The following is a 55,160-nucleotide window of genomic DNA, read 5'->3' as shown; positions in this document are numbered from 1 at the left end:
CGCGCGGCGGACCGCAGCCAGGGCTTCGATGGACTGGTTCCAGGCGATCACGACCTTGCCCGGCGGGTCGGAGGGCAGTTTGGTGCCGGGCAGGACAAGGACCGGGCAGCACCCCTCGAACAGGGCGGCCTCGACGACGGCCTCTGCCTCGCCGGGGGCGTCCTCGCCATAGGGGCGGGACAGGACAGTCAGGTCGGAAAACCGCGCGCGCATCCCGACCAGGTTGGCGATGCCGCCAATCTGGGCCACCGCCGCCTCGGACGACCACCGCAGGTCGCTGTAGCGGGCCAGATGCTGCCGGACCTGCTGGTCCAGCGATCCTGCCTGGTCCACCGCCATGTCGATGGCGTCCTGGAAGGCATAGGGCATTCCGTTCGGAAAGTAATAGCCGACCTGCGTGTGATCCAGCCCAAGGCTCAGAACCGACAGGTGCCCGTCCTCGCGCGCGGCCAGGGCCGCCGCGGCGTCAAGCTGCGGCAGCTGGCGGGCGTCCGACAGGACGGTCAGGATGCTTTTGTAACCCATGGCGGTCTCCTCTGATTGTTGTGACAGGATGGCGGCTTTGCCGCCCGATGGCCTTGATCGGAATCAAACCGCCGAACTTGATGCAGATCAAGGTTGGCGGGGACCGGTCCGCCTAATTCCACAAGCCAAGACAGGACATCCGGCCGGCGAATCGTGCCGCCCGCCATGTCCGACCAAAGGGCGCGGGTAAAAACCATGTGGAATTATGTGAAGCTGATCTTGCTGGGAGCGGTCGCCTTGTTGGCCGCGATCGGCGCCAACATGGCGCGCGACCCGGCCTATATGGTCAATGCGATCGTCGTCATGCTGGTGGCGGGCGGGATGTTCGTCTGGGCCCTGCGCCAGATCGACGAACCCGCGCCGGTCATCGACAAAAGGCAGTATATGGACGATGTTGTCCGCTGGGGGGTCATCGCCACGACCTTCTGGGGCGTGGTGGGCTTCCTGGTGGGCGTGGTCATCGCCTTCCAACTGGCCTTTCCGGCGCTGAACCTGTCGGATCTGACCCAGGGCTACACCAACTTCGGCAAGCTGCGCCCGCTGCATACAAGCGCGGTCATCTTCGCCTTTGGCGGCAACGCGCTGATCGCCACGTCCTTTTATGTGGTGCAGCGCACCTCGGCCGCGCGGCTGTGGGGCGGGAACCTGGCATGGTTCGTGTTCTGGGGATACAACCTGTTCATCGTGCTGGCCGCGACCGGCTATATCGCCGGGGCCACCCAGTCCAAGGAATATGCCGAGCCGGAATGGTATGTGGACTGGTGGCTGACGGTGGTCTGGGTGGCCTATCTGGCCGTGTTCCTGGGCACCGTGATCAAGCGCAAGGAACCCCATATCTACGTCGCCAACTGGTTCTACCTGGCCTTCATCGTGACCATCGCGATGCTGCACATCGTCAACAACCTGTCGGTGCCGGTCAGCATCTTCGGATCAAAGTCGGTCCAGGTGTTTTCGGGCGTGCAGGACGCGATGGTGCAGTGGTGGTACGGCCACAACGCCGTGGGCTTCTTCCTGACCGCGGGCTTCCTTGGGATGATGTACTATTTCATCCCGAAGCAGGCCGAGCGTCCCGTCTATTCCTATAAACTGTCGATCATCCACTTCTGGGCGCTGATCTTCCTGTACATCTGGGCCGGTCCGCACCACCTGCACTATACCGCACTGCCCGACTGGGCCTCGACGCTGGGGATGGTGTTTTCCATCATGCTGTGGATGCCGTCCTGGGGCGGGATGATCAACGGGCTGATGACCCTGTCGGGGGCCTGGGACAAGCTCCGTACTGACCCGATCCTGCGCATGATGGTGGTGGCCGTCGGCTTCTATGGCATGGCGACCTTTGAAGGGCCGATGATGTCGATCAAGGCCGTGAACAGCCTGTCGCATTACACCGACTGGACCATCGGCCACGTCCATTCCGGCGCGCTTGGCTGGAACGGCATGATCACCTTCGGCGCGCTGTATTACCTGACGCCGCGCCTGTGGGGACGTGAACGCCTGTATTCGCTGTCGCTGGTCTCCTGGCACTTCTGGTTGGCCACCATCGGCCTGGTCCTCTACGCCGCGTCCATGTGGGTGTCGGGCATCATGGAAGGCCTGATGTGGCGCGAGGTCGACAGCCAGGGCTTCCTGGTCAACGCCTTCGCCGACACCGTACAGGCCAAGTTCGCGATGAACGTGGTCCGTGCCCTGGGCGGTGTCCTGTATCTGACCGGCGGGATCATCATGGCCTACAACCTCTGGGCCACCGTGGCCCGCCAGCCCAAGGCGCATTCGACCGCCATCGGCGTGCCGGCCGAATAAGGGAACGCGAGCCATGCAAATCCTTCAGAAACACAAGATCCTCGAAAAGAACGCGACGCTTCTGCTGATCTTTTCCTTCCTGGTCGTGACCATCGGCGGCCTCGTGCAGATCACCCCGTTGTTTTACCTAGAAAACACCATCGAGAAGGTGGAAGGGGTCCGCCCCTACACCCCGCTGGAACTGGCCGGCCGCGACATCTATGTCCGCGAGGGCTGCTATGTCTGCCACAGCCAGATGATCCGCCCGATGCGCGACGAGGTCGAGCGTTACGGCCATTACAGCCTTGCCGCGGAATCGATGTACGACCACCCCTTCCAGTGGGGGTCAAAGCGCACCGGGCCGGATCTGGCCCGTGTGGGCGGGCGCTATTCGGATGAATGGCACCTGGACCACCTGCGCGACCCGCAATCGGTCGTGCCGGAATCCATCATGCCCAAATACGGCTTCCTGATGGACCGGGTCATCGAACCGGACCATGTCCAGGACCGCGTTGAGACCGACGCCATGGTGGGGGTGCCCTATTCCGAGGAGATGATCGCGGCCTCGGTCCAGGATTTCCGGGCGCAGGCGGATCCCAATGCCGATGCCGAAGGCCTTCAGGAACGCTATCCGGGCGCGCAGCAACGCAACTTCGATCGCCAGCCGCAACTGACGGAAATGGATGCCCTGGTTGCCTATCTGCAAGTGCTGGGAACGATGGTCGACTTCTCGACCTTCCAGCCCGATCCGGCGCGGTAAGGGGGCGGTCATGGAAACATACAGCTTCCTGCGCGGCCTGGCGGATAGCTGGGCGCTGCTGGTCCTGGTGCTGTTCTTCCTGGGCGTGATCCTGTTCGTCTTCCGCCCGGGATCGCGCAAGGCCCATCGCGACGCCGCCGAAAGCATCTTCAGGAACGAGAACCGTCCCGCCGACGCGGACGACAAGGAGGGCCGGTGATGGCCGACGACAAGGACAAGCCGGTAGGCCCGCATCAGGATCCTGCCAATCCCGACAACCGGATCTCGGTCCAGCGCCACGCGGCCGACAGCGAGCACGCGGCCAAGATCACGGGCGACATCCCCGAACGTCCCCGCGCGGACAAGCCGGTGGCCCCGAAGCTGCGCAAGCCCGGCCGCAAGGGACTGGTGCAAGAGGTGGGTTCCACCGGCCATGAATGGGACGGGATCACCGAGTATGACAATCCCATGCCCCGCTGGTGGCTTTGGACCTTCTATGCCACGATCGTCTGGGCCCTGGGCTATGTGATCGCCTATCCCGCGATCCCGCTGGTCAGCCAGGCCACGCAGGGCCTGCTGGGCACGGATTACCGGCAGGAGGTCGCGGCCGAGATCGAACGCTTCGACCAGGCCAATGCCGCCATCCAGGCCCGTCTGGCCGAGGTGGACCTGGCCGAGATCCCCAATGATCCGGAACTGGTGAACTATGCCACCAATGCCGGCGGCGCGGTGTTCCGCACCTGGTGCGCGCAGTGCCACGGATCGGGGGCGGGCGGGGCAAAGGGCTATCCGAACCTTCTGGACAACGACTGGCTATGGGGCGGCACGCTCGAGGATATCCACCTGACCCTGCAGCACGGCATCCGTGACCCGCATGACGGCGACACCCGCTATTCCCAGATGCCCGCCTTCGGCACGGACGGGATTCTGGACCGGGGCCAGATCGACCAGGTTGTGAACTATGTCCTGTCCCTGTCCGACCTGCCCCACAATGCCGCCAAGGCAGCCGAGGGCCAGCAGGTCTATTCCGACAACTGCTCGGCCTGTCACATGGACGACGGCAGCGGCGACCGGATGCAGGGCGCGCCCAACCTGGCCGACGCGGTCTGGCTGTATGGCAACGACCAGGCGACGCTGACCCGCATCGTCGCCGAAGGCCCCTTCGGGGTGATGCCCGCCTGGAACACGCGCCTGTCCGAGGCCGAGATCCGCGCCGTCGCCGCCTATGTTCACGGTCTGGGCGGCGGGGAATAACCCCGCCCGGATCTCCGGCTTTCGCCTGTGTGCACCACCGCAGGCGAAAGGGACCGGCCCCTGTCCTGTTCGCGCGTTCCTGGGGGCCGGTCCTTCAATCTTCGTCAGGCATCACGACGGGTGATGCCTTGGCGCCACGCGCTTTCGCATCCATCCACCGATGCGAAAGAGGCCGGCCCCCTTCATGTTCGCGCGTTCCCGGGGGTCGGCCGTCCTTTGGCGAAAGGGTCAGTCCTTGCCGCCAAGCGCCACCTGGGCGTGCTGGACCACGGTCCAGTCATCATGCCCCCTGCGCCGATAGACCGAGGTGCAGGCGGCCGCGAACTGGGTTTCGCCCTTTTCCGCTCGGACCTTGTAGCCGATGACGATCATCCCCTCCTCGGGGCGCGAGATGCTCTGGTCATGGAAGCTGACCTGATCCCATTCCGGGGTGCCGCTTACGGCGTTGACGGCATCCTCGCCCCGGCACAGGTGCGGGGAATGGCTCAGCGCCATGATGCATTCGGGATCGACCCGTTCGTGATAGCGTTCGTCCGAGGCACGCCAAAGGCTTTCCTCGAAGCTCCAGACCCGGTCGTCGTCCATCCTGATCTCCTGCCGCTTGGGTCAGGGACAACCGCCGGTCTGCCGGGCGGTTCCGGTTGGATGGCGTTTTTCGACCTCAGCCCGCCAGTTCGCCATGCAGCGAGTTCGCCGCGCTTCCGACAATGCGCACCCGCACCAGGTCGCCGACCTGGGCCTGGGGCGCGTCGACGAAGACCGAGTGCAGGTAGTCGGACTTGCCGATCATCTGGCCGTCCTTGCGGCCCGGCTTCTCGAACAGCACGCCCAGGGTGCGCCCGACCATGCCTTCCTGCGCGGCCTTCTGCTGTTTCGTCAGCAGCGCCTGCAATTCCTGCAGCCGCTCGTCGGCCACCGCGCCCTCGACCTCGGGGCGGTCATAGGCGGGGGTTCCGGGGCGGGGGGAATACTTGAAGCTGAAGGCGGTGCCGAAATTGACTTCCGCCACAAGGCGCAGGGTGTCCTGGTGGTCCCCGTCCGTCTCGCCCGGAAAGCCCACGATGAAGTCGCTGGTCAGCATGATGTCGGGGCGCGCCTCGCGGATGCGGTCGATCAGGCGCAGGTATTGCGCCGCCGTATGCTTGCGGTTCATGGCCTTCAGGATGCGGTCGCTGCCCGATTGCACGGGCAGGTGCAGATAGGGCATCAGTTGCGGAATGTCGCGATGCGCCGCGATCAGGTCGTCGCCCATGTCGTTGGGGTGGCTGGTCGTGTAGCGGATGCGGTCCAGCCCCTCGATATCCCCAAGGGCCCGGATCAGGCGGCCGAAGCCCCATTCGCCGTCCGATCCCGCGCCGTGCCAGCCGTTGACGTTCTGGCCCAGCAGCGTGATTTCCCGCACGCCCCGGTCCACCAGGTCGCGCGCCTCGCGCAGGATGCGGTCCACGGGGCGGCTGACCTCGGCCCCGCGCGTATAGGGGACGACGCAGAAGGCGCAGAACTTGTCGCAGCCTTCCTGCACGGTCAGGAAGGCCGCGGGCGCGCGGCGGGTGGCGCGGCGTTGGGGCAGGTGGTCGAACTTGTCTTCCTCGGGGAAGTCGGTGTTGATCGCCGGCGCCTCGCCGCGCAGCATGGCGGGCAGGCGGTGATAGGTCTGCGGGCCGACGACCAGATCGACCAAGGGCATCCGGCGCACGATCTCCTCGCCCTCGGCCTGTGCCACGCAGCCTGCCACGCCGATCTTGAGGTCGGGCTTTTCCGCCTTCAGCGGCTTCAGGCGGCCCAGGTCGGAATACAGCTTCTCGGCCGCCTTTTCGCGGATATGGCAGGTGTTCAGCAGGACCATATCGGCGTCCGCCTGATCCTCGGTCAGGACATAGCCTTCGGCGCCCATGGCCTCGGCCATGCGCTGGCTGTCATAGACGTTCATCTGGCAGCCATAGGTCTTGATGAACAGTTTTTTCACTGCCGGGGGATTGGCTTGATCGGTCATGCCGTGCTGTCCTTGGGGATCGCGTGCTGATACAGCAAAGGCGGCGAAATGAAAAGCAGGCCATGGACAGCGACCTGACGGCGATCACCAATATCGGCCCTGCCACCGCCAAGGCATTGATCGCGGCTGGCATTCCCGACGCCGCCACCCTGCGCCGGATCGGTGCGCATGACGCTTATCGCGCCCTGCTGGCGGCGGGCGAGCGGCCGCATTTCATCGGCTACTACGTCCTGGCGATGGCCTTGCAGGGCCGCCCCTGGAACGATTGCAAGGGCGCCGAGAAAGCCGCGCTGCGCGAACGCTTCGACGCCCTGGTGGCCCAGCGGCGGGGCGACCCGCTGGCGGGGATCGAGGCGGAACTGGATCAGATCGGCCTGCGCCGTCCTTGAACGCCCCCAGCCGCCCGGCTAGCCTGCTGGCAAACCGATGGAGGCCATGATGAACAAACCGCAAAGCTGGGAAGCCCGCGCCGACGAATACTCGCTTTACGGCTTCACGGACCTGCCCAGCGTCGCCGATCGCGGCGCGGTGGTGCTGACCCACGGCGAGGGACCTTATGTCGTCGACGTGAACGGCCGGCGCTATCTGGACGCCAATTCGGGCCTGTGGAACATGGTCGCGGGCTTTGACCACAAGGGCCTGGCCGAGGCTGCGAAGGCGCAATACGACCGCTTTCCCGGCTATCACGCCTTCTTCGGGCGGCTGTCCGACCAGACCGTGATGCTGTCCGAAAAGCTGGTCGAAGTGTCGCCCTTCGAACGGGGCAAGGTGTTCTACACCAACTCGGGGTCGGAAGCGAACGACACCATGGTCAAGATGCTGTGGTTCCTGCACGCCAGTGAGGGCAACCCGCAGCGCCGCAAGATCCTGACCCGCTGGAACGCCTATCACGGCGTGACGGCCGTTTCTGCATCCATGACCGGCAAGCCCTATAACGAGGTCTTCGGCCTGCCGCTGCCGGGCTTCATCCACCTGACCTGCCCGCATTTCTGGCGATACGGCGAGGCGGGCGAGACCGAAGAGCAGTTCACCGCGCGCTTGGCGCAGGAGCTTGAGGATACGATCCAGCGCGAGGGCGCCGACACCATTGCGGGTTTCTTTGCCGAACCCGTGCAGGGGGCTGGGGGCGTGATCCCGCCGTCGCAGGGCTATTTCCAGGCGGTGCTGCCGATCTTGCGGAAATACGACATCCCGATGATCTCGGACGAGGTCATCACGGGCTTTGGCCGCACCGGCAACACCTGGGGCTGCCAGACCTATGGCTTCACGCCCGACGCGATCATTTCGTCAAAGAACCTGACCGCCGGGCTGTTCCCGATGGGCGCGGTGATCCTGGGGCCGGAACTGTCCGACCGGGTGCAGGCCGCCGTCGAGAAGATCGAGGAGTTTCCGCATGGTTTCACCGCATCCGGGCATCCGGTCGGCTGCGCCATCGCGCTGAAGGCCATCGACGTGGTGATGAACGAAGGGCTGGCGGAAAACGTGCGTCGCCTCGCCCCGCGGCTGGAATCCGGGCTGCGCGCGATCATGGAGCGCAGCGACCATATCGGGGAACTGCGCGGCGTGGGCTTCATGTGGGCGCTGGAAGCGGTCAAGGACAAGGCCACCAAGACCCCCTTCGACGGCAGCCTGTCGGTCAGCGAACGCATCGCCAATGCCTGCACCGACCTGGGCCTGATCTGCCGCCCGCTGGGCCAGTCCATCGTGCTGTGCCCGCCCTTCATCCTGACCGAGGATCAGATGGACGAGATCTTCGAGAAGCTGGAAAAGGCGCTGCAGAAGGTCTTTGCCGAGGTGGCGTGACGGATGGCGCGCGCCTGCACCACCACACCTGCGTTGATGGTGGGTGCAGGCGCGGACCCTATCGGCGCGACAGCCTGCGTTCGATATAGTCGCGCAGCTCCTCGATCTCGGTCCGGCTTTCGCGCAAGCCTTCGATGGCGCTGTCCAGTTCCGCCTGGGTCGTGGACAGACGAGTTTCCCGTTCCGTCAGCAAGGCGATGGCCTTGTCGCGTTCCCGTTCCACCTGCCGCAGCTTGTCCTGAATGTCCGCCAAGTCCGCCTGGCTGGGCCGCGTCAGGCGGCCGATCAGCCAGCTTGCGAACCAGCCCAGCACGAAGACTCCGAACAGGATGATCGTGGTGATGGTGACGAATTCCGTGCGGTTCATGCGGTCCGGTTCATGCTGGTGTCATTCGGCGCGGTTGGCGGCATCGTCGGGTCGGGGTGACGGGCGCGGCGTGTCCGGGCCGGGAGTCTGGACCGGCAGCCTAATGTTTTCCTCGCGTTCGTCCAGCGTCTGGAACACCTCGCTGGCGCCGACGGTTGCCGGTGCCGTGGGGCCGGTGCTGGCGCGCGGCATGTCGGGACCGAACATCTGCGGGCGTGCGACGGCCGCTGCGGGCGCAGGGGGGCCGAAGGCCTCGGGCAGGGCCGGACCGATCGGGGCGGCGTCCCCCGCTGACGCTGCAGCGGGCTGGGCCGCATCGGCGGGCTGGGGCTGGGCGGTAACGCCCGACAGGGTGACGGGGGCAGGCAGGGGATCGGTGCGGACCGGGTGGTCCGACAGCAGCCGGAACTCGATCCGGCGGTTCTCCTCGCGGCCTTCCTCGGTCTCGTTGCTGGCGATGGGCTGGCTTTCGCCATATCCGCGCGCGGTCATGCTGGTCACGTCGATGCCGGCCTCGGCCATGGCCGCCACAAGGGCCTGCGCCCGGCCGCGCGACAGATCGGCGTTGAAGCCCTGCGAACCTTGCGAATCGGTATGCCCGCCCGCCTCGATCTGGAAATCCGAGCATTCGGCCATGACCGAGGCCAGCCGTTCCAGCGTCGGCCCCGGATCGCCCGCGATGGCGGATTTCGACGGCTCGAACCCGATCTCGGATTCCGACATCACGATGTTCAACTGACGCACGCATTCCGCGCCGTCGGGCAGGTCCAGCGACGGATCCAGCCTGCGGTCATAGCGGATCGCCAGTTCGTATCGGGCGCCCGGTCCCAGCCGGTCGGTCAGGCTTGCCGCAACGGCCTCGGGTGCGCTTAGGTCGCCCGAGGTGCCGGTCAGCCGGATCAGTTCAGGCGTGACTTCGACACTGCCCGATTGCAGTTGGTCAAGCGCCTCGATCGCGCCGATCACCCGCACCGTCCAGCCTTGCGGAGCGCCGGGATTGCCGGCCAGATCGGCTTGGACCGTCGGAAAGCGTGCCCGTGCCAGGCTGTCCACCGTTTCGCCCATCCGGTCGTCGCTGACGGCGCCGCGCATGGTCATGCCCTGCGATTCCGACAGGGTCGCCACGAACTGAACCGGTTGGGAGGCCGCCTGGTCGACCGGCTGTTCCAGCGTCGATTGCAGCGAAAAGACCGGCGGCAGCGCCTGTTGCAGCCGCGCGACGGCGGCATCGAAGACGGGCCTTTCGACTGCGGCCGGGGCGATCAGCGCCACGTCGGCATCCGACAGCGTGACCGAGCCCTGGCCCAGTTCCGCCACGGCCTCGATCGCCGCGACCGCCGCCACCGACCAGTCGGGCGAGGGGGCGCCAAGGCCCAGCGTGCAGGCAGGCACCTGGGCCATGCCAGCCGCCTGCGCGGCCGCCACGATCCGGTCCCGGCCTTCCTCGGTATCGGCGGCGCAGGCATCGAACCGGGCGGCTTCGGCGCTCTTGACGAAGCGCAGCGTGAAGGGGGCGATAACCGGGCGGGGGGCGGAGATGTCGGTGACCAGCGTCACGCCCGTGGGCAGGTCGCGGCGCAGGTCGGTTTCCAGCCGCCCCTTTTCCTCGGGGCTGTCGGTGATCGCGGCGACCGTGACGCTGCCCGGCTGGACCGAGATCTTTGCCCGCGCCGCCAACTGCGCCGCGCGAAGCCCGTATTGCAGCGCCGCGTCCCAGTTCTGCGGCACGGAATAATCCGCCGTTTCCAGAAGGTCGGTGATCTGGGGCGCGGCCGTTTCGGTCTGCAGCGCGCGCAGCACTGCCCGCCGGTCGGTCGAGGCTGGAACAAGGCCGATCAGCGAGATCCCCTGGTCGTTGCGCAGCAGTTCGATCTTGAAGTCGGGCGGGGCCATTTCCTCGGCCGAGGCGACGGTCATGCCATCCACCACGCGGGCCGGATCGACCGCGCCGCCCGCCAGGGTCATGGCGCGAAAGCGGTCAAGTTCCGAGGGCGCAGTGCCGGTCAGGCGGACCTGCAGGCCGTCGGTCGTGACCCGGACCCAATCCTGGTCCGACAAGGCCTGCTCGACATCCTGGCGCGACCGATCCTCGAGATAGCGGGCGGCGGATTCGGCGCCGAACCAGCAGGCCCCGCCAGCCAGCGACAGGGCCAGAATCGTTGCGAAGGGCGAGGCAAGCCGCCTGCGGGATGACGCCATCGGGCATGACCTTGGGCTGTTTCCTGAAGGCGCGGTGTAGCGATGCCGGGGGCGTCGCGCAATCAGACCAGCCCGGCCAAGGCAAGAAACAGCGCAAGGATCAGCCCGGCGTCGCGGTTGGACCGGAACAGGCGAAGGCAGGCATCGCCCTGATCAGGCTGGAAATTCCTCAGCTGCCAAGCCAGATGCCCCGCAAAACCCGCCAGCCCCAGCCAGGCCATCAACTGATCGCGACCCACCAGCAAGATCGCCACCGCCAGCAGCCCCACCGTCAGGACAGCAAAGCCCGCCAGGATGCGGGGGCTGTTTTGGCCGAACAGGCGGGCGGTGGATTTCACGCCGATCAGGGCGTCGTCTTCCACGTCCTGATGGGCATAGATCGTGTCATAGAAGATCGTCCAGGCGATGCCCGCAACCCAGGCCACCACCGGCGCCGCGTCCAGCCGCCCCATATGCGCTGCATAGGCCAGCATCACCCCCCAGTTGAAGGCCAGGCCCAGGAAGACCTGCGGCCACCAGGTGAAGCGCTTGGCAAAGGGATAGATCGCCACAAGCACCAGCGAGGCCACGCCCATCCAGATCGCAGCCGGATCCAACGTCAGCAGGATCACGAGTCCCACCAGGCATTGCGCCATCAGCCACAGATAGGCGCCCCGCAGCGTCACCTGACCCGAGGGCAGGGGCCGGGACCGGGTCCGCGCCACCTTGTCGTCGATGTCGCGGTCGGTGATGTCGTTCCAGGTGCAGCCCGCGCCACGCATCACAAGGGCGCCGACCGTGCAGGCGACGGCAATCCACAGGTCCACCCAGCGGGGCGCGTCGGCCATCATCGCCAGCCCGATCCCCCACCAGCAGGGCAGCAGCAGAAGCCAGGTGCCGATGGGGCGATCGGCGCGGGACAGGCGCAGCCAGGGCCGCCAGGCCGCGGGGGCGGCGCTGTCCACCCAATTGCCCTTCGGCGCGTCGACGACGGCGTCTGGTCTTTCCGTCCGGCTTTGCATAGCGTCTGGCCCCATGGCAAGGATCAGGCTGTTCATAGATCACCCCCTGGGCGCGGGACAACCCGTCCCGCTGGATGGCGACCAGGCGCATTACCTGTCGGGGGTCATGCGCCTTGCTCCTGGTGATCTGATCGAGGTTTTCAATGGCCGCGACGGCGCCTGGTCGGCGCGTCTTGTTGCGGCCAGCAAGCGCGGCGGGTCGCTGGACGTGCTGGAACAGGTGGCCCCGCAGCGCGATCCGCCCGACCTGTGGCTGCTGTTCGCCCCCATCAAGAAGGCGCGCACCGACTTCATCGTCGAAAAGGCGGCCGAGATGGGCGCGGCGCGGATCCAGCCGGTGCAGACCGACCATACCAATTCCGACCGCATCCGCCAGGACCGCCTGCAAGCCCATGCCGTCGAGGCGGCCGAGCAATGCGGCGGCACCTTCGTGCCCCCGGTCGCGGATCTTGTGCCAATGTCGCGGCTGCTGGACGGCTGGGACGCATCCCGCCGCATCCTTTGGGCGGACGAGGCCATGGCCGGACCGTCCCAAACGCTGGCGGGCCTGCCGCGCGGCCCCTGGGCAATCCTGATCGGTCCCGAGGGCGGTTTCTCGGAGGCGGAACAAGGGCGGCTGTCGTCGCTGCCCTATGTGAGTCGGATCAGCCTGGGGCCGCGGATTTTGCGCGCCGATACGGCTGCCGTTGCGGCACTTGCGCTGTGGCAGGCGGCCTTGGGGGACTGGCGCTAGGGCCGAATGCTGCAATGCGGCATTCCGGGGGTGGAAAACGACCCCCAAAACCGCCTTAACGCATTCTTTATCTGCAATTTCTGCATGGCGGCATTGCCTTGCCCGCAGCTACTCTTTTTTGACTGCCCAAACTATATCCCTGTTCATGAAGCAAATGCCCGATGGTCGGGCACTTCTGAAACAGGTGATGAGATGTCGACGATTGAAATGAACCGCGGCTATGCTGTTGGGGGCGTTGGCAATGTCGTTGCAAACCTTTTCGCGATGCTGAGCGCGTGGAATGATACCCGCGTGACCCGTCGTGAACTGAGCCGCCTGTCGGATCGCGAGCTGGACGATATCGGTCTGTGCCGCGGCGACATCGAGCGGATTGCGCGCGGCTTCTAAGCCATAGCCATCCCGGTTTTAAGACGAACGAACCCCCAATGCGGTTGCAGAGGGGGTTTCTTCTTGTCCGGTCAGTGCTGGTTGAGAGGCTTGAAACCCGCGCTTCGTGCGGCAGCCGAAAAGGCCTTGCGCGCGGAACCGACGGGGGTGATGCAATGGGCGGCGGCATCCAGCATCCGTGCTGCCTGGCGACGCTGCACATCGTCGACCGGCCATTTGCGCTCCAGCCAATAGGCTGCGGTTTCAAGGGTGGTGAAGGTCTTCGTCTCGCCGTCGGGCGAAACGACAAAGGACAGGAGCTGGCCCCAGCTAATCTCGATCAAATTGTCTCTTTCGGGGAAGTCATCCGATCCCGCGCCAAGGGCGTCTGGAAATCAGGAAAGGGGGAGGCGACCATTGCCGCCACCCCAAGTCGTTTGGAAGGCGCTTAGGCCAGGGCGAGGTTGGTCGCCGATTCACGGCCGTCGCGGCCGCGTTCCACGTCAAAGGTCACGGCCTGGCCGTCCTTGATTTCGCGGAGGCCGGCGCGTTCCACGGCCGAAATGTGAAGAAACACGTCCTTCGTGCCATGTTCCGGCTGGATGAAGCCGAAGCCTTTGGTTGCGTTGAACCATTTCACGGTGCCATTGGCCATCGTGAGATCTCCTGTCATGTATGCCACCCGCGAGATTGCGATGGCGTGGCCCAGTCGTCGCAAGAACATCTGAAGCCGTAAAGCAGACAGAAGGTCGAAGGAAGAACATCAGCCAACCCTAGATAGCCGATTCCGGGCGGTTTTTCAAGCCTGCCCTTTGCAATCAGCCCTGGCGCGTCAGGGTCAGCGCCGACCAGTCGCCCAGATCGTCCCTCTGGTCCAGCGCAAAGCCGTGCATTCCATAGGTTTTCACGACCTCGTCCGCCTGCGTGACAAGGATCCCGGACAGGATGATCTTGCCCTTCGGGGCGACCACCGATGCCATCTGCGGGGCCAGGTCGATCAGCGGCTGTTTCAGGATATTGGCCAGCACCAGGTCATAGGGGGCGTTGTCTTCAAGCATCTGGTGGCCGAAGCCTGCGGCCTCGATGCAGATCACCCGGCCGTCCAGCCCATTGGCGATCACATTGGCCGCCGCGGTGTCCACTGCCACGGCGTCGATGTCGCTGGCCAGGACCGTGACCGGCCACAGCCGTGCCGCCGCCATGGCCAGAACGGCGGTGCCGCAGCCTATGTCCACAATGCGGCGGGGCTGGAAGCCCTGCGTTTCCAGCCGGTCAAGCGCCTCGAGGCAGCCCTTGGTTGTGTTGTGGTGCCCGGTGCCAAAGGCCATCGCAGCCTCGATCCACAGGGCCTCGACCCCCTCGGGCACGTTGTCGGCATCATGGCTGCCGTGGACGAAGAAGCGGCCTGCCCGGACCGGGGTCAGTTCGCGCTTCACATGGGCGACCCAGTCCACGTCGGGCAGTTCGGACACCGCAAAGGGATTGGCGCCGAAGGCTGCCGCCAGAAGCGCAAGGGCGATGTCGTCGGGGGCCTCGGTGAAATAGGCACCCACCTCCCAGCGGTCCGAGCCGTCCTCGATCTCGAAGACGCCGGTGCCGACGGGCTCGGGCTCCAGATCCTCGCAAGCCTCGGCCAGGGCTTCGGCGGCCTGACGGCCTTGGACATGGGTCAGCGCGGAAAAGGTGGTCATCAGATCGGATCCGGGTTGGGCAGGCTTGCCTCTACCCCCGTGCCTTGGAGGCCACAATAGCCGTCGGGGTTCTTTTCCAGATACTGCTGGTGCGCCTCGTGCGCGGGCCAGAAGCGGCCGGCATCGACGATCTGCGTGGTGATCTTGCCAAAGCCCGCCACGGCCAGGCGGTTGTCATAGTCGATCTTCGACGCCTCGGCGGCCGCCCGCTGGCTGTCGTTGAAGGTCATGATCAGGCTACGATATTGGTGGCCCACGTCGCCCCCCTGCCGGTCGCCCTGGGTCGGGTCGTGGTTTTCCCAGAACAGTTGCAGCAGGTGGTCGTAGCTGATCTTGGAACTGTCGAAGACGACATGCACGACCTCGGCATGGCCGGTGGTCCCGGTCTTGACCTGGTCATAGCTGGGGTTCTCGACTGTGCCGCCCGCGAAGCCCACCTGGGTCAGCCAGACGCCGTTCTGCTGCCAGAACAGCCGTTCGACGCCCCAATAGCAGCCCATGCCGAAGATCGCCTGGTCAAGACCCTGGGGCACGGGGCCGTCCATCGGCCGGTTGAAGATCGCATGTGTGGTCATGGTGTCATCCTTCTGAAGCTGGACGCTGAACGCGGCAGGGCGGGCCGGGGTTCGCCCTCAGCCACGAGGGTGTGCGGCCTGATAGACGGCCATCAGATGCGCGTCGTCGACCCCGGTATAGACCTGGGTCGTGGACAGGTTCGCATGCCCCAGCAGTTCCTGGATGGTGCGCAGGTCGCCCCCGGCCGCCAGCAGATGCGTGGCAAAGGAATGGCGCAGCGCATGGGGTGTGGCGGTGGGCGGCAGGCCAAGCGCGGCACGGGCACCCGCCATCGCCTGCTCGATCACCGACATCGACAGCCGCCCGCCGCGCACGCCCCGGAACAGCGCCTGGTCGGCCGCCAGCGGCCAGGGGGACAGGCGCAGGTATTCGGCCACCGCATCCCGCGCCACCGGCAGGACCGGCACCCGGCGCTGCCGCCCGCCCTTGCCGGTGATGGTCAGGCTGTCGCGGAAGGGCCAGTCGGCGCCGTTCAGCGACAGCGCCTCGGAAATCCGCAGCCCGCAGCCCCAGAGCATCGTCAGCACCGCCCCGTCCCGCGCCGCCACCCAGGGGGTGTCGTGCTGGACGGCCACCATGTCCAGCGTGTCCTGCGCCTGCAGCGGGGTCAGCGGGCGGGGTAGGGAGCGCGTGTATTTCGGGCTGCGCGTGGACAGGGCGGCGGACAGGTCGTGCCCTTCGCGATCCGAGATCCAGCGCAGGAAGCTGCGCACCGCCGACTGCCGCCGGGCCAGCGACCGCGCGCCCAGTCCCCGCGCGCGTTCGGCGGCTGCGAAAGCGCGCATGTCGGTCTGGCGAAGATCGGCCAGGGACTTCGGCGTGGCGGGCTGGCCATGATGGCCGCCCAGAAAGGCCAGAAAGGCCAGCAGATCGCTGCGATAGGCGGAAATGGTATGATCCGACCGGTCGCGGGTCGCGGCCTCGACTTCCAGCCAGCGGGCCAGGGCATCGGCCATCGCCGGGGCGAGCGCCAGGGGGCCGGGCGCCGCGGGGGCGGTCATCCGCGCAGCCGCGCCAGCAGCACCAGGCGGAAGACCTGCGCGAAGAAGCGCAAAAGGTCGGTGCCGTGGGCCGGCATGAAGCGGGTCTTGTCGCCGCTGCCCATCAGCAGCATGGCGCGGGGACGCCGCGCGCCGAGGTCTATGGGGATCATCGCCTCGGATGCGACGGCGCGGCCGTGCAGGGGCTGGGTGATGGGCGACGACGGGCGCAGGACGATGTCGTCGCCCCTGGGCGTGCGCCGCCCGGCCGCGATGATCCGGCCGATGGCACCGTCCGGCACGACCACCGCGTCCTCGGGCAGGCCGGGGATGGCGGGATCGGGTTCGACCACCAGCCGCAGCGTCTCGATCCGCAAAAGCGGCGCGATGTCGGATTGCAGGCTGTCCACCAGTTCGGCCAGGTCCGCTGTTTCCAGAAGCCCGATCACGGCGCGGTGGATGACCGCCGTGCCCGACTGGTTGTCGAAGGCCGCGGCGATCACGCTTTCATGCTGGGTTTCCAGCCGGTCCAGGCGTGTCTCCAGGGCCTCCATCGCGCGGCCCCGGATGTCGATGACGTTGTCGCCGGCCTCGGCCTCGCGCGCGGCGACAAGGGCGCGCATCAGGTCGCGGTCTGCCAGGATGACGCCGGGATCGGCCAGAAGCCTGTCGCGCGTTTCCGAATCCAGAACCGCCTGCTGTTCCGACGCCATGCCTGCCCCTTTGCGTTACCCGCCGATCTTCTGACCGGTCTTTGCCCAGTCGGCAGTGAACTGCTCAAGCCCCTTGTCCGTCAAGACATGTTTCGCCATCGACTTGATGACGGCGGGGGGCGCGGTGATCACGTCGGCGCCAATCTTGCCCACTTCGATGATATGGCTGACCGAGCGGATCGAGGCCGCGAGGATCTGGGTCTCGTAGCCATAGTTGTCATAGATTTCGCGGATGTCGGCGATCAGGTCCACGCCGTCCAGGCCGATGTCGTCCAGCCGGCCCACGAAGGGGCTGATGAAGGTGGCGCCGGCCTTGGCGGCGAGGATCGCCTGCGCCGGGGTGAAGCACAGCGTCACGTTGACCATGTGGCCTTCGTCGGCAAAGGTCCGGCAGGCCTTCAGCCCGTCCCAGGTCAGCGGCACCTTGATGGCGATGTTGGGCGCGATCTGCGCCAGGTGGCGGCCTTCGCGGATCATGTCCTCGGCCTTGTCGGCCACGACCTCGGCGGACACCGGGCCGCTGACCATCTCGCAGATCTCGCGGGTGACTTCCTCGATGTTGCGGCCGGCCTTCAGGATCAGCGACGGGTTCGTGGTCACGCCATCGACCATGCCCAGTTCGTTCAATTCGCGGATGGCGTCCACATCGGCGGTATCAAGGAAGAATTTCATGGTCCTGCTCCGGTAAGGCGGTTCGCTGGGGTGATAGCGCAAAACCCCGTCCGCCGAAAGGGCGGGCTTGCAACGGGGGCGGCAGAGGTCTTTATCAAGGGCGATGAAAACCCAGCCCGCCTTTTTCGAAGCCCGCGCCCGGATCGGCGTCCTGACGGTCGAGCCGGTGGGCGTGCTGGATTACCTGGCGCCCGATGGCGGCGTGGCGCAGGGCCAGCTTGTGCTGGTGCCGCTGGGGCCGCGCCGGGTCGTGGGGCTGGTCTGGGGGCCGGGCCTGGGCGATTTCGACCTGGCCAAGCTGCGCCCCGTGGCCCGCGTGCTGGATGCCGAGCCTTTCGACGCAGGTTTCCTCGATTTCCTGACGCGCGCCGCCGACTATACCCTGACGCCGCTGCCCCTGATGCTGCGCATGGCAACCCGCGCGCCGGACCTGGACCAGCCCCCCGCCGCCCGCCGGGTGATTGTGCCGGGCGGTTCGCCCCCAACCCGCATGACCGAGGCGCGGGAACGTGTGATGCAGGTCGTGGCCGATCATGGCGGGGCCAGCTTTGCGCCGTCCGAGCTGGCGCAGTTGGCCGGAGTGGGCACGGCGGTGGTCAAAGGTCTTGTCGCGGCGGGCACCCTGGCCGAGATCGAGGCCCCGCGTGACCTGCCCTATCCCCGGCTGGACCCCCTGCGCCCCGGCAAGCCGCTTGACCCCGACCAGCAGGCAGCCGCCGACAGCCTGCGCGGGGCGATCAGGGCGGGCGGCTATGGCACCACCCTGCTGCGCGGCGTCACCGGATCCGGCAAGACCGAGGTTTACCTGGAAGCCGTCGCCGAATGCCTGGCGCAGGGCCGTCAGGCGCTTGTGCTGCTGCCGGAAATCGCGCTTTCGGCCGAGTTCCTGGACCGGGTCGAGGCCCGCTTCGGCGCGCGCCCCGGCGAATGGCACAGCGGCATCACCCGCACCGAACGCCGCCGGTTATGGCACATGGCGGGCAGGGGAGAGGTGGGGATGGTCGTGGGCGCCCGGTCCGCGCTGTTCCTGCCCTTCCGCGACCTGGGCCTGATCGTCGTCGATGAGGAACATGACAGCAGCTACAAGCAGGAGGACGTGGTCTATTACAGCGCCCGCGACATGGCGGTGCTGCGCGCATCCATCAACAGGGCGCAGGTGGTTCTGGCATCCGCCACGCCGTCCCTGGAAAGCTGGGTGAACGCGGGCATGGGCAAGTATCGGCGGCTGGATCTGCGCAGCCGGTACGGGGCCGCCGAACTGCCCGACATGGCCGCCATCGACCTGCGGGCCGAGGAGATGCCCTCGGGCCGCTGGATCTCGCCCACGCTGGCGGGGGCGGTGGATGCGCGGATCGCCAAGGGGGAACAGTCGCTTCTGTTCCTGAACCGGCGGGGCTTTGCGCCCGTCACCGTCTGCCGGGCCTGCGGCGAACAGATCGCCTGCCACCAATGCGACGCGCGGATGGTGGAGCACCGCTTCCAGAACCGCCTGATCTGCCACCAATGCGGCGAAACGCGGCCAATTCCCCTTGCCTGCCCGTCCTGCAAGGTCGAAGGCAAGCTGGCCCCCATCGGCCCCGGAGTGGAGCGCATCGCGGAAGAGGTCGCCGCCCGGTTCCCCGATGCCAAGGCCACGGTTCTGTCGTCGGATCTGTTCCATTCCGCGCGCGCGCTGAAGGACACCATTGCCGAGATCGCCAACGGCGACACCCAGATCATCATCGGCACCCAGATCGTCGCCAAGGGCCACAACTTCCCGCGCCTGTCGCTGGTGGGCGTGATCGACGCCGACCTGGGCCTGCAGGGCGCGGATCTGCGCGCGGCCGAACGGTCCTTCCAGTTGATGCGGCAGGTGGCGGGCCGGGCAGGCCGGATGTCGGGCGCTGCGCCGGGCATGGCGCTGCTGCAAACCCATCAACCCGACCATTCGGTGATCCGCGCCATCCTGTCGGGCGAGGACGAGGCCTTCTGGAACGCCGAGGCGGCGGGACGCCAGGCCACCGGGATGCCTCCCTTCGGCCGGCTGGCGGGGATCATCCTGTCCCATCCCGACCTGGGCGTGGTGAATGATTTCGCGCGCCATCTGGCAGCCCATGCCGGGCCGCTGGAACAGGCGGGCGCGCAATTATGGGGACCGGCCCCCGCGCCCATCGCCCGCATCAGGGGGCGGCACCGGATGCGGATGCTGATCCAGGCCCCGCGCCAGGCGCCGATCCAGTCCGCCATCGCCGACTGGCTGGCCCCGCACAAGGTGCCGGCCAACTTGCGCCTGTCAGTGGATGTGGACCCGCAGAGCTTTCTTTAAGCCCGCTGGTCGAAATCGCGGCGCGAGGCCTCGATCCGATCAAGATGCGTCTCGGCCCATTGCCAGACGCCGCAAAAAGCCTCGGCCAGGCCCAAGCCCAGGTCGGTCAGTCGATAGTCCACGCGCGGCGGGATCACCGGATGGACCGTCCGCGTCAGCAATCCGTCGCGCTCCATCTGCCGCAGGGTCTGGGTCAGCATCTTCTGGCTGATGCCCGGCACCGCGCGGCCGATGGCGGAAAAGCGCATCGTGCCGCCTTCCGTCAGTTCCTCGAGGATCAGCATGGTCCATTTGTCGGCGACCCGGCCGATCAACTCGTTGACCAGTTGCGTCACGCGGGGATCGATTTCGGCCAGGGGCGGGGATGGCGGCAAGACACTCTCCATCAGGTAAGTATAAATCTTTGCGGTGCCTTCTTCCGAAAAGAAAGCAGATGGGGCCATATCTAGCCCATCCAACAGAAAGGACAAGCGATGCAGAACAGCGGAAACACCATCCTTCTGACCGGCGGCACTTCGGGGATCGGGCTTGCCCTGGCGCAGCGGTTCCATACCGCAGGCAACACCGTCATCATCACCGGCCGCCGCGCAGCGCTTCTGGACCAGATCACTGCGGACCATCCCGGCATGATCGGCCATCCCCTGGACGTGGCCGATGCCGAAGCCGTCCGCGCCTTCTCCGCGCGGATCGCGGCGGATCATCCGGCGCTGAACGTCGTGATCCACAACGCCGGGATCATGGTGGCCGAGGACGTGACGGGCGATTTCCTGGATACGGCAGAGGCGACGGTGGTCACCAACCTGCTGGGCCCCATCCGGCTGACGGCGGCGCTGATGCCGCATCTGCTGGAACAGCCGCGCGCGACGATCATGACGGTGTCGTCGGGCCTGGCCTTCGTGCCGCTGGTGCGGACGCCCACCTATTCGGCCACGAAAGCCGCAATCCATTCCTGGTCGCAATCCCTGCGCGCCCAACTGCGGGACACCGGGGTCGAGGTGCTGGAGCTTGCGCCGCCCGCCGTCCAGACGGATCTGATGCCCGGCCATGCCACGGACCCGAATGCCATGCCGCTGGCCGACTTCATCGACGAGGTGATGGGCATCCTAGGCCAGGATCCGACGCCCCCGCTGGTCGGCGTCAAGCGACTGGATTTCCTGTCCAAGGCCGAGGCCGAGGGACGCTATGACCAGACCTTCGCGCGGTTGAACGGGTTGTAGAATGCCGGTGCGTGCAAGCACGCACCCTACGGTCTGGCGAGGCGTCCGGTACGGTGCGTGCTCGCACGCACCATCCCTGCTTCCGCTAATTCCGCAACACGATGCACCGCCCGCCCAACTGCTTGAAGCGGTTGCAGAAGGCGGCGGCCTCGCGCCGGCTGTCCCAGCCGACCTGGGCGGTATAAACGGCGCGGGGCATCCCGGTCAGGCGCTTGCGGACATAGCCCACCTGCTTGTCGCCCAGGATCGGGCGCAAGCTGCGGTTCAGGCGGGCCACCTGTTGGATCGCGCCCGATTGGCTGGGATGGCTGGCCACGATCACGCCCCAGGGAAAGACCTTGGGCTGGATCATGAATTCGCGCAGCTTGCGGTCACCCGCCAATTTCTCGCAGGCCGGGCGGAATGCCATGTCGGGATCAAGCGCCAGCTTCAGTTCGGCTTCGGGCGGCGGGTTGTCGCGCCAGCGGAGCGCCTCGAACCCGGTGATCGAGGCGACATAGTCCTGCGTTTCATAGGGCAGGCCGCCGTTGCGGGCGATAAAGCGCGCCGCCCGGTTCTCGCCGCCGTTATAGGCGACAGCGGCAAGGCCGATATTGCCGAAGACATCGGTCAGGTGGCGCAGATACCAGGCCGCCTTGTGAATCGCCTGGGCCGGGTTGAAGGGGTCGTGCAGGTCATAGAGATCGGCGGTGCCCGGCATGAACTGCGCGATACCAAGTGCCCCCACGGGGCTGATCGCGCCGGGTTCGAATCGGCTTTCCTTCCACAGCAGGCGGGCCAGGAAATTCGGGTCCAGGTCGCGTTCGGCGGCGTTTCGTTCGATCAGCTTGCAGACATCGGCTGCATAATGGTCCAGCCGGACGCAATCGCGTCCGTCATCCGTGCAGCGCAAGGACTCGGACTGGCGGACCGGTGCGCGGCCGGCCAGGGCATCCACGCCGGGAAAGGCCTGGACCGCATGGGCCGTCAGGATCGACAGCATCGACAGCAGCCACGCCAGATGACGCCAATGGAAGGGCCGTGCCATGAACCTGGTCAGGCGTCGGACGCCGGGGCGGTGCCCTTGTCCTTGCGCTTGCCCTTGTCCTTTTTCGCCTTCTTGGTCTTGTCGTCCTTGCCCTGTTCCTTGCGTGCTACTTTTTCGGCCTGGCGCGCGGATTTCTTTTCGGCCTTGCGCGCAGCCTTTTCGGCATCCTTTTCGGCCTTGCGCGCCGCCTTGCGGGCGTCCTTAGCGGCTTCTTTCTCGGCCTTGCGGGCTGCCTTGTCCTTGGCCGCCGGGGCCTCCGATGCAGGGATGACGACCGGGGGAATCGCCGGGGATGGCTGCGTTGCGGGTGCCACCGGAGCCGGGGCAGAAGCCTGGGGCACGACATCTGGGGACACCGAGGCCGCCAGCTTCGCCGCCTTCTTGACCACCCGGCGCGACCCTGTCCGCAGATCCGCCTTGCGATGCTCGGCCTTTTCGCGGCCTGCGGGCTTGCGCGCCGGAGAGGCGGGTTTGCGCTTGGGGGCCTTGGCGGCAGGCATAGGCGCGGCGGGGGCGGCCGGGGCCGATGCAGCGGTTGCATCCGCAGAACTGTCGGCAGAAGGCTTGCCCCCGGACTTGCGCCGGCGGCGTTCGTTCCTGGCCCGCCTCAGCGCGGCGGCAAGCACGTCGGCGGCAACCACCTGCCCGTTCTGGCCCCTTGGCCCGGCCTGGCCCATGGCCGTTTCCAGGTCTGCCATCAAGTCCTGCAGGCCGCTGTCGTCCAGCTTCCCGATCGCGGGGCTGCGGCTGTTGACCAGCAAGGACCGCTGCTCGGGCGTCAGCAGTTCCTGTTCCAGCTTGCTATAGTTGGGCATTGCTCGTTTCCTGCCGCAGCCTGATTTCGCGCGGATTTTGCGAAAGATCGACGGGATTTGCAAATGGAAAGGCCCCGGCATTGCGGGGCCTTCCGATCAGCATCCGGCACGCCTTCCGTGTTACTGAACGGCGCTTTCGACCGGGGAAATGGTCGTGACCGGCGCGTTATAGGGCGTGCTGATGGTGGTGACCGCGTAAGGGTCCGTCACCTGCGACGTTGCGGGGGACATGGGCGCCAGCGACGCGGTGGTCGTGGGCGCAAGCGCCTGGCCCGCTGCAGGCTCGACATAGCCTTCGGGGGTTTCGATCATCGGGCCTTCATAGCGCAGGCTCTCGGCCTGGCTGCGCACATGCACCGTGGTGCCGGTGCTGACTTGCGAAAACAGGTCTATGATGTCCTGGTTGAACAGCCGGATGCAGCCTGCCGAGGTCGCCTTGCCGATCGAGGACGGGTCCATCGTGCCGTGGATGCGGTAATAGGTGTCCCGCCCGCCTTCGTACAGATACAGCGCCCGCGATCCCAGCGGGTTGTGCATCCCGCCCGACAGGCCGCCCGCGAATTGCGCGTAAAGGTCGGGCTGGGTGCGGATCATGTTGTCCGTTGGCCGCCAGCTGGGCCATGCAGCCTTGCGCGCGATGGTGGCCGTCCCGGAATAGCCCGTCCCCTCGCGGCCCACCGCCACGCCATAGCGCATCGCCTGCCCGCCGGGCTGGACGAGGTAAAGCACCCGCGCATAGGGATCGACGACAATGCTGCCAGGCGCCTCGGGGCCGTTATAGGACACCTGCTGCCGCTGGTTGCGCTCGGTCAGGTAGGCTGCGCGGACTGCGGGGATCTGGATCGGCTCTCCGTTAGGGCCGGTATCCACACGCGCCTGATAGGCTTCGGGCACGGTAGGCGTGGCCAGCGTGATCGGCTGGCTGCTTCCACATGCGGCAAGCCCCAGGGCAACCGCCGTGAACAGGGTAACAAGACGCATCTTCATCTTCCTTCATGGCAACGGCAGCCCGCGGGCGCCAGCAGCGTCCAAATTTTTTCGTCCGAAGCACCAATGCCGCAAGGGCAGGGGGTGATTCGCGCAGGGCTTCATGAGCCCGTCACAGACCCCGGGCGTCAAGACACGCAATCCAGGCCAGAAGGCAGCCGTCGTCACGTTGTGGCGAATGGGCGGCAGTTTGTTCAAGATTGGCTGACGGCGGAACAATTCTGCGTTTGTTTTGGTTTCATGGCCATCGTTGAAGACAGCAGCCTGTGGCGCAAATCCATCACCTTCGGGCGGTGCCAGGACCTGTCGGCGAAGATTGCCCCTCGGCGCGCGGCTGGCTAGGCTGCATCCGAAGCCCAAAGCGACAGTGTCCGTGACCGACCAGACTTCTTCCCGTCCCTCGGCCCTTGCCCCCTTCCGCCACCGCGATTTCCGCCTGTTGTGGAGCGCCACGCTGGTGTCGAACTTCGGCGGGCTGGTGCAGGCGGTGGGTGCGGCCTGGCTGATGACGCAGCTGACCGACAGCGCCACGCTGATCGCCCTGGTGCAGGCATCCAACACGCTGCCGATCATGCTGCTGGCGCTTGTGTCCGGCGCATTGGCCGACATCTTCGACCGCAAGGCGATCCTGATGTTCGCGCAATGCTTCATGGCGGCGGTGTCCCTGGTCCTGGCGGTGGTGGCCTGGCAGGGCTGGCTGACGCCCTGGCTGCTGCTGGCCTTCACCTTTCTGATCGGGGCGGGGCAGGCGCTTTACAACCCGCCCTGGCAGGCCAGCATGGGCGATCTTGTGCCGCGGGCAGACCTGCCTGCGGCGGTGACGCTGAACTCGGTCGGCTTCAACCTGATGCGCAGCGTGGGGCCGGCGGCGGGCGGCTTCATCGTCGCGGCCTTCGGCGCGGCGGCGGCATTCGCCGTCAACGCGGCCAGCTATGTGCCGCTGCTGGGCGCCTTGTTCCGCTGGCGCCCCGACATCGCCCCCCGCACCGCCCCGCCCGAGGAATTCCTGCCCGCCGTGGCCGCCGGGCTGCGCTATGTCTTCCTGTCGCCGAACCTGACAAAGGTGATCGGACGCGCCGCCCTGTTCGGCTTCGCCGCCGTGTCCGTCCTGGCGCTGCTGCCGCTGGTCGCCAAGTCCCATCCCGAAGGCGGGTCGATGCTGTTCGGCGGGCTTCTGGGCTGCTATGGCGTGGGGGCCATTGCGGGCGCGGCGCTGAACCCGCGCATCCGGGCGCGCTTCGACAACGAAAACATCGTGAGGGTGGCTTTCGCGGGCTTCGCCTTGTCGGCCATCGTCCTGGGGCAGACGCAGAACGTCTGGCTGCACGCCCTGGCGCTGCTGCCTGCGGGCGCGTCCTGGGTGCTGGCCTTGTCGCTGTTCAACGTGACGGTGCAGCTGTCGACCCCTCGCTGGGTCGTGGCGCGCGCCCTGGCGCTGTATCAGACGGCAACCTTTGGCGGCATGGCGGCAGGATCCTGGGTCTGGGGCGGCATCGCGGGGGCGCATGGCCTGGGTGACGCGCTGACGGCGGCAGGGGTGGTGCTGCTGGTCGGCGCGGTGATCGGGGTCTGGTTCAAGGCGCCCGACTTCGGCACCGCCGATCTGGATCCCGTGAACCGCTTCCGCGAACCCGCGCTGCGGCTGGATCTGCGCGGGCGGTCGGGGCCGATCATGGTGATGGTGGATTACCGCATCGCCCAGAAGGACACGGCCGAGTTCCTGCGCCTGATGCAGCTGCGCCGCAACATCCGCCGGCGGGACGGGGCGCGGAACTGGGCCTTGCTGCGCGACTTGGAACATCCCGACCAATGGTCGGAAAGCTATCACATCGCCACCTGGGACGAATATGTCCGCCACAACCTGCGCCGGACGAAATCCGATGCCGAGGTTGCGGTGGCGCTTCGTGCCCTGCATCAAGGCGAAAGCGATCCGCTGGTCCACCGGATGATCGAACGCCACAGCGTCGGACCCGAGGATGACCTGCCCCTGATCGGCAAGATGGACGTATAGGAAAGGCCGCCATGACCACTGCCCTGTTCACGCATCCCGACGCCGAACGCCATATCACGCCCCCCGGCCATGCCGAGCAGGTCGCCCGCCATGCCGCAGTCCTTGACGCGCTTGCAGACCTGGCCCTTGACCGGCGCGAGGCGCCGCGCGCCGACGAGGCCGACATCCTGCGCTGCCATCCGCAGTCCTATCTGGAACGCATCCGCGCGGCCGTCCCCGAGGAAGGCTGGCAGATGCTGGACGCCGATACCCATCTGTCGCCCGGCAGCCTGGATGCCGCCCTGCGCGGGGCGGGCGGGGCCGTGGCGGCGGTGGATGCGGTGCTTGCGCGCGAGGTCGCGAATGCCTTTGTCGCCATGCGCCCGCCCGGCCACCATGCCCAACGCGAAACGCCGATGGGCTTCTGCATCTTCGGCAATGCGGCGGTCGGGGCAATGCGGGCCCTGGACCATCACGGGCTGGACCGCGTGGCGGTGCTGGATTTCGATGTCCATCACGGCAACGGCACGCAGGATCTGTTGTGGGACGAAAAGCGCGCCTTCTTCGCCTCGAGCCAGCAGATGCCGCTTTATCCCGGCACCGGTGCCGCATCGGAACGTGGCGCGCATGGGCAGATGGTGAACGTGCCGCTGCCGCCCGGATCGGACGGCGCGGCAGGGCGGGCGGCCTGGCGCGACATCCTGACGCGCTGCCGGGGCTTCGATCCGCAACTGGTGATCGTCTCGGCCGGGTTCGACGCCCATGCCGCCGATCCGCTGGCGCAACTGAACTGGGACGAAGGCGATTTCGCGGCCATCACCCGGATGATCTGCGACATGGCGGCGGATCTGTCGGCTCCGGTGGTATCCTGCCTGGAAGGTGGCTATGATCTGGCGGCCCTGGGCCGGTCCGCCCGCGCCCATGTCCAAGTCCTGCTGGAGGCCCAAGAATGAACGACATCGCGACCATGAGCTTCGAGGAAGCCATGAAGGAACTCGAGGCCACCGTGGGAAAGCTGGAAACCGGTGATGCGTCCCTGGACGAATCCATCCGCCTTTACGAACGCGGCGCGGCCCTGCGCCAGCATTGCGAAAAACGCCTGCGCGAGGCCGAGGACCGGGTCGAAAAGATCACCCTTGCGGCCAATGGCCAGCCCACGGGGACGGAACCGGCCGAGGGGCTGTGATGCAGGCACGACTTACGGCGGTAAGGGCCCAGGTTCAGGCCGCGCTTGACCGCGCCATCGGCGATCTGCCCCCCGGCGAATTGCGCGACGCGATGGGCTATGCCTGCAATGGCGGCAAGCGCATCCGCGCCTTCCTTGTGATGGAATCCGCGCGGCTTCATGGCGTGGCCGACGATGCCGCGCTGCCCGTGGCGGCGGCGGTCGAGGCGCTGCACGCCTATTCCCTGGTCCATGACGACCTGCCCGCGATGGACGACGACGACCTGCGGCGCGGCCAGCCGACCGTTCATGTAAAATGGTCCGAGGCAACCGCGATCCTGGCGGGCGATGCCCTGCAATCGCTGGCCTTTGGGCTGCTGGCCGATCCGGCGGTCGGCGATCCGGCTGCGCGCGTGCGACTGGTCGCGGGTTTCGCGCAGGCGGTCGGTGGGGCAGGGATGGTCTGGGGGCAGGCCCTGGATATCAAGGCTGAAACGGCCGCCACCCCGCTGACGCTGGACCAGATCACCCAGTTGCAGGGCGGCAAGACCGGCGCGCTGATCCGCTTTGCCGCCATCGCCGGGCCGCTGATCGCGGATGCCGATCCCGCGCCGCTGGCCGCTTATGCCGAGGCGCTTGGCCTTGCCTTCCAGATCGCCGACGACATCCTGGACGTGACCGGAAACGAAGATGTGACCGGCAAGCGGGTCGGCAAGGACATGGCGGCGGGCAAGGCCACTTTCGTGTCCCTGCTGGGCCTTGACGGCGCCCGGGCCGAGGCCGCGCGCCTTGTCGCATCAGGCGATGCGGCCCTTGCGCCCTATGGCGGGGCCGCTGCAAACTTGCGCCAATTGGCGCGTTTCGTTATCGAACGCGACACCTGAACGACGCCCGCCCCTGCAATCTTTCGCCCGAAGGGCCAGCCGATGACCGACCTGACAAAGACGCCGATCCTCGACCGGGTCAAGCTGCCCTCGGACCTCAAGGCGCTTGGCGACCGCGAACTGCACCAGCTTGCCGACGAACTCAGGTCGGAAACGATCAGCGCGGTCAGCGTCACCGGCGGGCATCTGGGCGCGGGCCTGGGCGTGGTGGAACTGACCGTGGCGCTGCACGCGGTCTTTGACACGCCGCGCGACAAGATCATCTGGGACGTGGGCCACCAGTGCTATCCCCACAAGATCCTGACCGGCCGGCGCGACCGCATCCGCACGCTGCGCATGGGCGGCGGACTGGCGGGCTTTACCAAGCGGACGGAAAGCCCCTATGACCCCTTCGGCGCGGGCCATTCCTCGACCTCGATTTCGGCGGCGCTCGGCTTTGCGGTGGCGCGCGACCTGGGCGGCGATCCGGGCGATGCCATCGCGGTGATCGGCGACGGCGCCATGAGCGCGGGCATGGCCTTCGAGGCGCTGAACAACGCGGGCCACCTGGGCAAGCGGCTGATCGTGATCCTGAACGACAACGAGATGTCGATCGCCCCGCCGGTAGGCGCGCTGTCGTCATACCTGACCAGCCTTTACACACGCGGCCCCTTCCAGGATCTGAAGGCCGCCGCCAAGGGCGCGGTCGGCCTGCTGCCGCCGCCCATCCAGGAAGGCGCGCGCCGGGCCAAGGAAATGCTGAAGGGGATGGCCGTCGGCGGGACGTTGTTCGAGGAGCTGGGATTTTCCTATGTCGGCCCGGTGGATGGCCATGATCTGGACCAGCTTCTGCCGCTGCTGCGCACAGTGAAGTCGCGGGCGACCGGGCCGGTGCTGATCCATGTTGTCACCAAAAAGGGCAAGGGCTACGCCCCCGCCGAAAACGCTGCCGACCGGGGCCATGCAACGGGCAAGTTCGACATGGTCACCGGCGTGCAGGCCAAGGCGAAATCCAACGCCCCCAGCTATACCGCCGTCTTCGCGCGTGCCCTTATCGACGAGGCCGGGCGCGACGACAAGATCGTCGGCATCACCGCCGCCATGCCGGACGGCACGGGGCTGAAGCAGTTCGCCGAACGCTTTCCGCGCCGGACCTTCGACGTGGGCATCGCCGAACAGCACGCGGTCACCTTCGCGGCGGGTCTGGCGGCGGGCGGAATGAAGCCCTTCTGCGCGATCTATTCGACCTTCCTGCAGCGCGGCTATGATCAGGTGGTTCATGACGTGGCGGTCCAGAACCTGCCCGTGCGCTTTGCCATCGACCGGGCGGGGCTTGTGGGGCAGGACGGCCCGACCCATGCGGGCGCCTATGACATCGCGTTTCTTGCGAACCTGCCCGGCATGGTGGTGATGGCCGCCGCGGACGAGGCGGAACTGATGCACATGGTCGCCACCGCCGCCGCCCATGACAGCGGCCCCATCGCCTTCCGCTTTCCGCGCGGCGAGGGGACGGGGGTCGAGATGCCCGAACGCGGCCAGGTGCTGGAGATCGGCAAGGGCCGCATCGTGCAGCAGGGCAAGGGCGTTGCGATCTTGTCCTTCGGCACCCGCCTGTCCGAGGCGCAGAAGGCCTGCGAATCGCTGGGGGCGCGCGGCATCACGCCCACGATTGCCGACGCGCGCTTCGCCAAGCCCCTGGACCGCGACCTGATCCTGCGGCTGGCGGCGACCCATGATGCGCTGATCACGCTGGAGGAAGGCGCGGTCGGCGGCTTCGGCAGCCATGTCGCACAGCTGCTGTCTGATGAAGCTGTCTTCGACCGCGGCCTGCGCTTCCGGTCGATGGTGCTGCCGGACCGCTTCGTCGATCACGACGCGCCTTATGCGATGTATGACACCTCGGCGCTGAACGCCGCCCATATCGAGGCGAAGGTTCTTGAGGTCATGGGCGTGGCGCGGCTGGCGGGCAGGACTGCCTGAAGATTTTGCCCGTTCCTTAGGCAAACTGACCCTGCGGCGACAAGATTCCGGATTTTTCTGCGCCGCAGCATCCTTCTTGCCTTTTGGTCTGCGCCAGACGGCTTTCAAGGGTATTGTGAATCATGGGCGACCAGATCCGCCCATCCTCCCGAATGGCCGCCAGAGACAACTCCCTCCTCCCCCCAAAAACCCTGTCTCTGGCGGTTTCGGTTCAAGAAAAAGGCGCGGAACAATGTCCGCGCCTTGTCCTTCATCAGTGAACGGTTGCCTCGGGCTTGGGGCCTTCGCCAACGGCCCCAAGCTTGTGCCCCGCGCGGCCGATGCGGTTTTCCACGATCAGCCCGTCCGGCCCGGCGCTGACATGCACCGTCTGCCCGTCCAGAACCTCGCCCGACAGCAGCAGTTCCGCCAGCGGATCCTGGAGCGCCCGCTGGATCACCCGCTTCAGGGGACGTGCCCCGAAAACCGGATCATAGCCCTGGTCGGCCAGCCACTTGCGCGCATCCTCGTCCAGGTCCAGCGTGATCTTCCGACCCGCCAGGCGCTGTTCCAGCCGCCGCAACTGGATCTTGACGATGCCGTCCATGTTCTGCCGCGACAGGCGGCGGAAGATGATGATCTCGTCCAGGCGGTTCAGGAACTCGGGCCGGAAATGGGACCGCACCGCCTCCATCACCTGCTGCCGCGCATCGGTGGAATCCGATCCTTCCGGCAGATGCGACAGCGCCTGCGACCCCAGGTTCGAGGTCAGGATGATCAGCGTCTGCTTGAAGTCCACCGTCCGGCCCTGGCCGTCGGTCAACTGCCCGTCGTCCAGCACCTGCAGCAGCACGTTGAACACGTCCGGATGCGCCTTCTCGACCTCGTCGAACAGGATCACCTGATAGGGACGCCGCCGCACGGCCTCGGTCAGGACGCCGCCCTCATCATAGCCGACATAGCCCGGAGGGGCGCCGATCAGCCGCGCCACGGAATGTTTTTCCATGAACTCGGACATGTCGATGCGGACCATCGCGCTGTCATCGTCGAACATGTATTCGGCAAGCGCCTTGGTCAGTTCGGTCTTGCCGACGCCGGTGGGACCAAGGAACAGGAACGACCCAAGCGGGCGGTTCTCGTCGTTCAGGCCCGCGCGGGCGCGGCGGACGGCATTGCTGACCGCCACCACGGCTTCCTGCTGGCCGATGACGCGGGCGCCGATCTGCTCCTCCATCTTCAGCAGCTTCTCGCGCTCGCCTTCCAGCATCTTGCTGGTGGGGATGCCGGTCCAGCGTTCCACGACCTCGGCGATCTGCTCGGGGCGCACGGCTTCCTCGACCATCAGCCCATCCGCACCGCCATTCTCAGCCTCGGCCAGCTGCTTTTCCAGGCCGGGGATGATGCCATAGGACAGTTCCCCCGCGCGGGCCAGGTTGCCCTCGCGCTTGGCCTGATCCAGTTCAGCACGCGCGCGGTCAAGCTGTTCCTTGAGGTTGCGCGATCCTTCCAGCTTGTCGCGTTCGGCCTGCCAACGGGCGGTCATCTCGGCGCTGCGCTGCTGCAGGTCGGACAGGTCGCGCTCCAGCCGTTCCAACCGGTCCTTGGATGCCGCGTCGTCTTCCTTTTTCAGCGCCTCGGCCTCGATCTGCATCTGCAGGATCTGCCGGTCGAGCTGGTCCAACTCCTCGGGCTTGCTGTCCACTTCCATGCGCAGACGGCTGGCGGCCTCGTCCACCAGATCGATGGCCTTGTCGGGCAGGAAGCGGTCGGTGATGTAGCGGTGGCTCAGCGTGGCCGCCGCGACCAGGGCCGCGTCGGAGATGCGGACGCCGTGGTGAAGCTCATACTTCTCCTTGATGCCGCGCAGGATGCTGATCGTGTCCTCGACCGTCGGTTCCTGCACCAGGACGGGCTGGAAGCGCCGGGCCAGGGCCGCGTCCTTTTCGATATACTTGCGGTATTCGTCCAAGGTCGTGGCGCCGACGCAATGCAACTCGCCCCGCGCAAGCGCAGGCTTGATCAGGTTCGCGGCGTCCATCGCGCCGTCGGTCTTGCCCGCACCGACCAGCACGTGCAGTTCGTCGATGAACAGGATGATCTCGCCCGCGGCGTTCTCGATTTCCTTGAGGATCGACTTCAGCCGTTCCTCGAACTCTCCGCGATATTTCGCGCCGGCGATCAGGGCGCCCATGTCCAGCGCCATCAGCCGCTTGTCGCGCAGCGATTCGGGCACGTCGCCATCGACGATGCGCAGCGCAAGACCCTCGGCGATCGCCGTCTTGCCGACACCGGGTTCGCCGATCAGCACCGGGTTGTTCTTGGTGCGGCGCGACAGGACCTGCATCGCGCGGCGGATTTCCTCGTCCCGGCCGATGATCGGGTCGATCTTGCCGTCGCGCGCCGCCTGCGTCAGGTCGCGGGCGTATTTCTCCAACGCGTCATAGCTGTCCTCGGCCGACGCGCTGTCCGCCGTGCGGCCCTTGCGGATGTCGTTGATGGCCGCGTTCAGGTTCTGCGCGGTGACCCCGCCCGCCGTCAGGGCATCGCGGGCATTGGTGTTGACCATCGCAAGCGCCATCAGGATGCGTTCGGCCGGGACGAAGCTGTCGCCCGCCTTTTTCGCAACCTGCTCGGCCTCGTCCAGGACGCGCACAAGCGACGGGTCCACATAGACCTGGCTGTTGCCGCCCTTGACCTTGGGCAGCTTGGCGACCGCCGCATCGACCGCTTCCTTGACGCGGCGCGCGTCGCCGCCCGCGCGGGCGATCAGGTTCGACGACAGCCCCTGGTCGTCATCCATCAGCGCCTTCAGCAGATGTTCGGGGACGACCCTCTGGTTTTCCTCGCGGATCGCGATGGTCTGGGCGGCCTGCATGAAGCCGCGCGACCGCTCGGTGAACTTTTCCATGTTCATCGGCACTTCTCCTTTGTTAGCCCCCGTGTCGCAGACGCCCAACAGGCACGTCCCGGTCCGGGTCTTCGACTATGATCTGGTAAGTCTTGCGGCGCTTTCAAGCGGCAGGTCACTATGGCATAAGGCCGCGATTTTGCAGGAAAGGGCGACTGAATGGATGACCGGCTGATCGTGGCACTGGACGTGCCGCACGCCCTTGCAGGACTGGACCTGGCCGAGAAGCTGGGCGATGCCGTAAGCTTCTACAAGATCGGGCTGGGAATGCTGACCGGCGGTGGGCTGGCGCTTGCGAACGAGCTGAAGCAGGACCACGGCAAGCGCATCTTCCTGGACATGAAGCTGTTCGACATCGGGGCCACGGTGGAAGCCGCCGTGCGCGGCCTTGCGCAATTCGACCTGGATTTCCTGACGGTGCATGGCGATCCCCATGTCGTGCGCGCGGCCAAGGAAGGGGCAGGGGGATCAAACCTCAAGATCCTGGGCGTGACGATCCTGACCTCGCTGGAACGGGCCGACCTGGATGCGGGCATGATCCGCCCTGGCGATCTGCACGAGATCACCGTGGAACGCGCCGCCCGCGCCTTCGAGGCAGGCGCCGACGGCATCATCTGTTCCCCACGAGAGGCGGCGGCCATCCGCGCCTTGTCCAATGCGCGCCTGATCGTGACGCCGGGCGTGCGTCCGGCAGGCGCTGCCCTGGGCGACCAGAAGCGGGTGGAAACACCGGCCAGTGCCATTGCCGCAGGGGCCGACCATATCGTCGTGGGCCGTCCCGTCTGGCAGGCCGACGATCCCCGCGCCGCGGCCCAGGCGATCCTGGCCGAGATGCGCGGCTGATTGACCGCCCCTGCCTTCCGCGCCAGTCTGGCCGAAACGGGGGGCGGATGACGGACGATCACGGCATATCGCAGAAGGCCCACAACGACCTGGTGCTGTCCTTCCTGGCAGTCAGGCGGGCAATCGGGGCTCTGGGCTTCTTCCTGCCCCTGGCGCTCTTGGCCTATGGGCTTCTGTCGGGGGATCTGCTGCCCAGCATCTCGGCGGCCTATTACTCCCCCATGCGAGAGATCTTCGTGGGCACCCTGATCGCGCAGGCGGTCTTTCTTTGGAGCTACGAGGGCTTTCGTCCCGACGCGGGCGACCTTGTGACCGACAAGGGAACCGCGCGCGTGGCGGCCGTCGCCATTGCCCTTGTGGCCCTGGTGCCGACTGGCCCGGACGCGGTCCAGCCCCAAGGCGCGGGCTGCACGCTTCTGCAATGCTTGGCCGATCGCGCGGGACTGTCGTCGCTGGTCCACCTGGGCGCGGCGGCCGTGTTCTTCGGCGCGCTTGCCGTCTATTGCCTCGTGCTGTTTACCAAGGGCGCCGTGGACGGCCCGGAAAAGGCGGCGTCGAACCGGATCTATCGCCTTTGCGGCTGGACGATCATCGCCAGCATCGGGCTGATCGGCGTGATGTTCGCCACTGGCCTCGACGACCGGCTGGCGGGCCTGCGCCCGGTCTTCTGGCTGGAAACCATCGCCACCTTCGCCTTCGCGACAAGCTGGATGGTCAAGGGCGACGCCCTGCGCCCGCTGGTGCGCGGGGTTGCGGCGCTGCGCTGAGAAACGCGCGGTCAGTCGTTTATGTCGCGGTCCCAGATCCGCCTTTCGCCCCGACTGGTCGGCCAAAGGCGGCGGAACAGCAGCCAGGCCAGGGCCGACAGCAGCGCGGTCACCACCAGCGTCAGCGGCAGGCCCGCTGACCACAGCCCCGCCAGCATCAGGATCCCCATCAGCCCGACCGCGGCCGCCAGTCCCATGAAGGCCCAGCCCGGCACCAGAAGCTCGACCCCCGCCAGCACGAAAGCGGCGATCAGCCACCACCAGCCGTTCATGAGGGTGACCGCCCGCGCAGCAATCCGAATGCGTCGGTGAAGGCGTCAAGCGCCGCCGCCGGGACCAGGACGACCTGCTTGCCCTGACCCTTGCCGATATCGGCAAGGGCCTCGACCTGCTTCAGTGCCACCTGATACTGCGCCGCTTCCAGCCCGTTCTTCGAAATCGCCTCGGCGATGGCGGCGGTGGCGTAGGCCTCGGCATCGGCCAGGACGCGCTTGGCCTTGGCAAGCTGCTCGGCTGCATAAAGCTCGCCGTCGGCGGCCAGTTCGACGGCGCGGCGCTTGCCCTCGGCCTCGGTCACCTGGGCGCGGCGGGCGCGTTCGGCGTTCAACTGCTGCAGCATGGCGGCGCGGGTGGCCTGGTCCAGGTTCACGTCCAGGATCTCGGCCCGCGTAACCTCGATCCCCCAGTCGTCCACGACATTCGCCAGCGATTCGCGGATCCGGGTGATCAGCTGCGCGCGGTTCGACTGGACCCCGTCCAGTTCCATCGTGCCGATCTCGGACCGGACGATCCCGGCGACCGTGGTGGCAATGGCCGCGTCGATGTCGCGGATGCGGTAGACGGTCTTTTCCGGTTCGATGATGCGATAGAAGACGCTTGTTTCCACCTGCACCAGCACGTTGTCCGCGGTGATCGCATCCTGGCTATTGGTCGGCAGCTGCCGTTCCAGGATCGAGATGCGATGCGCCACCCGGTCCAGGAAGGGCACCGTCAGGTTGATCCCCGGGCCAAGAACCGCGTGAAGCCGCCCGAACCGTTCCACCACGTATTTCTCGGACTGCGGGACGATCTTCACGGCCGAGGTGACCGCCAGAAGGATCACGACGGCCAGGACGATCAAGGCAAGGTTCTGGCCGATCAGGCTGCTGAAGTCGTCCATCCTGTTCCCTTCATTCCGCAGCGACTGCCGGTCCTGCCCGGCCGCCCGCGTCCAGGACGGCAAGGGTGCGAATCACCCGCCCGATCCGACTTGCCACGTCGGCGAAGCGGTCGTTCGGGGTGATCGTCTTCTCGTCCATGTAAAGCGACCGGTCGATTTCGAGCTGGACCACGTGGACATTGTGGCCGGGCCTGCCATAGGCCGAACAGATATAGGCACCGGCAAAGGGCGAGTTTCGCCTGATTCGCCAGCCCTCGGCCTCGACCGCCGCGATGATCGCGTCCGAAACCCGGGCCGAGGCCGAAAGCCCGTGGCGGTTGCCCAGCACCATGTCGGGGCGCTGACCGTGCAGGTGGTTCAGCGCGTCGTGGGGCATGGAATGCATGTCGATCAGGATCGCCTGCCCGAATCGCGCCCGCGCCTCGGCGATCAGGGCAGCAAGCGCCAGGTGATAAGGCCGCCAATAGGCGTCGATGCGGCGCTCGGCTTCGGTCCGGTCGATCGGGCGTTCCAGGATCGTCCGGCCCTGCGACACGACGCGGGGAATCACCCCGAGCCCGGCCAGGGTCCGCTGGTTCAGCGGATGGCGGGGCACGCCGCGCACCACGAGGGGGTCGATTTCGTCCGGCGCACGGTTCAGATCCACGATGGCGCGGGGCACCTGGGCGCGGATCGTCACCGCACCGAAGGACGGTGCGCAGGCGATCAACTGGTCCACGAAGGCATCTTCGGAGGACCGCAGCGTTTCGGCCGGCAGCCTTGTTCCTTCAAGGAACCATTCGGGATAGATGCGGCCGGAATGGGGCGATCCGAAGATCACGCCGCTGGCCCAGAACTCGGGCCGGTCAATCAGCACAGGCAAGTCGGATTCGGTCAAGACAGACCCCGGCAGGCATTTCCGTTCCGCCCATATAAGCGCCAATTTTCTTGCTGCGATAGGGCTTGAAACCCCCTGAACCCCCCTATATAGACACGCGGACCGAAGGCGGTTCAGGATGTTTCCTTCAGGAAGCAAAGGGGATGGCCGAAGGAACGGGCGGTTAGCTCAGCGGTAGAGCACTACGTTGACATCGTAGTGGCCACTGGTTCGATCCCAGTACCGCCCACCATGATTTCGCCGCCCCCGGCAGGTTCGTCGGGGGTCTTTCGTTTTCCTGCGGCTGCGAGCCGCGTGATGGAGAAAAACCGATGAAGGTTCGCAATTCGCTCCGCTCGCTCAAGAGCCGGCACCGCGACTGCCAGGTCGTGCGCCGCAAGGGCCGCATCTACGTGATCAACAAGACCAACCGCCGCTTCAAGGCTCGTCAGGGCTGATCCGGCGCGATCACAGCGAAAACGAAACAACCCGCCCAAACCGGCGGGTTTTTTCATGGCCAAGGGAGATGCGTCGGAATTAACGCTTTCTTAAGATGATGCTTGGTTAATTGCCCGCGGCGGTTGTATCGCTGACCTGTAATCAGTGCCCGGGGTGTTTTCATGTTCGTGCTTGCCAGCCTGATGGCGCTTGCTGCCGCCGGTGCGGCGCTTGACTTGACGACAAGCAGCCATGACCCCGACGAAGATGACGGCGATGCTTTCGAGCCTGCCCTGGGCGACGACGATGTGCCGCGAATCGGTGATGTCAGTCCGGACGCCGAGGAGGGCGGGGAAGAGCCGCTCGATTGGCCCAAGCCCGATCCGCTGCCCGATGCGACCGAACCGGTCATTTCCTTGCCCAATCCCGAACGACCGCTTGGCGATGACCTTATCGAAGGCAGCGCCGAGGATGACGAGCTTCAGGGCGGAACGGGCAACGACACCATATTCGCGGGCGAAGGAAATGACTGGGTCCAGGGCGACGGCACCTTCGACCCATCCGGCTGGGACGAGATACATGGCGGCGCGGGCGACGATTCGCTGGCCGGGCAGGGCGGCGACGACCTGGTCTGGGGGGACGAGGGCGACGACACGATCCAGGGCGGCGAAGGAAACGATACGCTGTTCGGCGGCGCGGGCAACGATTGGGTGGCAGGACATGACGGCGACGACGTTCTGATCGCGGGCGGGGGTGGCGACGACCTTGACGGCGGGCAAGGCAACGATCTGCTGGTGGGCGACGACGATCCCCGGACTGTCTGGATGCATGGTGGCGAAGGCAACGACAGCCTGATGCCCGGTGCGGGCGACTTCGTGGAAGGGCAGGGTGGCGCGGATCAATTTGTCCTGCGGCAACCGGGCGGGGGATTGCCGGTGATCGCCGATTTCGATGCCCGGGAAGACCAGTTAATCCTGCATCTGCCGGCCAGTTTGGCGCAGGATGCCCAGATCGACCTGGCGCCCGACGGGGACGGCACGGTGCTGGTGACGGTGAACGGCGATCCGATCGCACGGATGCTGCAGGGCGGCGGCCTGGCTGCCGGCGATATCCTGGTGGTCAGGCTGCCTGGCTGAAGCCGCACCCCTTTCCATCGCGATCCATTTCCTGTATGGGCGCGCATCCGATCCCCTTAATCGGGGCGGACACTCCACGGGCCAGTGCTGGACGACATCCCGGCCTGCGCCATAACCTCTTTCCTGAAAGGAGACCCCGATGTCGATCACCGTTGAAGAAAAAGCCCGCGTCATCAAGGAATTCGGCACCGCCGCCGGCGACACCGGCTCGCCCGAGGTGCAGGTCGCGATCCTGTCGTCGCGCATCGCCACCCTGACCGAGCACTTCAAGACCCACAAGAAGGACAACCACTCGCGTCGTGGCCTGCTGATGATGGTCGCACAGCGCCGCAAGCTGCTGGACTACCTGAAGAAGAAGGACGAAGCCCGCTATACCGACCTCATCGGCAAGCTGGGCCTGCGCCGCTGATCGCGGACCGACCGGAGAAGCAAGCGCCCGCGACCCTGTCGCGGGCGTTTTGCATTGGCGAAACATGGTTAATTGTTCGTTAAAATGCAATGGGCTTTGAAGTGGCGGCAGTTCCGGCATGCTCTAGAATGGGGGCAGTTACGAAAGGAACATGCGAATGGTACTTGGTATCCTGAAACCCGTCCTGAACCCGCTGCTGACCCCGGCGGCATCCAACGCAGCCCCGAACAGCGCGGTGGGCCGTGCAGCCGCCGCTGCCCAGGCGGCCAGCGAGGCCGCGGCCCAGCAGGCTTCGGCGGACAAGCCGGCGTCGCAACCATCCCCCGCGCAAGCGCCGACCGACGGGGTCAAGTTCGACCTGTCGGACAAGGCGCTGCAACTGGTGGGGCAGGCTGCCGCATCCGGGCCAGCCGTCCCTGCAGGATCCTCCGCTGCTGCACCTGCGACCGCTGCCTCCGCTTCCTCGGCCGCGCAGGCGCCAGCCCGGGCGCCGATCACGTCGCGCGGCGGCGCGTCATCCACCGCGCCTGAGCCCCAGCCAGTGTCGACTTCGCCCAAGGCCGATCCGCTTGAAGCCGTCGACCCCACCGAGGAAGAACGCGCTCGTGCCTGGGCGATCCGCGGGATGGAACGCGAAAAGCTGTTGAACCTTGTCGAGACGCTGAAAGTGACCCCGAAGGCCGACCCGGCCGAGAAGGAGGTCGCACAGAACGCTGCCGCGCAACCCTCCGTCCAAGCCTCGCCAGCCGAGAAACTGGCGACCGTCTGACCCTTTTCCGCACCACAACGGAAGCAGCGCCCGCCGCCCCTTGGCAGCGGGCGCCTTGCATCGGGACGGGCTGACCGCTTAGGCGATTGTCCTGTCACGGCAGAAATCCTAGGCCAATGACCCGAAATACGGCCCCGATGCAGATGCAAGGTCATTTTTGCTTTGTTCCTGCAACATCCTGTGACACAGGCCCGCGCAACTTTGAAATCGAAGGGAGCGGTTTATGGAGCTTGGAGTCTGGATCAGTCTTTCGGCATATTTCCTGCTGATGATCGGCATCGGCATCTATGCCTGGCGCAAGAGCACCGACAGTTCGGAAGGCTATATTCTTGGCGGGCGCGATCTGTCGCCGTCGGTCACCGCCCTGTCGGCGGGCGCGTCCGACATGAGCGGCTGGCTTCTGCTGGGCCTGCCCGGCGCGCTGTTCGTGTCGGGCCTGTCGCAGTCCTGGATCGGCATCGGGTTGACCCTTGGCGCGCTGCTGAACTGGATCATCGTGGCCCCCCGCCTGCGCGAGCAGACCGAGTATTATGACAACAGCCTGACGATCCCCGGCTTCCTGGGGAACCGCTTCCCCAGCCAGGCACGGCTGCTGCGGATGGTGTCGGCCGTCATCATCGTGGCCTTCTTCGCGGTCTACACGGCCTCGGGTCTTGTGGGCGGCGGCAAGCTGTTCGCCAGTGCCTTTGGCGGCGACTACATGACCGGCGTCCTGCTGACGCTGGGGATCGTGCTGGTTTATACCGTGATCGGCGGCTTTCTGGCCGTCAGCCTGACCGATTTCGTCCAGGGTCTGATCATGATGCTGGCCCTGGTCATCATGCCCATCGTGATCCTGACCACGGGGCAGGGCAATGGCGTGGGCCAGGCCGTGGACCGGCTGACGGCGATCGACGCCGACTATTTCTCGATGGCCAAGGGCATGACGCTGCTGGGCTGGATCTCGGCCATGGCCTGGGGCCTGGGCTATTTCGGACAGCCCCATATCATCGTCCGCTTCATGGCGATCCGCAGCGTCCGCGACGTGCCGGTCGCGCGCAACATCGGCATGGGCTGGATGGTGATCTCGTTGGCGGGGGCCGTGGGCGTGGGCGTCTTCGGCCGGGCCTATGCGGAACGCAACGGCCTGACCGTCAGCGACCCCGAGACGATCTTCATCATCCTGTCGGATCTTCTGTTCCACCCGGTCGTGACGGGCTTCCTGTATGCCGCGCTGCTGGCCGCGATCATGTCCACCGTGTCCAGCCAGCTTCTGGTGTCGTCGTCGTCGCTGACCGAGGACATCTATCACACCCTGTTAAAGCGCGGGGCGTCGGATCGTGAACTGGTCAATGTGGGCCGCCTGACGGTGCTGGCGGTGGGCCTGGTCGCCGCTTTGATCGCCGCCGATCCCGACGCGCAGGTCCTGGGCCTTGTGTCGAATGCCTGGGCGGGCTTTGGCGCGGCCTTCGGTCCGCTGGTGGTGCTGTCGCTGACCTGGAAGCGCATGACGGGCGCGGGCGCCGTCGCCGGCCTGATCGTGGGCGCCGTCACCGTGGCCCTGTGGATCTGGCTGGGCCTGAACCAGTCGCTTCTGGGCGGCGAAGGGCTTTACGAAATCGTGCCGGGCTTTGTCGCGTCCTGGATCGCGATCGTGCTGGTCAGCATGGTGACGGCAGACCAGGGCGAATACCGCGCCCGCCCCGTGGTCTGAGCGGCTGGCATGGCCCGTCCCCCAGGGGCGGGCCATCGGCGCCTACTTCCCAAAGGCCTTGTTTTCCTGTATGGCCCCGCCATCTGTGACGTGACGCCCATGCCCCGGGGCACATGCAAAGGATAGGGGCGGCGGCAATGGGGCCGCCATAGACACGGCCGCTGCCAGAGGGCTGGTGCGGCCCAGAGGAAACCAGATGTTTGAAGAAGTGAAGAAATCCATCCAGTGGGGCCAGGAAACGCTCACGCTGGAAACGGGCAAGGTTGCCCGTCAGGCCGACGGCACGGTCATCGCCACCCTGGGCGAGACCAGCGTCATGGCCAACGTGACCTTCGCGAAGGAACCCAAGCCCGGGCAGGATTTCTTCCCGCTGACGGTTCACTATCAGGAAAAATACTATGCCGCCGGCAAGATCCCCGGCGGTTTCTTCAAGCGCGAGGCACGCCCGACCGAGAAGGAGACGCTGACCGCGCGCCTGATCGACCGTCCCTGCCGCCCGCTGTTCGCACCCGGTTTCAAGAACGAGACCCTGGTGATGTGCACCGTGCTGTCGCACGATCTGGTCAACGATCCCGACATCGTGGCGATGATCGCGGCATCCGCCGCGCTGACCATCTCGGGCGTGCCCTTCATGGGTCCGATCGGCGCGGCCCGCGTCGGCTTCTCGAACGGCCAGTACGTCCTGAACCCCGAAGTGTCCGACATGGACAACCTGCGCGGCAACCCCGAGCAGCGCCTGGACCTGGTCGTCGCCGGCACCAAGGACGCCGTGATGATGGTCGAATCGGAAGCCTATGAGCTGACCGAGGAGGAGATGCTGGGCGCCGTCAAGTTCGGCCACGAGCAGATGCAGCCCGTGATCGACCTGATCATCGACCTGGCCGAAGCCGCCGCGAAAGAGCCGTTCGACTTCCAGTCGCCGGACTACAGCGCGCTTTATGCCCGCGTTAAGTCGCTGGGCGAGACCGAGATGCGCGCGGCCTATGCCATCATCGACAAGGCCGAACGCCGCGACGCCATCCAGGCCGTCCGCGAGAAGGTCGTGGCCAGCCTGTCCGAGGAAGAACTGGCAGACGCGAACCTCGGCTCGGCGCTGAAGAAGCTGGAATCGGGCATCCTGCGCGGTGACGTCATCAACGGCGGCGCCCGCATCGACGGTCGCGACACCCGCACCGTCCGCGCCATCGACAGCGAAGTGGGCATCCTGCCGCGCACGCATGGTTCCGCCCTGTTCACCCGCGGCGAGACGCAGGCCCTGGTCGTGACCACGCTGGGCACCGGCGATGACGAACAGATCATCGACGCGCTGCACGGCAACTTCCGCTCGAACTTCCTGCTGCACTACAACTTCCCGCCCTATTCGGTGGGCGAGGTTGGCCGCGTCGGTTCGCCCGGCCGCCGCGAGATCGGCCACGGAAAGCTGGCTTGGCGCGCGCTGCAGGCCGTTCTGCCCGCCCCGACCGACTTCCCCTATACCATCCGCGTCGTATCCGAGATCACCGAATCCAACGGCTCGTCCTCGATGGCGTCGGTTTGCGGCGGTTCGCTGGCAATGATGGACGCGGGCGTGCCGCTCAAGGCGCCGGTTGCCGGCGTGGCGATGGGCCTGATCCTGGAAGACGACGGCAAGTATGCGGTCCTGACCGACATCCTGGGTGACGAAGACCACCTGGGCGACATGGATTTCAAGGTCGCCGGCACGTCCGAGGGCATCACCTCGCTGCAGATGGACATCAAGGTCCAGGGCATCACCCCCGCCATCATGGAGCAGGCCCTGGCGCAAGCCAAGGAAGGCCGCCTGCACATCCTGGGCGAGATGGCCAAGGCCCTGACCGAGGGTCGTCGCGAGTTCAGCGCCCATGCGCCGCGCATCGAGACCATGCAGATCCCGACCGACAAGATTCGCGAAGTGATTGGCTCGGGCGGCAAGGTCATCCGCGAGATCGTCGAGGTTTCGGGCGCCAAGGTCGACATCAACGACGACGGCACCATCAAGATCGCCTCGGCCAATGCCGATTCGATCAAGAAGGCCTATGACATGATCTACTCGATCGTGGCCGAGCCCGAGGAAGGCAAGATCTATACTGGCAAGGTCGTCAAGCTGGTCGATTTCGGCGCCTTCGTGAACTTCTTCGGCAAGCGCGACGGCCTGGTCCACGTGTCCCAGATCGCCAACAAGCGCCTGACCCACCCGAACGAGGTGCTGAAGGAAGGCCAGGAGGTCAAAGTCAAGCTTCTGGGCTTCGACGACCGCGGCAAGGTCCGCCTGGGCATGAAGATGGTGGACCAGGAAACCGGCCAGGAAATCACCGAGACGAAGGAAGAAGCGGCCGAATAATTTGGGCCAATCGAAACGGAAAGGCCCCGCGTTTGCGGGGCTTTTTGCATTCCCGCTTAGCGCGCGCGGGCCAACGCCCTGCGCCGTCGTTTCCATGCCTTGAACCGTCTGCGCAGCCCCTGAATCTGGCCAACTGGCGGTATCAGGTTCACACGCAAGGCCGGATTGGCAGGAACTGACAGGGCTTCGGCGAATTGCGCATCGAAACCGGCAAGGGAAGCAACGGCTGCGCCCCGGATCAGTGACGCCTTCTTCCTGGCTTCAGGGGAAAGGCAGCGTGCAAAAGCGGCTGCAAGCTCGTCGTCGCTTGTTGCATCGGCGTCAAAAACCTCGGGCCAGCCCAGTTTTTCCGCCTGCCGTGTGACCTTGTCGCCTCCTGCGACCGGGTCAATGGCCAACACGGGGATGCCGTTCTTCAAGGCCAGAACCATCCCATGAAGCCGTGTCGTCAACATCGCATCAAGCCGGCCGCAGATTGCCTCGAACTCGGCCCCGCTGGACAGGCCGAAACGATTGGTCCGGGCCGGGACCGAGGTGTCCATCTCAATAAATGCGGCACCTGATTCCTTGATCAGTCGGCGCAGCCTTTGGGCTGCCAGGTCCCCCCGGCGGCGCCCGCCGTATTCGCGCTGCGCGCTGGCCAGGCATAACCCGACAACCGGAATAGGCGGCGTCGGCTCGCGGAAGCTGAGGTCGGCGCGCACGGTCCTGTCGCTGTCGCGTTCAAGCAGAACCTCGAACGGATTAAACGCGCTTGTGCTTTCCACCATGGTCAGGTTGACGCCGATGTGCACGCAGTGCTGGAACCGGGCGAAGATTGCCTGATGCTGCACAGCCATCCCAGGCGTGAATGGCCCGCATATGACGATCAGATGCGTGTAGCGCGACGGTTCAAGTATATGCTTGTCCAGCCATGATGCATTGATCGACAAGGGCGCGTCTGTATAGGGGGAGACGTCGTATTCCATCCCCAGGGCATCAAGCCTAGCTTGGATCTGATGCAGAACCTCGACATCGCCCACAGTGGAAAAATGCCCTGTCAGCAGCGCACGCGCACCGCTGCCTGCGGGATGATGCTGGATGCGTGGTGTCAAGGCCAACTCCTGCAAGACGTCATACGCGGCGATCACCTCGGCCGCAGGTCGGGATGTTTGCGCAGGAAGCGCCGCAAGGCTAGCAGATAGGTCACTGTGGCGCGACCGCGAGAGGACCAGAAATCCCGGCCGGACTGTCGCCACGGCTTTTCCGGTCCGTGATAATGCATGATGCGTGTGCCGCAGGGCATGGCGCCCACTGCCGACGTCCTGCTGCACGCCAGATGGGCGCGATGCTTCCGGATCCGCCCCCATGACGCGTTCCACCCTAGATCGAGTTGGACGACGTTGCCTCGGAACAGGGCGTTCAGATGGTCCTGATCCCCGTGGGTGCAAGCGGATGCCGCAACCACGTCCATCATCCGCTGCAGCATATGTGGTTCGTCGCGAAGGGCGTTGCAGTTCAGCAGCATGACCCCTGCGTTGAAATAATCTCCGGCCGGAACTGCGTCCATCATCTGGCGAATTTCGGTCAGCCGGTCGTCACGTGCCCTGGTTCTTCCTTTCCGATCGGCAAGCCAATGGGCGACGGTATAGTCGCGCACGACGCCGGCATAGGCCTTGCCCAGGTCAAGGCGGAACAGCGGGGCGACGTCGCCAGTCACAAGCGTATCGCCGTCGATATAAAGAACGTAGCCGTCGATTTTGCTGGGGATGTAGAGGCGACCCATAGTCGCAGCCGAGATATAGCCCTGCGGTCCGTAAGCGCCCTCGAGATAACCGCTGCTGATGTCCATGCAGTGCAATGCGACCTGCGGGCTGTCGGATACGATCTTGCGGACATTTGTCCAATCCGCCGCATTCAGCCCGTCGCCCCAAAAGTGCAGTTCGGCAGGGCCGTTCAGGTGACGAAGAAGGCTCCAGATCGATACGAGGGTCGGTTCAAGAAAGCTCCGGTCGGTAACGTAGGCAATCTTGATTGTCCGGAGCGGGTCGGTCACTGCAAAGTCCGTGAAGTCACATCAATGTCAACCATAGTGGCGCGACCTCCGTTGGGCAACAGCACCGCCGCAAATGGTCAGGATGGCCGGAACGAGGATTGCAGCCAGGACGCGGGTTGACGTATCCGGATGCAAGGCGAAGGAAAGGACGGCAGATGACGGTGGACGCCCAGGCACTGATCCTGACGATCAAATGGGGCACGCTTTATTCTGCCGCAGACGTGAACCGGCTGCATCGCCAGGTGCGCCGGCATCTTGCCCGTCCGCATCGGTTCATCTGCTTTACCGATGACATGCACGGCCTTGATCCGGAAATCGAGGCGATGCCGCTGCCGGAACTGGGCCTTGCCAAGGGACATGCTGATCTTCGCTGGCGAAAGCTGGGGTTGTTCCAACGGGGACTTGGCGGATTGACGGGCCAGGCGCTGTTCCTGGATCTCGACCTGGTGGTGGTGGACGACCTGTCGCCCTTCTTCGACCTGCCGGGCAACTTCTACATCATCCGCGACGACGACCTGTTCCGCGCCAAGCCCTTGCGGCGCGTGAACCCGGCCCGCGACCGCTTCTTGCACAGCGTCGGCAATTCCAGCGTCTTCCGGTTCGAGATAGGCCAGCATGCCTATATCCTGGACGCCTATTTGGCCGATCCCTCGGCCGCGACCGCGCGGTACGAGATCAGCCAGCAGTTCCAGTCGGCGCAACTGGCTGCGCATGGGAACCTGCACTATTGGCCCAAGGGGTGGTGCGTCAGCTTCAAGAACGACTGCGTGCCGCGTCATCTGTCCAGCTATCTGCGTGACCCGGCCTTGCCGCAAGGCGCGAAGATCGTCCTGTTCGCAGGCGCCCCCAAGATGGAGGACGTCTTTGCCGGGCGCGGGCACAAGTGGTACCGCCGCATCGGCAACATCGACTGGCTTCGCCGGGCTTGGGATCCAGCATGATTTCCGGCGCCTTTCGGGCCTTCAAGCACCGCCGCAGGCTGGCTCGCGCCCAGGCAGAGATCGTCGGGCGCCCCGACACCTCTGGCCGGCCGCATGGCTTGCCGGGGCCGCTGGTGGTGTCCTTGACCAGCTATCCGGCCCGTTTCGGCACGCTGGCGCTGACGCTGCGGGGGATCCTGCGCCAGTCGGTGCAGCCCGACAGGGTGATCCTGTGGCTCGATCACGGGGACGAGGCACATTTGCCGCAGGAGGTCCGCGTGCTGGCAGGGCTGGAGGTTCGGGTGTGCCCGAACTGGCGGTCCTACAAGAAGATCGTGCCGACGCTTCTGGATCATCCTGATGCCTTTGTCGTGACGGCCGACGATGATGTCTATTATCCCGCCGATTGGCTGGAACGACTGGTGACGGCAATCCGGTCAGGTGCAACCATCGCCTGCCATCGCGCCCATCACGTCGCGCTTGGGTCCGACGGACTGCCCGCGCCCTATGCCGACTGGCAGCACAATGTCGATGCGCCAGAACGGTCCCCTCTGACCTTCCTGACCGGGGTCAGCGGGGTGATCTATGCACCCGGCGTTTTCCATGCCGATGTCACGCGCGATGACCTCTTCACCCGTCTTGCCCCGCGTTCGGACGATGTGTGGCTTTACTGGATGCACCGCCTGAATGGGGTCGAGGCCCAGAAGATCGGCAGCCGCGCCCGTATCCTGGAGTGGGAAGGCAGCCAGACGCAAAGCCTTCGAGCCGCCAACCTGCACGGGACGGGCAACGATCAGGCGATCGCCGCCATCATCGCACATTACGGCTGGCCCGCCTAAAATCGCGCGTCCCGCACCGGCAGAGCGTGCAGGGGTATCAGGCCGGATCCTTGGCAAACCGCAGATAGGGCAGCTTGATCTCCAGCGGGCCATAGCGTTCCTCGGCCGCCTTGTCGTCAAGGGCCAGGGCCACGATCACGTCCTGACCGGGCACCCAGTTCGCGGGCGTGGCAATGGGCACGCCGTCGGTCTTGCGCACCGCGTCCAGCGCGCGCAGGATCTCGGCGAAGTTGCGGCCGATCGACATGGGATAGGTCATAGTCAGCCGGACCTTCTTGTCCGGGCCGATGATGAACACGCTGCGCACGGTCGCCGAATGGGCGGGCGTGCGCCCCTCGGCCGGCAGGTAATGATCGGCGGGCAGCATGTCATAGGCCTTGGCGACTGTCAGGTCGCGGTCGTCGATCATCGCGAAATTGGCGGGGACGCCGGCCACCGCCTCGATGTCGCGCTTCCATTTGCCGTGATCCTCGACCGAATCCACCGAGACGCCAAGAACCTTGGTGTTGCGCTTCTCGAAATCCGGGACCAGTTGCGCGACGGCGCCGAACTCGGTCGTGCAGACCGGCGTGAAGTCGCGCGGGTGGCTGAAGATGATGCCATAGCTGTCGCCCAGCCAGTCGTGGAAGCGGATCTCTCCCTCGGTCGAGGGGGCGGTGAAATCGGGGGCGATATCGTTGATGCGCAGGGACATGAGACGCGTCCTTTCAAACCGTTGCGGCTGGAGGATATGCAAAACAAAGCGGATTTCCAGCCTTTTCTCGACCTAGATGATCGGGATTTACGAGGCTTGCGCCGGCCTGACGCTCGTTTCACCTTGTGCAAGAATCTGAATGGAGGGATCGCGATGACCGGCCTGCTGGACAAGCGCAAGTTCTATATCAATGGCGAATGGGTGGATCCCGCCCGCGCCAATGACCTGGAGGTGATCGACCCCTCGACCGAGGAAACCGTGGCAGTCATCAGCCTGGGCGACCGGGCCGATACGGATCGTGCTGTGGCGGCGGCCAAGACCGCCTTCGCGTCCTGGTCGCAGACCGACCCGGCCCAGAGGCTGAGCCATGTCGAGAAGATCCTTGAAATCTACAACCGCCGGGCGCAGGGCATGGCGGAGGCGATCAGCCACGAGATGGGCGCGCCGCAGGACATGTCCCTGGGCGACCAGGTCGCCGCAGGAACCTGGCACATCCAGAACTTCATCACGGCCTTCAAGGACTTCCAGTTCATCCGCCCGCTGGGGGACCATGCGCCCAACTCGATGGTCGCGTGGGAGCCGGTCGGCGTGGTGGGCCTGATCACGCCTTGGAACTGGCCGATGAACCAGGTCACGCTGAAGGTCATCCCGGCGATCCTGGCGGGCGACAGTTGCGTGCTGAAACCGTCCGAGATCGCGCCGCTTTCGTCGATGGTGTTCGCCGAGATCGTCCATGAAGCCGGGCTGCCCAAGGGTGTCTTCAACCTGGTGAACGGCGACGGGCCGGGCGTCGGAACCCAGCTTTCCACGCACAAGGACGTGGACATGATCAGTTTCACCGGGTCGACCCGCGCCGGGATCGCGATCACGAAGGCTGCGGCCGACACGCTGAAGAAGGTCGTGCTGGAACTGGGCGGCAAGGGCGCCAACATCGTCTTTGCCGATGCGGACGAAAAGGCTGTCGTCCGCGGTGCGCGGCATTGCTTCTATAACAGCGGCCAGTCCTGCAATGCGCCGACCCGGATGCTGGTGGAACGCTCGGTCTATGACCAGGCGGTCGAGACGGCGGCCAGGGTGGCCCGGGAAACCCCTATCGCAAGCGCCCATCAGCCGGGCCGCCATATCGGCCCGGTGGTCAGCCGGCAGCAGTGGGAGAAGATCCAGGATCTGATCCAGAAGGGCATCGACGAAGGCGCGCGCCTTGTGGCCGGCGGCACCGGCCTGCCCGAGGGCGTCAATCGCGGCTATTTCGTGCGCCCCACGGTCTTTGCCGATGTCAGCAACGACATGACCATCGCCCAGCAGGAAATCTTCGGCCCCGTCCTGTCGATCATCCCCTTCGATTCCGAGGAACAGGCCATCGAGATCGCGAACGACACCCCCTACGGTCTGACGAACTATGTCCAGTCCCAGGACGGGGCGCGGCGCAACCAGGTGGCGCGCCGCCTCCGGTCGGGCATGGTCGAGATGAACGGCCAGTCGCGTGGCGCGGGCGCGGCCTTCGGCGGGGTCAAGATGTCGGGCCGCGCCCGCGAGGGCGGCATCATGGGCCTTGAGGAGTTCATGGACTCCAAGGCCATCAGCGGCTGGCACCGCGACTAGGCCGCTGCCGCCTGCCGGGATAATGCCTTGCATTTGAGGGGTCGGCTTGTTCCAAGACCCGCTTGCCGCGACATTCCCCCGGTACAGTCGATGGCGGTGTGGCGATGGCAAGGCAGAAAGGGGCGGCAGGCCCCACGATCATGATCAAGCGGGTGACGGCCTCTGGCGAAGGGGGCCATCACGGCGGCGCCTGGAAGGTTGCCTATGCCGATTTCGTGACGGCCATGATGGCGTTCTTTCTGCTGATGTGGCTGCTCAATGCCACAACCGAGCAGCAGCGGGCGGGCTTGGCGGACTACTTCAACCCGACAATCGTCCGAACCCCCGGTTCCTCGGGCGAAGGGGTCGAGCAGCAGGGCAAGGATCCCTCGGAGGCGACGCTGCAAGAGGTGGCCGAGGAAATCGACCGGGCACTGCGCGCAAGCGGCGGCGAATCGCAGCAACTGACGAACCTTCTGCGCCACGTGGTCACCCGCATGACCGACGAAGGATTGGTGATCGAACTGGGCGACCTGACCGATCAGCCGCTTTTCGTCGAGGATACTGGCCAGCCGCAGCCGGTGCTGTCCGACCTGACCCGGATCATTGGCCGCGTGATCGCCAAGACGCGCAATCCCGTCGCCATCTCTGGCCATGTGCGGGCCTATCCCGAAATGCTGGTGAATTCACCGGTCTGGGCACTGTCGGATGCCCGCGCCCATGCGGTGCGCAACCTTCTGGAAGGATCCGACCTGGATGCCCAGCGGATCCAGCGGGTAACCGGCTATGCCGACCGCAAGAGCAAGACGGGAAACCCGATGGACCCCGCCAACAACCGCATCGAGGTGATTTTGTTGCGCTAGAGGGGCCGGATTAGGCGAATCTTAAGCCCTGGCAGGGATGATCCAAAAGGAACAAGGAAAGGTGATTCCATGTCTATGTCTTCCGCGATGAGCGCCGGTGTCTCGGGGCTGGCGGCCAACTCCACCCGTCTGGCGACGATTTCCGACAATATCGCGAACTCGGGCACCTACGGCTACAAGCGGATGGAAACCGACTTCAATTCCTTCGTGCTGAACCAGCACCGCGTGGCCGGTCTTTATTCGGCGGGTGGCGTGACGGCCACGACCCAGCGTGTGATCGAGGATGACGGGGCGCTGTCGACCACCACCCATCCGCTGGACATCGCAGTATCGGGGCGTGGGATGCTGCCGGTCACCTCGGCCGTGGACCTGGATAACGGCTTCACCCAGATGCCCTTCATGATGACCCGCACCGGTTCCTTCCGCACCGATGCCCAAGGCATCCTGAAGACGCAGTCGGGGCTGGTGCTGATGGGCTGGCCTGCCCAGGCCGACGGGACCGTGCCGCTGATGTCGCGCGACACGATGGGCGGGCTTGTTCCGGTCCAGATCAGTGCAAACCAGACGGCGGGCGATCCCACGACCCAGGTTTCGCTTGGGGTGAACCTGCCCGCGACCGAGACGCAGCCCACCGCATCGGGCGATCCGCTGGCCCTGAAGATCGAGTATTTCGGCAACCTCGGCACTTCGGAATCGCTGAACGTGACCTTTGTGCCGGACACTTCGGATCCGACGGGCATGTCGAACACCTGGGTGATGGAGGTGCGCGATTCGGCATCCGATCCCGCATCCAACCTTGTGGGATCCTACCGGATCACCTTTGACGACAGCCAGGCCAATGGCGGCAGCATTGCCAGCGTGACAACGCTCAGCGGCGGTGCCTATGATCCCGCCACGGGGGCGATCGGGCTGACGGTCGCAGGCGGGCCAATGGACATGCTGATCGGGACGCCCGGCGGAACCACCGGCCTGCGCCAGCTGTCGGCAAAGTTCTCTCCCACCAACATCACCAAGAACGGCTCTCCGGTTGGCAACCTGACAACGGTCGAGGTCGATGCCGACGGCTTCCTCAAGGCCACCTATGACACGGGCTTCGTGAAGACCCTTTACCAGATCCCTCTGGTGGATGTTCCAAACCCGAATGGTCTCGTTTCCGCGGATGCGCAGGCCTACACGATCTCTCCGACCTCGGGCAGCTTCTTCCTGTGGGATGCGGGCGATGGGCCGACGGGATCGGTCCAGGGCTATGCGCTTGAGGAATCGACGACCGATGTCGCCGAGGAGCTGACCCACCTGATCCTGACGCAACGCGCCTATTCGTCGAACGCCAAGATCATCCAGACGGTGGACGAGATGTTGCAGGAAACCACGAACATCAAGCGCTGAGGGGGCTGGTGACATGAGCATTGCGCGCGCCTTGGGAAACGCCATGTCGGGGCTGACGGCCACGGCACGCGGCACCGAAACCGTTGCCGCGAACCTGGCCAATGCCTCGACCCCCGGATATGCCCGGCGGGACATGGTGGTCAGCGCCCAGACTGCGGGCGGCAACGCCGGCGGGGTGCGCGTCGATGGCATCGCCCGCGCGGTCAATGCAAGCGTGCTGTCCGAATCGCGCCTGGCCGAAGGGGCAAGGGCCGAGGCGGCAACCCGACTGGCCTTCGCCAAGCAGGTCGAGGATCAGATCGGCCTTGCCGGCAGTGCAGGCAGCCTCGGTGCGGCGCTGAGCGACTTCCGGACAGCGCTGTCCTCGGCTGCCAGCCGCCCTGACGACGGCATCCGGCTGACGCAGGTGGCGGACAAGGCGAAGGCACTGGCGGACCGGCTGAACGCGGCCTCGACCCAGGTCCAGGCCGCCCGCGGCGCAGCCGACCAGGCCATCGCCCGGGACGTCGCGACACTGAACAAGTCGCTGGCCGAGGTCGCGCATCTGAACCGCCGTATCGCCGTGCTGGAGGCCGATGGCTCGGATCCCTCGGCGCTGATGGACCAGCGGCAGGCGATCATCAGCGACATCTCGAAGATCGTGCCCGTGCAAGAGGTGACCCGGCCAGCCGGCGCCGTGGCTTTGTTCACGTCCCAGGGGGCCGTCCTGCTGGACGGCAGCGTCCCGACCGAGCTTTCCTTCGCGGCCGCTGGGCAGGTGACAGCGGGCCAGTCGGTGGGTTCGGGTCTGGCGCTCTTGACGCAGAACGGCGCCGAATTGACCAAGTCGCAGATGCGGCTTTTGGCGGGCGGATCGCTGTCGGCGCATTTCGCCGTCCGGGATGAATTGGCATCCGAGGTTCAGGCCTCGCTGGACGACCTGGCCTTTGACCTTCACGAACGGCTGGCCGATCCGGCGGTTGACGGAACGCTTTCCCCGACCTCGGCCGGGTTGTTCACCGATGGCGGCCTTCGCGCCGATCCGGGCGCCAAGCAAGGCCTTGCCGGCCGGATCGCCCTGAACGACGCGGTGGTCGAGGCATCGGGCGGCAAGGCCTGGCGCCTGCGATCGGGATTGGAAGCGGGAAGCGAGGGGCCGGTCGGGGAATCAGGCCTCCTGATCGCAATGTCCGAGGCGCTTGAGCGGGCGACCCCCGCCCCGCCGGGCAGCGGCTTCAGCGGCAAGGCCTCGCTGGCCGACCGCCTGGGCCGCGTCGAAGCGCAGGTTTCGACGGTCCGGGTCAACGCGCAGTCCGAGGCTGCGGTCCGCAACGGCCAGGCCGACACGATCTGGTCGCGGCTCGCGGCCGACGGGGTCGATAGCGATGCCGAAATGCAGCGCCTGCTGCAATACGAACAGGCTTATGCCGCCAATGCGCGGGTCATTCAGGCGATCCAGACGATGATGGATCAGATACTGGGGATATGACGATGACAGTGCAATCCATCGGGGATCAGGCGCGGGCCTTCGCCCTTCAGTCGGCATCCAGCCGGATCAAGACCACCATGGCCACCCTGACCGCCGAACTGGCCAGCGGAGAGGTTGCGGATCTGGGTGCCCGGCTGCAGGGCAACACCCAGGATCTGGCGGGGATCGAGGCGCGGATTTCGATGCTCGCGCAGTTCGGGCGCAGCGCGGCCGAGGCCGCCAGCCACGCGAGGGGGATGCAGGATGCCCTTACCTCCATCCATTCCCTGACCGAGGACATGGGCCGCGGCCTCCTTATCGAGCCTGGGGCCGTGACCGAGGGTTTGGTCGTCGCGCGTTCGGCCCAGGCCGCATCGGCGCTGCAAACCGTCATCGTGCACCTGAACGGCGCCGTGGGCCAGCGCTTCCTGTTTTCGGGCACAAACAGCGACACCCAGCCGCTGTCATCGGCCGATGCCATTCTTTCCGCTCTGACGGCCGAGGTGGCGGGGCTGACGACCGCCGCCGGCGTGGCAGCGGCCGTGTCGGACTGGTTTGATGCGCCGCCGGGGATGGGTGGCTTCGTTGATCTTGCATACCACGGCGGCCCCGGCGGCCAGCCGATGCCGATCGGAGAGGGAACAACGGTCTCGCTGTCCACGACCCCGCTGACGCCCGCCGTCCGGGACAGTCTGAAGGGGCTGGCCACGGCCGCGATGGTCGACCGGGGCGCATTGGCCGGCAACGGGATCGAGGCGCGGGCGCTTTTGCAGGGCGCCGGCAAGGCGCTGCTCGACAATTCTCCGGCCTTGGCGGTCGAGATGTCGCGGGTGGGCTATGCCCAGCAGGTCATCGAGACTGCCCGCACCGAAGGCAGCGCCGCATCCACCACGTTGCAGACCGCCCGCAACCAGATGCGCGAGGCTGATCCCTTCGCGACATCCGCCGCCATTTCCGAAGCTGAAACAAAGCTCCAATCGCTTTATTCCGTGATCGGGCGGCTGTCGCAGCTCAAGCTGGCGGATTATATTTGATGCGGCGCCTGATGCTGGTGATCCTTGCTGCCCTTTTGCCATTGGCAACGGTGGCAGCGCCTGTCCGCATCAAGGATCTGGCAGATTTCGACGGCGTGCGGGGCAATGATCTGGTCGGCTACGGCCTTGTCGTCGGCCTGGACGGCACGGGCGATGGCTTCCGCAATGCCCCCTTCACCGAGGAACTGCTGGCGGGCCTTCTGGAACGACTGGGCGTCAACGTCACGGACGAGGCATTGAGGTCGCGCAATGTCGCGGCCGTGGTGGTCACGGCGACGCTGCCCCCCTTTGCACGGTCCGGCAGCCGCATCGATGTCAACGTGGCCACGATCGGCGATGCGAAAAGCCTGCTGGGGGGAACCCTGGTCATGACACCCTTGAAGGCAGCCGACGGCAATATCTACGCCGTCGCGCAAGGCTCGATCATCGCCAGCGGCGCTGCGGTCGAGGGTGAAGCGGCCCGCGTGGTCGAGGGTGTGCCGACCGCGGGCAAGATCCCCGTCGGCGCCCGGGTCGAGCGGGAGGTCGAGTTCGACTTTGCCAGCATCCAGAACATCCGCGTGGCCCTCCGCAATGCCGACTTCACCACCGCCACCCGGATCGAGGACGCCATCAACCGCGACTTCGACCGCCGCGTGGCGATAACCCAGGACAGCGGAACAGTTCTTGTTGAGTTCCGCCAGCTTGGCGATGTCAACCCCGCACGCGTTCTCGGCCGCATCGAGAACCTGACCGTCGAGCCCGAGGATCGGGCCAAGGTGGTCATCGACCACAAGTCCGGCACGATCGTGATCGGGGAAAGGGTGCGTATCTCGCGGGTTGCGGTATCGCAGGGGGCGCTCACCCTCAGTGTCAGCGAGGCACCGATGGTGTCGCAGCCCAATCCTTTCGCCCGGGGCGAAACCGTCACGGTTCCCCGCACGGTCGCCGAATTGCGCAACGAACCCGGCATTGGCTTTGCCGAAGTGGCAGGGGAAACCTCGCTCAGCGATCTGGTCGAGGGGCTGAACGCCCTGGGCGTCAGGCCGCGCGAGATGATCGACATCCTGAAGTCGATCCATGCGGCAGGTGCGCTGCACGCGGATCTGGTCATCGAATGACGGCACGGTTTTTTCGCCGGGGCAAGTGACACTGCCCTTTTGATGGCATAGACCAGGGGCGAAATCCTGCGCCTCGGGTTTATTGAATGCAGATAGAGACCACCTTCCTTTCCGATGTTCTGATCCTGACGCCTGCCCGTTTCGGGGACGAGCGGGGTTTTTTCTCGGAAAGCTGGAACCGCAGGACCTTGTCCGAAGCTGGCGTGAACCTGCCGGACTTCGTGCA

56 protein-coding genes and 1 tRNA gene (1 of these 57 running past the window's edge) are annotated in these 55,160 nt (G+C 66.0%); 33 read left to right on the top strand and 24 right to left on the bottom strand.

What is annotated here, in order from left to right; all coding sequences use genetic code 11:
• A protein-coding gene (locus IE224_RS12635; RefSeq protein ID WP_191310843.1) for a universal stress protein crosses the window boundary here: on the bottom strand, nt 1–525 show its 5' portion. The gene continues 312 nt to the left of window position 1, outside the view; only the first 525 of its 837 coding nucleotides appear in the window; the start codon lies at nt 523–525; its stop codon lies beyond the left edge, outside the window.
• A gap of 195 nt (nt 526–720) precedes the next feature.
• Here IE224_RS12635 and ccoN point away from each other — a divergent pair, with 195 nt between their 5' ends.
• The 4 genes from ccoN to ccoP are packed head-to-tail and all read left to right on the top strand — an operon-like array spanning nt 721 to nt 4,297.
• Nucleotides 721–2,325 carry a cytochrome-c oxidase, cbb3-type subunit I gene (gene ccoN / locus IE224_RS12630; protein WP_167621026.1) on the top strand — a complete coding sequence of 535 codons (1,605 nt, stop codon included), beginning with the start codon at nt 721–723 and terminating at the stop codon, nt 2,323–2,325.
• A gap of 13 nt (nt 2,326–2,338) precedes the next feature.
• Complete coding sequence (gene ccoO / locus IE224_RS12625; RefSeq protein WP_167621027.1) at nt 2,339–3,064, top strand: cytochrome-c oxidase, cbb3-type subunit II; 726 nt, start codon at nt 2,339–2,341, stop codon at nt 3,062–3,064.
• Between the two features lie 10 nt (nt 3,065–3,074).
• Nucleotides 3,075–3,263: a cbb3-type cytochrome c oxidase subunit 3 gene (locus IE224_RS12620; RefSeq protein ID WP_167621028.1), complete on the top strand. Its 189-nt coding sequence runs from the start codon at nt 3,075–3,077 to the stop codon at nt 3,261–3,263.
• The gene (ccoP, locus tag IE224_RS12615; RefSeq protein WP_191310841.1) at nt 3,263–4,297 is read left to right on the top strand and encodes a cytochrome-c oxidase, cbb3-type subunit III; all 1,035 of its coding nucleotides are present in this window, start codon (nt 3,263–3,265) and stop codon (nt 4,295–4,297) included. The genes IE224_RS12620 and ccoP overlap by 1 nt, the downstream gene beginning before the upstream one ends.
• 228 nt (nt 4,298–4,525) lie before the next feature.
• Here ccoP and IE224_RS12610 read toward each other — a convergent pair whose 3' ends face one another.
• Together IE224_RS12610 and miaB are read right to left on the bottom strand one after the other, a co-directional pair.
• Complete coding sequence (locus IE224_RS12610; RefSeq protein WP_167621030.1) at nt 4,526–4,882, bottom strand: DUF4440 domain-containing protein; 357 nt, start codon at nt 4,880–4,882, stop codon at nt 4,526–4,528.
• Between the two features lie 76 nt (nt 4,883–4,958).
• Nucleotides 4,959–6,290: a tRNA (N6-isopentenyl adenosine(37)-C2)-methylthiotransferase MiaB gene (miaB, locus tag IE224_RS12605; RefSeq protein ID WP_191310840.1), complete on the bottom strand. Its 1,332-nt coding sequence runs from the start codon at nt 6,288–6,290 to the stop codon at nt 4,959–4,961.
• Between the two features lie 62 nt (nt 6,291–6,352).
• On the opposite strand from miaB, the gene IE224_RS12600 reads away from it, so the two are divergent.
• Nucleotides 6,353–6,679, top strand: a complete 327-nt coding sequence (locus IE224_RS12600; RefSeq protein WP_191310838.1) for a TfoX/Sxy family protein — start codon at nt 6,353–6,355, stop codon at nt 6,677–6,679.
• 49 nt (nt 6,680–6,728) lie between these two features.
• A complete protein-coding gene (locus IE224_RS12595; protein WP_191310973.1) occupies nt 6,729–8,093 on the top strand; it encodes an aminotransferase in 1,365 nt (454 codons plus the stop codon).
• 58 nt (nt 8,094–8,151) lie between these two features.
• Here the strand turns inward: IE224_RS12595 and IE224_RS12590 are convergent, their stop codons facing one another.
• From IE224_RS12590 to ubiA, 3 genes are all read right to left on the bottom strand, one after another.
• Complete coding sequence (locus IE224_RS12590; RefSeq protein ID WP_167621033.1) at nt 8,152–8,460, bottom strand: hypothetical protein; 309 nt, start codon at nt 8,458–8,460, stop codon at nt 8,152–8,154.
• A gap of 21 nt (nt 8,461–8,481) precedes the next feature.
• On the bottom strand, nt 8,482–10,659 hold the full coding sequence (locus tag IE224_RS12585) for an OmpA family protein (RefSeq protein WP_191310836.1): 2,178 nt from the start codon (nt 10,657–10,659) through the stop codon (nt 8,482–8,484).
• A 62-nt stretch (nt 10,660–10,721) separates the two neighbouring features.
• Nucleotides 10,722–11,660, bottom strand: a complete 939-nt coding sequence (gene ubiA, locus IE224_RS12580) for a 4-hydroxybenzoate octaprenyltransferase (RefSeq protein ID WP_191310971.1) — start codon at nt 11,658–11,660, stop codon at nt 10,722–10,724.
• Between the two features lie 13 nt (nt 11,661–11,673).
• Here ubiA and IE224_RS12575 point away from each other — a divergent pair, with 13 nt between their 5' ends.
• Together IE224_RS12575 and IE224_RS12570 are read left to right on the top strand one after the other, a co-directional pair.
• Nucleotides 11,674–12,393: a 16S rRNA (uracil(1498)-N(3))-methyltransferase gene (locus tag IE224_RS12575; protein ID WP_191310834.1), complete on the top strand. Its 720-nt coding sequence runs from the start codon at nt 11,674–11,676 to the stop codon at nt 12,391–12,393.
• A 192-nt stretch (nt 12,394–12,585) separates the two neighbouring features.
• A complete protein-coding gene (locus tag IE224_RS12570; RefSeq protein WP_191310969.1) occupies nt 12,586–12,780 on the top strand; it encodes a DUF1127 domain-containing protein in 195 nt (64 codons plus the stop codon).
• Between the two features lie 71 nt (nt 12,781–12,851).
• Here IE224_RS12570 and IE224_RS12565 read toward each other — a convergent pair whose 3' ends face one another.
• The 7 genes from IE224_RS12565 to fsa form a co-directional block, all read right to left on the bottom strand.
• On the bottom strand, nt 12,852–13,103 hold the full coding sequence (locus IE224_RS12565; RefSeq protein WP_191310832.1) for a DUF982 domain-containing protein: 252 nt from the start codon (nt 13,101–13,103) through the stop codon (nt 12,852–12,854).
• A gap of 104 nt (nt 13,104–13,207) precedes the next feature.
• Entirely contained in the window at nt 13,208–13,414 is a 207-nt protein-coding gene (locus IE224_RS12560; protein WP_103172357.1) for a cold-shock protein, read from the bottom strand.
• 163 nt (nt 13,415–13,577) lie between these two features.
• Nucleotides 13,578–14,450 carry a 50S ribosomal protein L11 methyltransferase gene (locus tag IE224_RS12555; RefSeq protein WP_167621036.1) on the bottom strand — a complete coding sequence of 291 codons (873 nt, stop codon included), beginning with the start codon at nt 14,448–14,450 and terminating at the stop codon, nt 13,578–13,580.
• Entirely contained in the window at nt 14,450–15,025 is a 576-nt protein-coding gene (gene msrA / locus IE224_RS12550; RefSeq protein WP_191310831.1) for a peptide-methionine (S)-S-oxide reductase MsrA, read from the bottom strand. Before msrA ends, IE224_RS12555 begins: the two co-directional genes overlap by 1 nt.
• 57 nt (nt 15,026–15,082) lie before the next feature.
• The gene (locus IE224_RS12545; protein WP_191310829.1) at nt 15,083–16,027 is read right to left on the bottom strand and encodes a tyrosine recombinase XerC; all 945 of its coding nucleotides are present in this window, start codon (nt 16,025–16,027) and stop codon (nt 15,083–15,085) included.
• Entirely contained in the window at nt 16,024–16,719 is a 696-nt protein-coding gene (locus IE224_RS12540) for a DUF484 family protein (protein WP_167621039.1), read from the bottom strand. The genes IE224_RS12545 and IE224_RS12540 overlap by 4 nt, the downstream gene beginning before the upstream one ends.
• Nucleotides 16,720–16,734: 15 nt before the next feature.
• A complete protein-coding gene (gene fsa / locus IE224_RS12535; RefSeq protein WP_167621040.1) occupies nt 16,735–17,391 on the bottom strand; it encodes a fructose-6-phosphate aldolase in 657 nt (218 codons plus the stop codon).
• A 103-nt stretch (nt 17,392–17,494) separates the two neighbouring features.
• On the opposite strand from fsa, the gene IE224_RS12530 reads away from it, so the two are divergent.
• Nucleotides 17,495–19,696, top strand: a complete 2,202-nt coding sequence (locus IE224_RS12530; RefSeq protein WP_191310827.1) for a primosomal protein N' — start codon at nt 17,495–17,497, stop codon at nt 19,694–19,696.
• Here IE224_RS12530 and IE224_RS12525 read toward each other — a convergent pair.
• Complete coding sequence (locus tag IE224_RS12525; protein ID WP_229849367.1) at nt 19,693–20,070, bottom strand: winged helix-turn-helix transcriptional regulator; 378 nt, start codon at nt 20,068–20,070, stop codon at nt 19,693–19,695. The two genes, IE224_RS12530 and IE224_RS12525, sit on opposite strands and share 4 nt — an antisense overlap.
• A 99-nt stretch (nt 20,071–20,169) precedes the next feature.
• Here IE224_RS12525 and IE224_RS12520 point away from each other — a divergent pair, with 99 nt between their 5' ends.
• Nucleotides 20,170–20,913 (top strand): SDR family oxidoreductase, encoded by a 744-nt coding sequence (locus IE224_RS12520; RefSeq protein WP_191310823.1) that lies wholly within the window; start codon nt 20,170–20,172, stop codon nt 20,911–20,913.
• An 85-nt stretch (nt 20,914–20,998) separates the two neighbouring features.
• On the opposite strand, the gene IE224_RS12515 is transcribed toward IE224_RS12520, so the two are convergent.
• From IE224_RS12515 to IE224_RS12505, 3 genes are all read right to left on the bottom strand, one after another.
• Nucleotides 20,999–21,940 (bottom strand): lytic transglycosylase domain-containing protein, encoded by a 942-nt coding sequence (locus IE224_RS12515; protein ID WP_191310821.1) that lies wholly within the window; start codon nt 21,938–21,940, stop codon nt 20,999–21,001.
• Nucleotides 21,941–21,948: 8 nt separating this feature from the next.
• Nucleotides 21,949–22,755, bottom strand: a complete 807-nt coding sequence (locus IE224_RS12510; RefSeq protein ID WP_191310819.1) for a hypothetical protein — start codon at nt 22,753–22,755, stop codon at nt 21,949–21,951.
• Nucleotides 22,756–22,875: 120 nt separating this feature from the next.
• Nucleotides 22,876–23,736: a L,D-transpeptidase gene (locus IE224_RS12505; protein WP_167621046.1), complete on the bottom strand. Its 861-nt coding sequence runs from the start codon at nt 23,734–23,736 to the stop codon at nt 22,876–22,878.
• Nucleotides 23,737–24,115: 379 nt separating this feature from the next.
• Between IE224_RS12505 and IE224_RS12500 the strand changes: the two genes are divergently transcribed.
• From IE224_RS12500 to dxs, 5 genes are read left to right on the top strand one after another with little or no spacing between them, the layout of a single operon-like run.
• Nucleotides 24,116–25,753 (top strand): MFS transporter, encoded by a 1,638-nt coding sequence (locus tag IE224_RS12500; protein ID WP_191310817.1) that lies wholly within the window; start codon nt 24,116–24,118, stop codon nt 25,751–25,753.
• Nucleotides 25,754–25,764: 11 nt separating this feature from the next.
• Entirely contained in the window at nt 25,765–26,685 is a 921-nt protein-coding gene (locus IE224_RS12495; RefSeq protein ID WP_191310815.1) for a histone deacetylase family protein, read from the top strand.
• Nucleotides 26,682–26,918, top strand: a complete 237-nt coding sequence (locus IE224_RS12490; protein WP_154764573.1) for an exodeoxyribonuclease VII small subunit — start codon at nt 26,682–26,684, stop codon at nt 26,916–26,918. Before IE224_RS12495 ends, IE224_RS12490 begins: the two co-directional genes overlap by 4 nt.
• Nucleotides 26,918–27,781 carry a polyprenyl synthetase family protein gene (locus IE224_RS12485; RefSeq protein WP_191310813.1) on the top strand — a complete coding sequence of 288 codons (864 nt, stop codon included), beginning with the start codon at nt 26,918–26,920 and terminating at the stop codon, nt 27,779–27,781. The genes IE224_RS12490 and IE224_RS12485 overlap by 1 nt, the downstream gene beginning before the upstream one ends.
• A gap of 42 nt (nt 27,782–27,823) precedes the next feature.
• A complete protein-coding gene (gene dxs, locus IE224_RS12480) occupies nt 27,824–29,740 on the top strand; it encodes a 1-deoxy-D-xylulose-5-phosphate synthase (RefSeq protein ID WP_191310811.1) in 1,917 nt (638 codons plus the stop codon).
• A 253-nt stretch (nt 29,741–29,993) separates the two neighbouring features.
• Here dxs and clpB read toward each other — a convergent pair whose 3' ends face one another.
• A complete protein-coding gene (gene clpB, locus IE224_RS12475) occupies nt 29,994–32,633 on the bottom strand; it encodes an ATP-dependent chaperone ClpB (protein WP_191310809.1) in 2,640 nt (879 codons plus the stop codon).
• A gap of 153 nt (nt 32,634–32,786) precedes the next feature.
• Between clpB and pyrF the strand changes: the two genes are divergently transcribed.
• Together pyrF and IE224_RS12465 are read left to right on the top strand one after the other, a co-directional pair.
• Nucleotides 32,787–33,470 carry an orotidine-5'-phosphate decarboxylase gene (gene pyrF / locus IE224_RS12470; RefSeq protein WP_191310806.1) on the top strand — a complete coding sequence of 228 codons (684 nt, stop codon included), beginning with the start codon at nt 32,787–32,789 and terminating at the stop codon, nt 33,468–33,470.
• Between the two features lie 47 nt (nt 33,471–33,517).
• Nucleotides 33,518–34,237 (top strand): DUF998 domain-containing protein, encoded by a 720-nt coding sequence (locus tag IE224_RS12465; protein WP_191310804.1) that lies wholly within the window; start codon nt 33,518–33,520, stop codon nt 34,235–34,237.
• Between the two features lie 11 nt (nt 34,238–34,248).
• Here IE224_RS12465 and IE224_RS12460 read toward each other — a convergent pair whose 3' ends face one another.
• The 3 genes from IE224_RS12460 to IE224_RS12450 are packed head-to-tail and all read right to left on the bottom strand — an operon-like array spanning nt 34,249 to nt 36,273.
• Entirely contained in the window at nt 34,249–34,509 is a 261-nt protein-coding gene (locus IE224_RS12460; RefSeq protein WP_191310803.1) for an NfeD family protein, read from the bottom strand.
• Nucleotides 34,506–35,396: an SPFH domain-containing protein gene (locus IE224_RS12455; RefSeq protein ID WP_167621055.1), complete on the bottom strand. Its 891-nt coding sequence runs from the start codon at nt 35,394–35,396 to the stop codon at nt 34,506–34,508. Before IE224_RS12455 ends, IE224_RS12460 begins: the two co-directional genes overlap by 4 nt.
• A 10-nt stretch (nt 35,397–35,406) precedes the next feature.
• Nucleotides 35,407–36,273, bottom strand: a complete 867-nt coding sequence (locus tag IE224_RS12450; protein WP_167621056.1) for an N-formylglutamate amidohydrolase — start codon at nt 36,271–36,273, stop codon at nt 35,407–35,409.
• Between the two features lie 157 nt (nt 36,274–36,430).
• Between IE224_RS12450 and IE224_RS12445 the strand changes: the two genes are divergently transcribed.
• The 7 genes from IE224_RS12445 (at nt 36,431) to pnp (ending at nt 43,035) form a co-directional block, all read left to right on the top strand.
• Nucleotides 36,431–36,505, top strand: a tRNA-Val gene (locus tag IE224_RS12445).
• A 79-nt stretch (nt 36,506–36,584) separates the two neighbouring features.
• A complete protein-coding gene (gene ykgO, locus IE224_RS12440; protein WP_042245282.1) occupies nt 36,585–36,710 on the top strand; it encodes a type B 50S ribosomal protein L36 in 126 nt (41 codons plus the stop codon).
• Between the two features lie 162 nt (nt 36,711–36,872).
• Complete coding sequence (locus IE224_RS12435; protein WP_191310801.1) at nt 36,873–37,826, top strand: calcium-binding protein; 954 nt, start codon at nt 36,873–36,875, stop codon at nt 37,824–37,826.
• 139 nt (nt 37,827–37,965) lie between these two features.
• Nucleotides 37,966–38,235, top strand: a complete 270-nt coding sequence (rpsO, locus tag IE224_RS12430; RefSeq protein ID WP_103172335.1) for a 30S ribosomal protein S15 — start codon at nt 37,966–37,968, stop codon at nt 38,233–38,235.
• Nucleotides 38,236–38,392: 157 nt separating this feature from the next.
• Complete coding sequence (locus IE224_RS12425) at nt 38,393–39,004, top strand: hypothetical protein (RefSeq protein WP_191310799.1); 612 nt, start codon at nt 38,393–38,395, stop codon at nt 39,002–39,004.
• Nucleotides 39,005–39,227: 223 nt separating this feature from the next.
• Nucleotides 39,228–40,697: a sodium/proline symporter PutP gene (gene putP / locus IE224_RS12420; protein WP_191310797.1), complete on the top strand. Its 1,470-nt coding sequence runs from the start codon at nt 39,228–39,230 to the stop codon at nt 40,695–40,697.
• Between the two features lie 196 nt (nt 40,698–40,893).
• Nucleotides 40,894–43,035 (top strand): polyribonucleotide nucleotidyltransferase, encoded by a 2,142-nt coding sequence (gene pnp, locus IE224_RS12415; protein WP_191310795.1) that lies wholly within the window; start codon nt 40,894–40,896, stop codon nt 43,033–43,035.
• Nucleotides 43,036–43,091: 56 nt separating this feature from the next.
• Here pnp and IE224_RS12410 read toward each other — a convergent pair whose 3' ends face one another.
• Nucleotides 43,092–44,129: a polysaccharide pyruvyl transferase family protein gene (locus tag IE224_RS12410; protein ID WP_191310793.1), complete on the bottom strand. Its 1,038-nt coding sequence runs from the start codon at nt 44,127–44,129 to the stop codon at nt 43,092–43,094.
• 32 nt (nt 44,130–44,161) lie between these two features.
• Entirely contained in the window at nt 44,162–45,070 is a 909-nt protein-coding gene (locus IE224_RS12405; RefSeq protein ID WP_191310791.1) for a glycosyltransferase family 8 protein, read from the bottom strand.
• A gap of 155 nt (nt 45,071–45,225) precedes the next feature.
• Here IE224_RS12405 and IE224_RS12400 point away from each other — a divergent pair, with 155 nt between their 5' ends.
• Nucleotides 45,226–46,011 carry a hypothetical protein gene (locus IE224_RS12400; RefSeq protein WP_191310789.1) on the top strand — a complete coding sequence of 262 codons (786 nt, stop codon included), beginning with the start codon at nt 45,226–45,228 and terminating at the stop codon, nt 46,009–46,011.
• Entirely contained in the window at nt 46,008–46,829 is an 822-nt protein-coding gene (locus tag IE224_RS12395; RefSeq protein WP_191310788.1) for a glycosyltransferase family 2 protein, read from the top strand. Before IE224_RS12400 ends, IE224_RS12395 begins: the two co-directional genes overlap by 4 nt.
• A gap of 37 nt (nt 46,830–46,866) precedes the next feature.
• Here IE224_RS12395 and IE224_RS12390 read toward each other — a convergent pair whose 3' ends face one another.
• Entirely contained in the window at nt 46,867–47,523 is a 657-nt protein-coding gene (locus IE224_RS12390) for a peroxiredoxin (RefSeq protein ID WP_167621065.1), read from the bottom strand.
• A gap of 162 nt (nt 47,524–47,685) precedes the next feature.
• On the opposite strand from IE224_RS12390, the gene IE224_RS12385 reads away from it, so the two are divergent.
• The 7 genes from IE224_RS12385 to IE224_RS12355 form a co-directional block, all read left to right on the top strand.
• Nucleotides 47,686–49,125, top strand: coding sequence for an aldehyde dehydrogenase family protein (locus IE224_RS12385; RefSeq protein ID WP_191310967.1), 1,440 nt, complete (start codon nt 47,686–47,688; stop codon nt 49,123–49,125).
• A 104-nt stretch (nt 49,126–49,229) separates the two neighbouring features.
• Nucleotides 49,230–49,967 carry a flagellar motor protein MotB gene (locus tag IE224_RS12380; protein ID WP_167621067.1) on the top strand — a complete coding sequence of 246 codons (738 nt, stop codon included), beginning with the start codon at nt 49,230–49,232 and terminating at the stop codon, nt 49,965–49,967.
• 69 nt (nt 49,968–50,036) lie between these two features.
• Nucleotides 50,037–51,353 carry a flagellar hook protein FlgE gene (locus IE224_RS12375; protein WP_191310786.1) on the top strand — a complete coding sequence of 439 codons (1,317 nt, stop codon included), beginning with the start codon at nt 50,037–50,039 and terminating at the stop codon, nt 51,351–51,353.
• A 13-nt stretch (nt 51,354–51,366) separates the two neighbouring features.
• Nucleotides 51,367–52,821: a flagellar hook-associated protein FlgK gene (gene flgK / locus IE224_RS12370; protein ID WP_191310784.1), complete on the top strand. Its 1,455-nt coding sequence runs from the start codon at nt 51,367–51,369 to the stop codon at nt 52,819–52,821.
• Between the two features lie 2 nt (nt 52,822–52,823).
• Nucleotides 52,824–53,834, top strand: a complete 1,011-nt coding sequence (locus IE224_RS12365; RefSeq protein ID WP_191310781.1) for a flagellin family protein — start codon at nt 52,824–52,826, stop codon at nt 53,832–53,834.
• The gene (locus tag IE224_RS12360) at nt 53,831–54,934 is read left to right on the top strand and encodes a flagellar basal body P-ring protein FlgI (protein ID WP_167623344.1); all 1,104 of its coding nucleotides are present in this window, start codon (nt 53,831–53,833) and stop codon (nt 54,932–54,934) included. The genes IE224_RS12365 and IE224_RS12360 overlap by 4 nt, the downstream gene beginning before the upstream one ends.
• A gap of 86 nt (nt 54,935–55,020) precedes the next feature.
• A partial coding sequence (locus IE224_RS12355) for a dTDP-4-dehydrorhamnose 3,5-epimerase family protein (RefSeq protein ID WP_191310779.1) occupies nt 55,021–55,160 on the top strand: 140 nt, incomplete at its 3' end.

Source organism: Paracoccus aerius, assembly GCF_014656455.1.
Taxonomy (GTDB): Bacteria; Pseudomonadota; Alphaproteobacteria; order Rhodobacterales; family Rhodobacteraceae; genus Paracoccus; species Paracoccus aerius.
Note: the sequence above shows the minus strand (reverse complement) of the source record. Positions and strands in the feature narration are given on the sequence as shown.

What these genes read in the sequence shown, in the direction of transcription:
- ccoN (WP_167621026.1), top strand. Translation starts at nt 721, where the DNA reads ATGTGGAATTATGTGAAGCTGATCTTGCTGGGAGCGGTCGCCTTGTTG.
- ccoO (WP_167621027.1), top strand. Translation starts at nt 2,339, where the DNA reads ATGCAAATCCTTCAGAAACACAAGATCCTCGAAAAGAACGCGACGCTT.
- IE224_RS12620 (WP_167621028.1), top strand. Translation starts at nt 3,075, where the DNA reads ATGGAAACATACAGCTTCCTGCGCGGCCTGGCGGATAGCTGGGCGCTG.
- ccoP (WP_191310841.1), top strand. Translation starts at nt 3,263, where the DNA reads ATGGCCGACGACAAGGACAAGCCGGTAGGCCCGCATCAGGATCCTGCC.
- IE224_RS12610 (WP_167621030.1), bottom strand. Translation starts at nt 4,882, where the DNA reads ATGGACGACGACCGGGTCTGGAGCTTCGAGGAAAGCCTTTGGCGTGCC.
- miaB (WP_191310840.1), bottom strand. Translation starts at nt 6,290, where the DNA reads ATGACCGATCAAGCCAATCCCCCGGCAGTGAAAAAACTGTTCATCAAG.
- IE224_RS12600 (WP_191310838.1), top strand. Translation starts at nt 6,353, where the DNA reads ATGGACAGCGACCTGACGGCGATCACCAATATCGGCCCTGCCACCGCC.
- IE224_RS12595 (WP_191310973.1), top strand. Translation starts at nt 6,729, where the DNA reads ATGAACAAACCGCAAAGCTGGGAAGCCCGCGCCGACGAATACTCGCTT.
- IE224_RS12590 (WP_167621033.1), bottom strand. Translation starts at nt 8,460, where the DNA reads ATGAACCGCACGGAATTCGTCACCATCACCACGATCATCCTGTTCGGA.
- IE224_RS12585 (WP_191310836.1), bottom strand. Translation starts at nt 10,659, where the DNA reads ATGGCGTCATCCCGCAGGCGGCTTGCCTCGCCCTTCGCAACGATTCTG.
- ubiA (WP_191310971.1), bottom strand. Translation starts at nt 11,660, where the DNA reads ATGCAAAGCCGGACGGAAAGACCAGACGCCGTCGTCGACGCGCCGAAG.
- IE224_RS12575 (WP_191310834.1), top strand. Translation starts at nt 11,674, where the DNA reads ATGGCAAGGATCAGGCTGTTCATAGATCACCCCCTGGGCGCGGGACAA.
- IE224_RS12570 (WP_191310969.1), top strand. Translation starts at nt 12,586, where the DNA reads ATGTCGACGATTGAAATGAACCGCGGCTATGCTGTTGGGGGCGTTGGC.
- IE224_RS12560 (WP_103172357.1), bottom strand. Translation starts at nt 13,414, where the DNA reads ATGGCCAATGGCACCGTGAAATGGTTCAACGCAACCAAAGGCTTCGGC.
- IE224_RS12555 (WP_167621036.1), bottom strand. Translation starts at nt 14,450, where the DNA reads ATGACCACCTTTTCCGCGCTGACCCATGTCCAAGGCCGTCAGGCCGCC.
- msrA (WP_191310831.1), bottom strand. Translation starts at nt 15,025, where the DNA reads ATGACCACACATGCGATCTTCAACCGGCCGATGGACGGCCCCGTGCCC.
- IE224_RS12545 (WP_191310829.1), bottom strand. Translation starts at nt 16,027, where the DNA reads ATGACCGCCCCCGCGGCGCCCGGCCCCCTGGCGCTCGCCCCGGCGATG.
- IE224_RS12540 (WP_167621039.1), bottom strand. Translation starts at nt 16,719, where the DNA reads ATGGCGTCGGAACAGCAGGCGGTTCTGGATTCGGAAACGCGCGACAGG.
- fsa (WP_167621040.1), bottom strand. Translation starts at nt 17,391, where the DNA reads ATGAAATTCTTCCTTGATACCGCCGATGTGGACGCCATCCGCGAATTG.
- IE224_RS12530 (WP_191310827.1), top strand. Translation starts at nt 17,495, where the DNA reads ATGAAAACCCAGCCCGCCTTTTTCGAAGCCCGCGCCCGGATCGGCGTC.
- IE224_RS12520 (WP_191310823.1), top strand. Translation starts at nt 20,170, where the DNA reads ATGCAGAACAGCGGAAACACCATCCTTCTGACCGGCGGCACTTCGGGG.
- IE224_RS12515 (WP_191310821.1), bottom strand. Translation starts at nt 21,940, where the DNA reads ATGGCACGGCCCTTCCATTGGCGTCATCTGGCGTGGCTGCTGTCGATG.
- IE224_RS12510 (WP_191310819.1), bottom strand. Translation starts at nt 22,755, where the DNA reads ATGCCCAACTATAGCAAGCTGGAACAGGAACTGCTGACGCCCGAGCAG.
- IE224_RS12505 (WP_167621046.1), bottom strand. Translation starts at nt 23,736, where the DNA reads ATGCGTCTTGTTACCCTGTTCACGGCGGTTGCCCTGGGGCTTGCCGCA.
- IE224_RS12495 (WP_191310815.1), top strand. Translation starts at nt 25,765, where the DNA reads ATGACCACTGCCCTGTTCACGCATCCCGACGCCGAACGCCATATCACG.
- IE224_RS12490 (WP_154764573.1), top strand. Translation starts at nt 26,682, where the DNA reads ATGAACGACATCGCGACCATGAGCTTCGAGGAAGCCATGAAGGAACTC.
- IE224_RS12485 (WP_191310813.1), top strand. Translation starts at nt 26,918, where the DNA reads ATGCAGGCACGACTTACGGCGGTAAGGGCCCAGGTTCAGGCCGCGCTT.
- dxs (WP_191310811.1), top strand. Translation starts at nt 27,824, where the DNA reads ATGACCGACCTGACAAAGACGCCGATCCTCGACCGGGTCAAGCTGCCC.
- clpB (WP_191310809.1), bottom strand. Translation starts at nt 32,633, where the DNA reads ATGAACATGGAAAAGTTCACCGAGCGGTCGCGCGGCTTCATGCAGGCC.
- pyrF (WP_191310806.1), top strand. Translation starts at nt 32,787, where the DNA reads ATGGATGACCGGCTGATCGTGGCACTGGACGTGCCGCACGCCCTTGCA.
- IE224_RS12465 (WP_191310804.1), top strand. Translation starts at nt 33,518, where the DNA reads ATGACGGACGATCACGGCATATCGCAGAAGGCCCACAACGACCTGGTG.
- IE224_RS12460 (WP_191310803.1), bottom strand. Translation starts at nt 34,509, where the DNA reads ATGAACGGCTGGTGGTGGCTGATCGCCGCTTTCGTGCTGGCGGGGGTC.
- IE224_RS12455 (WP_167621055.1), bottom strand. Translation starts at nt 35,396, where the DNA reads ATGGACGACTTCAGCAGCCTGATCGGCCAGAACCTTGCCTTGATCGTC.
- ykgO (WP_042245282.1), top strand. Translation starts at nt 36,585, where the DNA reads ATGAAGGTTCGCAATTCGCTCCGCTCGCTCAAGAGCCGGCACCGCGAC.
- IE224_RS12435 (WP_191310801.1), top strand. Translation starts at nt 36,873, where the DNA reads ATGTTCGTGCTTGCCAGCCTGATGGCGCTTGCTGCCGCCGGTGCGGCG.
- rpsO (WP_103172335.1), top strand. Translation starts at nt 37,966, where the DNA reads ATGTCGATCACCGTTGAAGAAAAAGCCCGCGTCATCAAGGAATTCGGC.
- IE224_RS12425 (WP_191310799.1), top strand. Translation starts at nt 38,393, where the DNA reads ATGGTACTTGGTATCCTGAAACCCGTCCTGAACCCGCTGCTGACCCCG.
- putP (WP_191310797.1), top strand. Translation starts at nt 39,228, where the DNA reads ATGGAGCTTGGAGTCTGGATCAGTCTTTCGGCATATTTCCTGCTGATG.
- pnp (WP_191310795.1), top strand. Translation starts at nt 40,894, where the DNA reads ATGTTTGAAGAAGTGAAGAAATCCATCCAGTGGGGCCAGGAAACGCTC.
- IE224_RS12400 (WP_191310789.1), top strand. Translation starts at nt 45,226, where the DNA reads ATGACGGTGGACGCCCAGGCACTGATCCTGACGATCAAATGGGGCACG.
- IE224_RS12395 (WP_191310788.1), top strand. Translation starts at nt 46,008, where the DNA reads ATGATTTCCGGCGCCTTTCGGGCCTTCAAGCACCGCCGCAGGCTGGCT.
- IE224_RS12390 (WP_167621065.1), bottom strand. Translation starts at nt 47,523, where the DNA reads ATGTCCCTGCGCATCAACGATATCGCCCCCGATTTCACCGCCCCCTCG.
- IE224_RS12380 (WP_167621067.1), top strand. Translation starts at nt 49,230, where the DNA reads ATGGCAAGGCAGAAAGGGGCGGCAGGCCCCACGATCATGATCAAGCGG.
- IE224_RS12375 (WP_191310786.1), top strand. Translation starts at nt 50,037, where the DNA reads ATGTCTATGTCTTCCGCGATGAGCGCCGGTGTCTCGGGGCTGGCGGCC.
- flgK (WP_191310784.1), top strand. Translation starts at nt 51,367, where the DNA reads ATGAGCATTGCGCGCGCCTTGGGAAACGCCATGTCGGGGCTGACGGCC.
- IE224_RS12365 (WP_191310781.1), top strand. Translation starts at nt 52,824, where the DNA reads ATGACAGTGCAATCCATCGGGGATCAGGCGCGGGCCTTCGCCCTTCAG.